Source organism: Pseudomonas sp. SWRI179, from assembly GCF_014268705.1.
Lineage (GTDB): Bacteria > Pseudomonadota > Gammaproteobacteria > Pseudomonadales > Pseudomonadaceae > Aquipseudomonas > Aquipseudomonas zanjanensis.
This window is the reverse complement of the sequence record NZ_JABWRA010000040.1, coordinates 1-56,680: the sequence shown is the minus strand read 5'-3', so window position 1 is coordinate 56,680 and position 56,680 is coordinate 1. Positions and strand designations below refer to the sequence as shown.

Below are 56,680 nucleotides of genomic sequence, written 5' to 3'. Positions count from 1 at the left end.
GTGGCGACCGCCGATGCCAGTTGGACCGCCACGCCGGGTATCGCGTGCACGGCGATGACCGCCGATTGCTTGCCGGTGTTGTTCTGCAACCGTGCCGGCACCCGCGTCGCGGCGGCCCACGCCGGTTGGCGCGGGTTGGCGAACGGTGTGCTGGAAGCCACCCTCGACAGCCTTGCCGTGCCTGCGGATGAAATCCTGGCCTGGCTCGGCCCCGCCATCGGCCCGCACGCCTTCGAAGTCGGACCGGAAGTGCGTGAAGCCTTCATCGCGCAGCTGCCCCAGGCGGCACAAGCCTTCGTCGCGAGCCCCAACGCCGGCAAATTCCTGGCCGACATCTACGCATTGGCACGGCTGCGTCTGGCGGCACGGGGTGTCACGGCCGTTTACGGCGGCGGTTTCTGTACCGTGACCGACCCACGTTTCTTTTCCTACCGGCGCAATCCGCGCACCGGTCGCTTCGCCTCGCTGATCTGGATCGAGCGCTAGACTTCTCTGATCTGCATCAAGGGCGCCCGGCTTGAATCTTCCAGAATCGACCACATCTATAACGGTATCTGGCAGGTTTCTTCATTCAGGATGTTTTCTAGGTCCGGCCTGCTCATTAGGAAGGTGACCCATGCGTATTGATCGTTTAACCAGCAAACTGCAATTGGCCCTGTCCGATGCCCAGTCCCTGGCCGTCGGCCTGGACCATCCCGGTATCGAACCGGCGCATTTGATGCAAGCCATGCTCGAACAGCAGGGCGGCTCCATCAAGCCGCTGTTGATGCAGGTCGGCTTTGACGTCAACAGCCTGCGCAAAGAGTTGGCCAAAGAACTCGACCAGTTGCCCAAGATCCAGAATCCGACCGGTGACGTGAACATGTCCCAGGACTTGGCGCGGCTGCTCAACCAGGCCGATCGCCTGGCCCAGCAGAAGGGCGACCAGTTCATTTCCAGCGAGCTGGTGCTGCTCGCCGCCATGGACGAGAACAGCAAGCTCGGCAAGTTGCTGCTTGGCCAAGGGGTGAGCAAGAAAGCCCTGGAAAACGCCATCAACAACCTGCGTGGCGGCGAAGCGGTCAACGACGCGAACCACGAAGAGTCGCGCCAGGCGCTGGACAAATACACCGTCGACCTGACCAAGCGTGCCGAGGAAGGCAAGCTCGACCCGGTGATCGGTCGCGACGATGAGATCCGCCGCACGATCCAGGTGCTGCAACGCCGTACCAAGAACAATCCGGTGCTGATCGGTGAGCCTGGCGTGGGTAAAACCGCCATCGCCGAGGGCTTGGCCCAGCGCATCATCAACGGTGAAGTGCCGGACGGCCTCAAGGGCAAGCGCCTGTTGTCCCTGGACATGGGGGCTCTGATCGCCGGTGCCAAGTACCGCGGCGAGTTCGAAGAACGGCTCAAGTCCCTGCTCAATGAGCTGTCCAAGCAGGAAGGGCAGATCATCCTGTTCATCGACGAACTGCACACCATGGTCGGTGCGGGCAAGGGCGAAGGCTCGATGGACGCCGGCAACATGCTCAAGCCAGCGTTGGCCCGTGGCGAGTTGCACTGTGTTGGCGCGACCACGCTCAACGAGTACCGCCAATATATAGAGAAAGATGCGGCCCTCGAGCGGCGCTTCCAGAAAGTGCTGGTGGAGGAACCGAGCGAAGAAGACACCATCGCCATCCTGCGTGGCCTTAAAGAGCGCTACGAAGTTCACCACAAGGTGGCGATCACCGACGGCGCGATCATCGCGGCGGCCAAGCTCAGCCACCGCTACATCACCGACCGGCAATTGCCGGACAAGGCCATCGACCTGATCGACGAGGCCGCGAGCCGCATCCGCATGGAAATCGACTCCAAGCCCGAAGTGCTGGATCGTTTGGAGCGTCGCCTGATTCAACTCAAGGTCGAGTCCCAGGCGCTGAAGAAAGAAAGCGACGAGGCGGCGAAGAAACGTCTGGAGAGGTTGCAGGAAGAAATCGTGCGTCACGAGCGTGAGTATTCCGACCTCGAGGAAATCTGGAACTCGGAGAAAGCCGAGGTCCAGGGGTCTGCGCAGATTCAGCAGAAGATCGAACAGTCTCGCCAGGAACTGGAAGCGGCTCGCCGCAAAGGCGACCTCAACCGCATGGCCGAGCTGCAGTACGGGGTGATCCCGGACCTGGAGCGCAGCCTGCAAATGGTCGACCAGCACGGCAAGAGCGAAAACCAGTTGCTGCGCAGCAAGGTGACCGAGGAAGAGATCGCCGAAGTGGTTTCCAAGTGGACCGGCATTCCCGTCTCGAAGATGCTCGAAGGCGAGCGCGACAAGCTGCTGAAGATGGAAAGCCTGCTGCACCAGCGCGTGATCGGTCAGGAAGAGGCGGTGGTGGCGGTGTCCAACGCCGTGCGCCGGTCCCGAGCCGGGTTGTCGGACCCTAACCGTCCGAGCGGCTCGTTCATGTTCCTCGGCCCGACCGGTGTCGGTAAAACCGAGCTGTGCAAGGCACTGGCCGAGTTCCTCTTCGATACCGAGGAGGCGATGGTGCGCATCGACATGTCCGAGTTCATGGAGAAACATTCCGTGGCACGGCTGATCGGTGCACCACCGGGTTATGTCGGTTATGAAGAGGGCGGTTACCTGACCGAGGCCGTGCGTCGCAAGCCGTACTCGGTGATCCTGCTCGATGAGGTCGAGAAGGCGCACCCGGATGTGTTCAACATCCTGCTGCAAGTGCTGGAGGATGGTCGCCTGACCGACAGCCACGGGCGCACGGTGGACTTCCGCAACACGGTGATCGTGATGACCTCTAACCTGGGTTCGACGCAGATCCAGGAGCTGGTGGGTGATCGCGAGGCGCAGCGCGCGGCGGTCATGGACGCAATCTCTACCCACTTCCGGCCGGAGTTCATCAACCGGGTCGACGAAGTGGTGATCTTCGAGCCGTTGGCCCGGGATCAGATTGCCGGGATTACCGAGATCCAGTTGGGCCGCCTGCGCAGCCGCCTGACCGAGCGCGAGCTGAAACTGCAATTGAGCGATGAGGCGTTGGACAAGCTGATTGCGGTGGGTTACGACCCGGTCTATGGCGCTCGGCCGCTGAAGCGGGCGATCCAGCGTTGGATCGAAAACCCGCTGGCGCAGCTGATTCTGTCGGGTCGCTTCATGCCGGGCGAAACCGTGACCGGTACGGTGGAGAACGACGAAATCGTCTTTAACTGATAGCCGGGACTGCTGGCGATTGAAATGGCCTTGCCTTGCGAGGCCATTTTTTTCATCAGGCCGTTGAACTCAAAGGAAAAGGCTTGTAAAGTGCGCCCCGCAGTACGTCACCCCAAGGGTTACTTCTCACTGAGAAGGAATCCAAAATAAGTTGCAAATCATTGTCTTGAAAGCAATTTAAGGGGTTGACAGAGGTTTTGAAAATTGTAGAATAGCGCGCCTCAGACACACGAACGCAGCGATGCAGACGGTGAAAGAGGTTGAAGCGAGATTCAACGATGTAGCTTCAAATTGCAGTAACTTGAAATATCAGTTCCGTGATAGCTCAGTCGGTAGAGCAAATGACTGTTAATCATTGGGTCCCAGGTTCGAGTCCTGGTCACGGAGCCATTTCAATCGGGGTATAGCGCAGTCCGGTAGCGCGCCTGCTTTGGGAGCAGGATGTCAGGAGTTCGAATCCCCTTACCCCGACCATATTTGGGTCGTTAGCTCAGTTGGTAGAGCAGTTGGCTTTTAACCAATTGGTCGTAGGTTCGAATCCCACACGACCCACCATTTTTGAAACCAGCTCGCTGGAATCGAATCTTAAGATCAGAGGCCAAAAGCACTGATCGAGGAAGGCGACTTGCAAAGGTCGCCTTTTTTTTACCGGGGTATAGCGCAGTCCGGTAGCGCGCCTGCTTTGGGAGCAGGATGTCAGGAGTTCGAATCCCCTTACCCCGACCATATTAAAAATCCTCGTATCGAAAGATACGGGGATTTTTTTTGCCTGGAATAAAGTGGATTGACTTAAGTCATCGTACAACTTGCCGATAACCCACCGACAGGGGCCCGGCCCCACCTCGGGCCAACAATAAAAAAGGCACCCCTATGTTTCTTCGTCAGTTGAATATCGCCCCCCGCGCCGCGCTGGGGTTTGCCTTGATCGCCGTGTTGGTGGCGTTGCTCGGGGTGTTTGCGCTGGGGCAGATGTCGAGCATTCGTGACAGTGAAGTCGCCGTGGAAACCCAATGGCTGCCTAGCATTCGCGGGGGTGACGAGATTCGCGAGTGGATGTTGCGGATCCGCACGATCTCCCTGCGTATGGCCCTGGACCAGGATCCGAAGAACATCCCGGTGTACCGCGGCCAGATGGACACCCGCGACAAGGAGTTGGGCGAAAAAATCGCGGCTTACGAAAAACTCGTCGTGACGCCTGAAGGCAAGGCCCTTTACGACCAGTTCAAGCAGACGTTCGCTGCGTACCGTACCGGTATCGCGCAATCCTTCACCCTGGCGGAACAGGGGCGTCGGGATGATCTGATCAAGTTGCTGCTGGTGGACATGAAGACCGTGGTGGACGGTTCCGGCAAGCAGCTCAACGATCTGGCGGAGTTGTTCTCCAAGCAGGTGTCCATCGAGAGCCAGAAGTCCCAGGAGCACTACGCCAGTTCCCGCATGATCGTCAGCCTGTTCATTGTGCTTGCCGCCCTGGCCACGGTGGCCTTGGCCATGTTGCTCACGCGCAGTATCGTCAAGCCCCTGGGCGAGGCGCTGGATGCTGCGGAGAGCGTCGCCCGGGGTGACTTGACCCGACCGATCGAAACCCATGGCAACGACGAAGTCAGCCGTTTACTCAAGGCGTTGGCGGCCATGCAACAGAATCTGCGCGAGACGTTGCAGGGCATCAGCGGCTCGGCCGCGCAACTGGCCACGGCAGCCGATGAGCTGAACGCCGTCACGCTCGACAGCACCCACAGCCTGCAGCAACAGAACAACGAAATTGAACAGGCAGCCACCGCCGTCACCGAGATGACCACCGCTGTGGAGGAGGTTGCTCGCAATGCGGTTTCCACTTCCGATGCCACGCGTCAGTCCAGTGAGTCGGCATCCCTGGGGCAGCAGCGGGTCAGCGACACGGTCGAGGCCATTGGCGCCCTGGCTAACGATGTGCAAGTGACCGGCGGCCTGGTGCAATCCTTGGCCAACCAGTCGCAGGATATCGGCAAGGTGCTGGACGTAATCCGCGCCATCGCCGAGCAGACCAACCTGCTGGCCCTCAACGCGGCCATTGAAGCGGCCCGGGCGGGAGAGAGTGGACGTGGCTTCGCGGTGGTGGCCGACGAGGTGCGGGCGCTGGCTTATCGCACGCAGCAATCGACCCAGGAAATCGAGCAGATGGTCCAAGGCATGCGCAGCGGTGCCACCCAGGCACTCGATTCCATGCAGGCCAGCTCCAGTCGCGCGGCAAGCACCCTGGCGATGGCGGAGCGGGCAGGGGAAGCGCTGCACACCATTACGGCGTCGGTCAGCGAGATCCATGAGCGCAACCTGGTCATCGCCAGTGCTGCCGAGGAGCAAGCACAAGTGGCCCGCGAGGTCGATCGCAACCTGGTGAACATTCGTGATTTGTCGGTGCGCTCGGCTTCCGGCGCGGATCAGACCAGTGCGTCCAGCCATGAGTTGTCGCAACTGGCGAATTCGCTGCGCACGATGGTGCAGCGGTTTCAGGTTTGAATGATTGGCTGCGCAGATCGAGTGTTATCGTTTAGGTAACTGTTGATTGCACTGGCGTCTTCGCGAGCAAGCCCGCTCCCACAGGAGATCGCGTACTCATGTGGTACTCGCTCTCCTGTGGGAGCGGGCTTGCTCGCGAAGACGATGGAACAGGCGATGCACCTCTAAAACTCAGCGCCACCACCAGCGGTTGGCGCTTCGCTTTTTATCCTCAATGCAACTTCAGCCGAGGCTCGGTCCCGCGTCCGATCTTGCTGCCCAGCATCAGCATGGCCGTGCGGAACATGCCGTACAGCGCCATCTGGTGCATGCGGTACAACGACACATAGAACATCCGCGCCAGCCAGCCTTCGAGCATTACGCTGCCGGTCAGGTTGCCCATCAGGTTGCCCACCGCCGAGAAGCGCGACAGCGAGATCAGCGAGCCGTAGTCGGTGTATTTGTAGTCGGGCAGGGCCTTGCCTTCGATCCGCAGTTTCAGCGATTTGGCCAGCAGCGAGGCTTGCTGGTGCGCGGCCTGGGCGCGGGGCGGAACGTTACGATCGCTGCCGGGTTGCGGGCAGGCGGCGCAATCGCCGAAGGCAAAGATGTTTTCGTCGCGAGTGGTCTGTAGCGTCGGCAGCACTTGCAGCTGGTTGATCCGGTTGGTCTCCAGCCCGTCGATATCCTTGAGGAATTCTGGCGCGCGAATCCCGGCCGCCCAGACCTTCAAGCTCGCGTCGATCACTTTGCCGTCCGCGGTAATCAGGCTGTCGGCGGTCACCTGGCTGACAGCGGCGTTGGTCATCACGTTGACGCCGAGTTTTTCCAACGTCTTGTGCACCGGTCCGCCGATGCGTTCCGGCAGTGCCGGCAACACCCGTGGCCCGGCCTCGATCAGGGTGATGTGCATGTTCTCCGGTTTGATCCGGTCCAGGCCATAGGCGTGCAGTTCGTGGGCGGCATTGTGCAGCTCTGCCGCCAGTTCGACCCCGGTCGCACCGGCGCCGACGATGGCGACGCTGATGCGCTCGACGATATCGGTCTGCCCGGCGTGGGCACGCAGATAGTGGTGAAGCAATTGCTGGTGAAAGCGCTCCGCCTGCTTGCGGGTGTCGAGGAACAGGCAGTGTTGCGCCGCGCCTTCGGTGCCGAAATCGTTGGTGGTGCTGCCGACGGCAATCACCAGGGTGTCGTAACCCAATTCCCGCGCCGGCAGCAGCTCGATGCCCGCCTCGTCATAAGTGGCGGCCAGCTGGATTCTCTTGCGCTCGCGATCCAGACCGCTCATGCGCCCCAGTTGGAACTCGAAGTGGTTCCATTTTGCCTGGGCAACGTAATTGAGTTCGTCTTCGGAAGAGTTGAGGGAGCCGGCAGCCACTTCGTGCAGCAGGGGTTTCCAGATGTGGGTCAGGTTCGCGTCGACCAGCATCACACTGGCCGTGCCGCGCTTGCCCAGAGTCTTACCCAGACGGGTAGCCAACTCCAGGCCGCCGGCGCCGCCGCCAACGATGACAATACGATGAGTCATGGGGATATCTCGCAAGGCTAAAGGAATTCGGTGCCGTTACCCGCGCGAGCATCAAGCGGCTCATAGCGTCAGGTAACTGATCAGTCGGCTCAACAGGCCCAGGCCAATCGTGATGGCCAGTACCACCACCAGGAGCATCCACGGCCGGAAAGGCCGGCGCTCGACTCGGTGCTGGGACAGTTGCAGGTACTCTTCGACATGCTTCTGGTCGTCTGGGTTCAGGCGGCTGGTCATAAAGGCCTCGTCAGGTAGACGTTGCGGAATGTGAAGACGTTACAGCGTCCGGCTAGCCGGCATTGAAAGCAGCATAGCCGCTCGCTGGCACGGGTTCGACGGCCAGGGGGTCGTCCAGGCGAATGATTCCACTTTTTAACACCCGGGCGGTGATTCCGCCATGGCCGCGTACGGCCTGGAATGTACCTTCGCCGAGGTTTCGCTCCAATCGGGCGCAGGGCTGGCACCAGCCGGTGGTTTCAAAAATGGCCTGGCCGATGCGAAAGCGCCTGCCCTTGAGGCTGAACAGATTGATGCCGCTGACCACAATGTTGCGCCGCAGGGCCTGTGGCAGCACCGGCTGGTCCTCGGGGCGGCCCATCAGTGCGCTGATCACGGCCAGGTGCTCCCATTGGATCAGCGTGACTTGCCGCGCATTGCGCACTCCGGGGCGGGCATGATCGCCGGTCAGCCCGGCCTCCAGGCGCGCCTCCACGGCGTCCAGTTCGATCATCGGTGCGTGGCCTTGGGGGCGCACGCCGATCCAGCGCACACGGCCCTGTTGCGGCACGGCGGCGATCAGCTCCTGCAATGGACTCACAGGCTGATCCCCACATCGAAGACAATGCTGCGGCCCAGGTTGCCCCGCAGGAAGTCCGGCGCATCGGGATGGGCGAACAGCACCCGGGCAAATGTCGGCCCCACCAGCGACAGCGAGCGCCAGCCCTGGCGCAGGTATTCGGTGGGCGGTGGAAAGTGACTGTTGAGGTCCAGCACTTCGCGCTTGAGGCTGGCGAAGGCGATGATGTCCAGATCGCCCAAGTCCATGCCGCGCTCGGTGTAGTTGTGGGCTTTCTTGCGCAGCGTCGGGGCCAGGCGCAGCAGGAATTCATTGGCTGGGATCCGCCTGGGCTTGGCTTCGCGCCGCACCAGTTGGCTCAGGGAAAAGGCGCTGCGGCGGCGTTGCAGTTCATCGCGCCATTCATCATTGAGGCGACGGCCCTCGTCGAGCACAAAAAACACCTCGAAATTGGCATCGCGAAACAGTACGTCCGGCGGCTCCCCGGCCGGGGCGAACTCGTCGGCCCGATAAGGCACGTTCAGCCCTTGCAGCAGACGCTGGCAGACCCAACGCTCACGCTCCCATTTGCGGGCATTGGAAAGAAAGGCGTTGGCTTGCTCGGCCGCGATGGTCAGCAGGCGTAAGTAATCGGAGTCATCCATGAGCCCAAGCTTAGCGTTCAAATGTGGCCAAAAAAAATAAAGCTGCTGTGATGGGGCGAAATTTTCGCTCAGGCAGGTAATGCTGTTGCCACAAAACTCACGTACACCGCAGGCCCCATTGTAGGAGCGGGCTTGCTCGCGAAGAGGACAGCACATTCAACATCATCGTTGACTGTAATGCCGCCTTCGCGAGCAAGCCCGCTCCCACAGGATGAACCTCAGGCAGGGCTCGGCAGGCCATCCTGTTCAGCCTGACGCGCCAACCAGGCGCAGAAAAGATCCCGTTTCTTGCTGTGTTGCGCGCTGCGCTTGGCGATATAGGTGTAGCGGCTTGGCTGAAATCCGAACGGTGCCACCAGGCGACCCAGGCGAATGTCATCGGCCACCAGGTGCCATGGCGCGACACCAATCCCCAAGCCGGCAATCGCCGCCTCCAACGTAAAGTAATAGTGCTCGTATTCCAGTCCGGCCGGCGCGCTGGCGGGGTATCCCATCGCATCGCCCCAGTTCGCCCAGGCATCCGGACGGGTTTTGGTGTGCAGGAGGGGATGGCGAAAAATCGAGCTCAAGTCAGTCAATTGGATACGCGCGGATAAGGACGGCGCCAAGACGATGCCCAAGCGTTCGGGGAACAACAGGACGGTGTTTTTGCATTCATCCACGACGTCCTGTTCTGCCGTGATCATCACGTCATAACGGTCCCGCCCCGGGTCGGTCCCATGGATCGGTGAACTCAAGCGGATCTTGATCTGCGGGTAAGTTGTATTGAAGTCGAAAAGACGGGGAATCAGCCACTTGACCGTGAACGTGCTGAAGCAGGACACGTCCAGGGTGCCGGTCGCCGTGTCTCGGACCCTGCCCACCGCGGCCTCGATCTGATCCAGCGCGGCCGTCAATTCCGGCAGGAGTTCTTGCCCGGCAGGGGTGAGCTGCGGTTTGTTCTTTGGACCTTCGAACAGGTCCACGCCAAGGCTCAGCTCCAACTGACGGACCTGGCGACTGACAGCGCCCGGAGTGACGGACAACTCTTCGGCGGCCGCATTCATCTTGCCCAGGCGGGCAGCCGCCTCGAAGGTGCGCAGTGCATTCAATGGGGGTAGGTGACGTTTCATGAAGTGACTTTAACTCAATTACATCGGGCGCATAAATCGGTATCCGGTACGGTGGGGATTTCGCAGAATTCCTCGGCTTCCTGGGGCTTGACGATTGTTTGACGTCGCGACGACTGGGGAGAACTTCCCCAATCAATTGAGAGCAACTCACATGCCATTCGTTCGTACAGCCGTCATCAAGGGCACCAGCCAGTCGCAACGCCAGCGCATTGTCGAGGGCATACACCAAGCGCTGGTCGAGAGCATTGGCATGCCCGAGGATGAATTGTTCAACCTGGTCACGGACTACGATCCCGAGCAGTTTTTCTACAGCCGCACGTTTAACGGTGTGGATCGTTCAGACCATTTGATCGTGATTGAGATTACGATGCGCAGGGGCCGCAGTGATGCGATGAAGCGCGAGCTCTACAAAAAAATTGCCGACAACCTCGGGATTCAAGCCCAGGTTCGTCCACAAGACGTTTTCATCTTCATGCATGAGAATGACTATTCGGATTGGTCGGTTGGCTTTGGTAGGTTTGCAATGGCTCTGGTACAACAACCAGGAAGTGTCGCTCCCCAATAGCGAACGAACGGAGTAACCATGATCGGTGCCGAACTGCTCTCCTCGCAGACCCAGGCGGCCGGCTGGCTGGTGTATGTGCCGGTGTTGGCCTGGGCCGTGGTGCGGGCACCGTGGGTCGAGCTGTTCACCGACAGCCGTCGCCAGCATCTGTTATTCGGCACGGTGCTGGCGTTGTTCATGCTGTGGCTGGTACGCCGGGATTTCGATACGGGTGTCTCGTATCATTTCATCGGCATGACCGCCGTGACGTTGCTGCTGGACTGGCCGTTGGCGATCCTGGGTGGCTTGTGCGCGCAGCTTGCGCTGGTGCTGCTGGGACGCCAGGACATGGCGGCGGTCGGGGTCAACGGCGCGCTGCTGATCTTGCTGCCGGTGCTTATCACCGAATGCTGCGCGATCCTGGTGGAGCGCGCCCAGCCACGCAATCTGTTCGTCTACATCTTCTGTTCGGGGTTTCTCGCCGCCGCGCTTTCGGCATTGGCGTGCCTGCTGCTTGGGCTTGGCCTGCTGTGGTACGACGGGATATTCGCCATGCCTTACTGGCTGGAGGATTTCATCGGCTACCTCTGGCTGATCATCTTTCCCGAGGCGTTCATCAACGGCATGGTGATCAGTGCGTTGGTGGTGTTCAGCCCCGAATGGCTGGAGACCTTCAACCGCACGCGCTACCTGTCGGCGCCGTGGAACGATGATGACAAGCCTTGATTCACGTCAAGGCTGCTCCATCACACGCCCTTCATGCTCTGGAAAACTTCCAGGAGCACAACCATGAGTGTTTATGAGTGGGCCAGACAAGAGATCAGGCGTAGCCACGATGCCGCAATGGAGATCGGTTTCGACCCGGGCTTGAGCCTGCGTGCCTTGCTCAGTGCCATCGTGCAGCAGAGCAAGACCGTGCGCAGCGCTGAAGACCTGGCCGACGAGTTGAGTTTCCTGGCGGAAAACCTCGACGATGAACAGGATTACGGTTTCATGCGGCCTTAGGGGATAACTCCGTTACCTGAGATGACAATGAGCCTGTGGCGAGGGAGCTTGCTCCCGCTGGGGCGCGTAGCGGCCCCTAAAAAACGATGAGTGCTTCGCGCTCAAGCGGGAGCAAGCTCCCTCGCCACAATGATTCAACCGGGCCTTAGTGATGGGAGCGAGGATTGAAGTCTTCGCTGAACAACTCATCCTCGGCGTCCGGGGCCACGGGGATCTTGTGTTCTTCCGACGCCCAGGCGCCCAGGTCGATCAGTTTGCAGCGGTCGGAACAGAACGGCCGGAATTTGCTCTCCGGGCTCCATTCCACGGGTGCGCCACAGGTTGGACAATCGACGGTTGGGGTTTGGCTCATGATTGGCCTCCACGCAAAATAAGGTAAAAGTGATGCAGGCGCTCGACCTCGCTGTGCAGCCAGGCGAGGTCGCGGTCGTTGACCACCACGTCGTCGGCATGGCTCAGGCGATCCTGGCGGCTGGATTGGGCCTTGAGGATCGCTTGGACCTGCTGCTCGCTGGTCTGGTCGCGCTGTAAGGTACGTTCGATCTGCAATTGTTCTGGCGCGTCGATCACCAGGATCCGCTGGGTCATGGCGTACTGGCCTGACTCGATCAACAGCGGCGACACCAGGATCGCGTAGGGCGATTGTGCCTGGGCCAGGTGATGGGCGATTTCCTCGGCGATCAACGGATGCAGCAGTGCTTCGAGCCAGCGGCGTTCCTCGGCCTGCTCGAAAATCAGCTTGCGCAGCGCCGCACGGTCCAGGGCGCCGTCGGCCTGTAATACGCCTGGGCCGAAGTGTTCGGCGATTTTCGCCAGCGCCGGGCGCCCGGGCTCGACCACCCAGCGTGCGGCGTGATCGGCGTCGACGGCGTGCACACCCAGATCGATAAAATGCTGGGCCGCCGCGCTCTTGCCGCTGCCGATGCCGCCGGTCAGGCCGAGGATCCAGGGTTTTTCCAAAGGGTTATTCATAAAAGATCGACATTAGAAACCGACAGACTGCCAGTAGAAGTCGGTTATTTGACCACCCCAGAGCAAGGCAATCCAGCCGGCAATGGCCAGATAAGGCCCAAAGGGAATTTGTGTCGACCCGGGCGCGTCACGCAGGCGCAGCACAATGACCCCGATAACGGCGCCCACCAGCGACGACAAGAGCAGCGTCAGCGGCAGGATATGCCAACCGCCCCAGGCGCCCAGCATCGCCAGCAGCTTGAAGTCCCCGTAGCCCATGCCTTCCTTGCCGGTGATCAGCTTGAACACCCAGAACACCGACCACAGCGCCAGGTAGCCGGCCACCGCGCCCCACATCGCCTGGTCCAAGGGAACGAACAGGCCGAAGCTGTTGACGATCAAGCCCAGCCACAACAACGGCAGCACCAAGGTATCGGGCAGCAATTGATGCTCGGCGTCGATCAGGCTCATGCCCAGCAGACCCCAGGTCAACACCATCACCATGCCGGCCTGCCAGCCAAAGCCGAAATGCCAGGCGACGAACGCCGACAACGCGCCGCAGGCCACTTCGGTCAGGGGGTAACGCTTGCCAATGGGCGCGGCGCAGCTCGAACAGCGGCCGCGCAACATCACGTAGCTGAGCACGGGGATGTTTTCCCAGGCGCGGATGCGATGGTCGCAGTGCGGGCACTGGGAGTGGGGCAACATCAGGTTATAGACCGGCCCCGGAGCCTCAGCCGGCAGGCCCAGCAAATCGTGGGCTTGCGAGCGCCATTCGCGGTCGAGCATCTTCGGCAGGCGCCACACCAGCACGTTGAGGAAGCTGCCGATGATCAGGCCGAGCAATGCCGCAACGAGCACGAAAGCCAGGGGGTACAGCACGAAAAATTCGCTCAAGGGCATGTCAGATCGCAGAGCCGAGTTGAAAGATGGGCAAGTACATGGCAACCACCAGGCCACCGACGACGATCCCCAGGATCACCATGATGAAGGGTTCCATCAGGCTGGTGAGGTTGTCCACCAGATTGTCCACTTCGGCCTCATAAAAGCTCGCGACCTTGTCGAGCATGTCGTCCAGTGCGCCGGATTCCTCGCCGATGGCGGTCATCTGGATGGCCAGGTTCGGAAAGATCCCCGACGCGCGCATGGAAAAATTCAACTGCATGCCAGTGGAGACGTCCTGGCGGATGCGCTGCACGGCGCGCTTGAATACCACGTTGCCGGTGGCGCCCGACACCGAATCGAGGGCTTCGACCAGCGGCACGCCGGCGGCGAAGGTGGTCGAGAGCGTGCGGGCAAAGCGAGCCACCGCGGACTTGTACATCAAGGTGCCGATCAAGGGGAGCTTGAGTAGCCATTTGTCCCGCCAGTCACGAAACGCCTGGGACCGCTTGAGGGCATATTTCACCCCGAAAAACGCCCCGGCCAAACCGCCCAGCAGCATCCACCACCACTCCTGCATGAGCTCCGACAGGCCGATGACCATCACCGTGAAGGCCGGCAGCTGCGCCCCGAACCCGGAGAAGACCGATTCGAACTGCGGCACCACCTTGACCAGCAGGATGCCCGTGACCACCGCTGCGACGAGTATCACCGCCGTCGGGTAAGTCATGGCTTTCTTGATCTTGGCCTTGAGGGCTTCGCTCTTTTCCTTGTAGGTCGCGACCCGGTCCAGCAGCGTATCCAGGGCGCCGGCCTGTTCGCCGGCGTCCACCAGGTTGCAGTACAGCTCGTCGAAATACTGCGGGCATTTGCGCAGCGAGGCGGCGAAGCTGTTGCCGGCGGCAACTTCCTGCTTCACCGTATCCACCAGTTTGCGCATGTTGGGGTTGTCGAAGCCCTCGCCGATGATGTCGAACGCTTGCAACAGCGGTACGCCAGCCTTGAGCATCGTAGCCATCTGGCGGGTGAAGAGGGCGATGTCCAGCGGCTTGATGCGCTTGCCCTTGCTGAATATCGAGGTGGATTTCTTGCGGACCTTCTCCGGGTTGATGCCTTGCTTGCGCAGTTGTGCCTTGACCAGGGCCGGGCTCTGGCCCGTCAGCTCACCGGTCATTTTCGTGCCTTTGCGGTCCTTGCCTTCCCAGGTGTACACATCGGTTTTGACTGCCTTGACCGCCATGTTCAATCCTTGGTGACCCGGTTGATTTCTTCGAGGCTGGTGACGCCCTGCATCACTTTGAGCAGCCCCGATGCGCGCAGGTCATTGAAGCCGTCGTTGCGCATCTGCAGATCGATTTCCAGCGAGTTGCCCTCGGCCATGATCAACCGTTGCAGCTCGGGCGTGTTCTTGACCACTTCGTAAACCCCCACGCGCCCTTTGTAACCGTGGTTGCACTGTTCGCAACCGACCGGCTCATAGATCGTGAATGTGCCGATGCGTTCCCGGGGGAAACCTTCCTTGAGCAAGGTTTCCTCGGGAATCTCGATGGCCCTCTTGCAGTGGCTGCACAGCTTGCGCGCCAGCCGCTGAGCGATGATCAGGTGCACGGCGGTGGCGATGTTGAACCCCGGAATGCCCATGTTCTGCAAGCGGATCAAGGTTTCGGCGGCGCTGTTGGTGTGCAGGGTGGACAGCACCAGGTGCCCGGTCTGGGCGGCCTTGATGGCGATCTCGGCGGTTTCCAGGTCGCGGATCTCGCCGACCATGATCACGTCCGGGTCCTGGCGCAGGAACGAGCGCAGGGCCTGGGCGAAGTCCAGCCCCTGGCGTGGGTTCACGTTGACCTGGTTGATGCCTTCCATGTTGATTTCCACCGGGTCTTCGGCGGTGGAAATGTTGATGTCCACGGTGTTGAGGATGTTCAGTCCGGTGTACAGCGACACGGTCTTGCCCGAGCCGGTCGGGCCGGTGACCAGGATCAGCCCTTGCGGTTGCTTGAGGGCGGCCATGTACAGGTCTTTCTGATCCGGCTCGTAGCCCAGGGCATCGATGCCCATTTGCGCGCTGGACGGGTCGAGGATCCGGATCACCACTTTTTCGCCCCAGAGCGTGGGCAGGGTGTTGACCCGGAAGTCGATGGACTTGGTTTTCGACAGGCGCATTTTCAGCCGGCCGTCCTGGGGTTTGCGCCGCTCGGAAATATCGAGGCTGGCCATGACCTTCAGGCGGGCGGCGATGCGGGTCGCCAATTGGATCGGCGGCTTGGCCACTTCCCGCAGCATGCCGTCGGTGCGCACCCGCACCCGGTAGGTTTTTTCGTAGGGTTCGAAATGCAGGTCGGAAGAGCCGCCCTTGATCGCGTCCAGCAGCATCTTGTTGACGAAGCGCACCACGGGCGCGTCATCGGTGTCCTGGCCGCCGATGGAGTCCTGCTTGGTGTCGTCGATTGATTCGATGTCCAGGCCATCGAGGTCGACATCGCCCATGCCTTCCAGGCCGGTGCTACTGGATTCGAAGAATTTTTCGATGGCGTCGCTGAGCTTGTCGTCCTCCACCAGGATGGCTTCGGTGGTCAGGCCGGTGCTGAACTGGATGTCGTTGATGGCCTGGTGATTGGTCGGGTCGGAGATGCCCACGTACAGCTTGTTGCCGCGTCGCCACAGCGGCAGGGCGTGGTGCTGGCGCACCAGTTTTTCGCTGACCAGGCCCGTGGGTTGGGCTTCCTTGTCCAGGCTGTTGAGGTCCAGCAGGGCCACGCCGAAATGCTCCGAGGCGATTTCCGCGATCTGGCGGCTCTGGACCAGTTTGTTCTGCACCAAGTAGCTGACCAGGGGGATGCGGCTGCGTTGGGCCTGTTGATACGCCTGTTGCGCACTTTGCTCGGTGAGCAGTTCGGCCAGCACCAATTGCTTGGTCAGGCCGCTGAGGGCGATGTCATTCATGGGAATACCGGACGCGGACAGTTCATGACTTATAGCCTAGTCAAGCATCCACGCCAAACCAGCGGGCCGGGGTGACAAAAAACGTCAGATAGTGCGGTTGTTGAGGTAGGACGTCGCCGTTGTGCGGGATCGACACCCTTTATTAATGGGGCTTGAGGGTTGGCATGTGCCCTGCAATGGCGATTTCAGGTCATGAGATTCGACTCATGCATGGGAGATGTCTATGAACAAGCAAAAGGGCTTTACGCTGATCGAGCTGCTGATCGTCGTGGCGATCATCGGCATTCTGGCGACGTTTGCGTTGCCGCAGTATTCCAGGTATCAGGCGCGGGCGAAGGCTACCGCCGGGCTGGGGGAAATCTCGGCGCTGAAGGTAGCGTACGAGGATCAGATGAATCAGGGCGTTACTCCAACGTTGGCCCTCATGAATGCCCCGACCACAACCAGCAACTGCACAATTTCGGTAACAGGTACGGCTACGTCGGCAGGCTCTATCGTCTGTACCCTCCTGAACGCCCCAGCCTCCATAGCAGGTAGGACGATCACCCTCAGTCGCGATGTCAACGGCGCCTGGACATGCGCATCCACCGCACCCAGGGAATTCCTGCCGACCTCTTGCCCTGGCACCTAATACTCTCGCGGTGAGGGGGCCCGCTCCCTCGCTGTGCAAACCCCTCTTGATTCATCAGCTTAGCGGCAAGGCAGGATCGGCATGTTGCATGTTGAAAATGGGAAACTCATGCAATTTGCATGATTCTGAATTTCGCCGCTTCGCTTAACTGTCTGATTTCTAAAGAATTAATTGATTTCTCAAAACTGGCACAGCCTTCGCACTACTCCTGTTAACCCTGCCGGGATTCATCTCCGGCGGTTTCTGAGAAAAACAGGAGTTACTCGTATGAAGAAGTTCGCTATCACTGCCGCCGCTGCTACCGCTCTGACCCTGACCATGGCTAGCGCATTCGCCGAGACCACCCAAGCGACTCAGGCGCCAATGATGCTGGCTGCAGGCGAAGTGACAGAGGCCAAAGAAGACGTTTCCGATACCTGGATCACCACCAAGGTCAAAGCTGACCTGGTCACTGAAAAAGGCATTCCAGGCACTGATATCAAAGTCGAAACCAATAAAGGTGTTGTGTCCCTATCTTCGATGACCAAAGTCACTGAAGCACAAAAAGACACCGCTGTGGCAATCGCCAAGAAAATCAAGGGCGTCAAGGACGTATCGGCTGACGGCCTGAAGGCCGAGTAAGGCCAAGACTTCTCGCCTGGACTGGGAGAAGGCACGGCAAGCGGGCTGAGTCATACGCTTGCCGTTGCTTTGGAGTTCATGCGAAAGGCCATAGGGATGTGGCCATTACAGGCCTCCGGCATTCGTGTCGGGGGCCTGTTCTATTTCAGGGTGGAAAATGTATATGGGCTGGGCAGCCAGGGAGACCGAGTTGCCCTTTTCGCGAGCAAGCCCGCTCCCACAGTGAACCGAGTTTCTTCAGGAAAAATGCGATCCACTGTGGGAGCGGGCTTGCTCGCGAAGGCGGCAGCACGATCAACTCATATGCTGCTGATTGTGTAGCGGCCCGGTCACCGCCCCCGCTTGCTGGTGATCTCCACCAGCCGATTGCCCTCGAAACGCAGGTACTGATACATGCCGTTGTTGGGGCCGTAGGTCAATTCTTCCACCGGGTATTCTTCCCGGCGATTGACGCTGCGCTTGTAGCCCAAGTCATCCCGCGCCGCAGGCTGTCCGCACTTCTGCAGCACTTCGCTCAAGCGGTCGCCGACGCTGATCAACTGGTTGCCGCAGCGCAGCGTGGTGGCCGCCGATGCCTGGCCGGCGGCGAGCAATAGACCCAGGCCGAGCCCGTACCAGGGTTTCATCTTATTCGGCATCCAGATGCATAGGCGTGACCACCCGGCCATCGCTTTCGGCCTGGCCGAGGCTGGCGTCGATGAAATACACGCGGTCGTCAGCCAACTGACCTTTGTCCACCAGGAAATCCTTGATGCTGCTGGCCCGTTCCTGTCCCAGTTGGCGCAACAGCACGTCGCTGCCGCTCCAGAACTTGATCACGCCTTCGCGCAGTTTCTCGATGCGCGCCGTTTTATCCAGTTGCGTCCATTCGGCCGGCGGCTGGGTCTTGAGGCGCGTGCGGTAGATGCCTTCGAGCAGCGGTGCCTTTTCATCCTCGGGCACCTCTATCAGCGAAGCCTGGGCCGGAACCTTGTCACCCCGACGCTGGAGCATCTTGTAGTAGTTGTACTGGTATTCGCGCTCCAGCCGCTGGGCCGCGAGCAATGGCCCGTCGCTGCTTTCGGCGGCGGTACCCTCGATCTCCAGGCGCAGCTCGGGCCGTTTGGCCAAGGCTTCGGAGAGTTTGAGCAGCGTGCCTTCGTTATCCTTGCTCAGATCGCTGGAGCCCGGCGCAAATGCGACGCTGCCCAGGTCTTCAGAACCGCCGCCGGCCACCAGTCCACCAATGAGCTTGAACGGCGCCTGGGCCGCGCGGACCACCAGGTTGCGCAGGGTCTGCCAGACGATCGGCATGACGCTGAATTGTGGATCGTTGAGGTTGCCGCTGACCGGCAGTTCGATGGAGATCTTGCCCTCGGAGTCCTTGAGCAGCGCGATGGCCAGTTTCAGCGGCAGGCTCACGGCGTCCGGGCTGTCGACTTTTTCCCCCAACTGCAATTGCTCGACCACCACCTTGTTGTCCGCCTGGAGCTGGCCCTTGGTGATGCGGTAATGCAGGTCGAGATTGAGTCGACCCTTGCGGATGCGATAGCCGGCGAACTTGCCGGAGTAGGGCGTCAGGGTAGTCAGCTCGACCCGCTTGAAGCTGGTGGCGATGTCGAGGCTGGCCATCGGATCGAAAGGGTTGACCGCGCCCTTGATGGTGACGGGCGCGTAACGGTCGACCTTGCCCTTGATGTCCACGCTGGCCGGTTTGGCCTGGCGGCTGTCGATGGTGCCGATCTGGCCATTGAGTTGCTGGATGGCCGTGGCGAAGTTCGGCGTGAGGCTGAAGTCGGCGAAGTTGGCCGAACCGTCATTGATGGCGACGCCGCCGATGTGGATGCCCAGCGGTTTTTCCTGGGCCGCCGGTTTGGCCGCGGTGTTCTTCGCGCCACTGTCGGCCGGTTGCGGAATCAGCAGGTCATCGACGTTGGTGGTGCGGTCGTCATTGATCATGAACCGCGCGTAAGGCTGGAACAGGTTGACCTTGTCGATGGACAGGCTGTCGCCGTGCTGGTAGTTGAGGCCTTCGAGAACCAGCTTCTGCCACTTGAGGAAATCACGGGTCTTGAGGGTGTCGAGGGTGTGCAACTGGTCGACCTGGGCGGTGCCGGTGACCGCAAAGGCCAGCGGTTCGGTGCTCTTGAGGTCGACCGCCAGGTCGCTGCCGAGCATCCCGGAGCGCAGCTCCAGGCGAATGAACGGGTTGATGTACGCCTGGGCGACGCGCAGGTCGATGTCCTGGGTCTTGACCTTGAGCCTGGCGCTGATCGGGTTGAGGTTGACCTCGCCGTCGGCCAGGATCTTGCCCTGCTTGCCCAGCCCGGTGTCGAGCTTGAGGGTAAAGGGCGAGCCGTTGAGGGTGTCGTAGTTCTGCAGGTCGAGGTTCAGTGGGCCGACTTCCAGTGCCACGGCAGGCTGCGCCTGGCGGTCGGCCAGGTGCACGTGGTAGTCGCGCAGTTGCACGTCCTTCAACAGCACCTGCCACGGTTGGCTCGGTGGTGCCGGTTCAGGTTTTGGCGAGTCGGCTGCCGCCGGGGCGGATGCCGGTTCAGCCTTGACCTGCGGTTTGGCCGGCTGGCTGGCGAAGAGTTTCTGCCAGTCCAGCTGCCCGTCTGCCTCGCGAGCGGCCCAGGTTTCCAGCTTCTGGCTACGGATCTTGCCCACCACCACTTGCTGCTTGGCCAGGTCTACCGTGGTTTCGCTGACATCCAGGCGCTCGAGTTTCACCAATGGACGGCCATCGGGGGCCTTGATGGCGAAGGGCGCGACACTGACCGCGACGTTGCTGAGCAGCAGTTCGGTGCCTTTGGCCAAGTTGAGCTTGTAGTCGGTGCTGAGGTTCAGGACGCCGTTTTCCAACACCAGCGGCACCGCGTCGCGCACATAGGGCCACCAGGCTTTCATCTGGCCACCAGTGACTTTGAGCGTACCCTGGGAAGCAATTGGCGAGAGGCTGAAATTGCCGGTCCAGTCGATCTGCCCGCCCTCGGGGCCGGCGGCCACCAAGGTCATGTCGGCGTTGTCGTCGGGCAGGGTGCTGAGGTTCTTCAGCTCGAAATCGAGGGTGTCGTACAGGAACTCGATGGGCTCGCTGGGACGCAGGTCCTGGAAATGCACGTAACCGCCAGCCAACTTGATTCGATCGACCCGCAGCGGAAAAGGTTTGGCCTCGGGATCGGCGGGCGTCGGTTCGCTGGCCGGTAGCTTGAACAGGCCCAGCAGGTTTAGCTGACCGTCCTTGGTGAACACAACTTCGGTCTTGGGCTTGTCCAGCTCGATGTCGACCAGGTGCAAGGCGCCGGACCACAGGCTGTCGAGTTGCAAATTGGCGTACAGCCGTTCGAAGCCGACTTGCTCTTTGCCCGGTTCGCCGATGTTCAAGCCCCAGAGGGTGACTTCAAGGCTGAAGGGATTGAGTTCGATGCGCTGGATCTGGGCCGGTACTGTCGCAAGGGCGGCCAATTGCTGGTTGGCGATGCGCAAGGCAATGCCTGGCAGAATCAGGAAACCCAACAGGCTGTAGAGGGCCAGTGCGGTCAACAGGGCGCCGATAGCGCGAATCAATCCTTTGGGCATGTGCGGCTTCATCTAGGTGTGAATTCGGAGTGCCTTGGAGTATGGCATGCGTTTACGGTTCCGAAGCCACTGTGATTTATGAGATTTATCTGGTTTCCCTGTGAGAATCAGTCCGGGGCCTAGAGCTGGAGGATCAGCGTCTTGAGCGGCGGTTGCTGATCCAGGGAGGGAAAGTCGCTGCCTGGGGTCAGCACGCTCCAGTCGCGCACCGGGCGGCCGGCTTTTTCCGCACAGCGCAACACCTGCTCGCGCCAGTCATCCATGGGCACTTTTGCCAGGTTGTTGCAGCAGATCAGTACACCATTGTCAGCGGTGGTGAGCAGCGCCGGTTTCAGCAGGCTTTGGTAGTCGCGCAACAGATCGACGGTGCCGAACGCACTTTTGGCCCAGGCCGGTGGGTCGAGGAGCACCAGGTCGTACTGGCGTTGCTCCAGGCGCACATAGCTGGGCAGTTTTTGCCCGCGACGCTGGCTGATGGGCAGGCCGGCCAATTGGCGAATCGCCGGGAAGTAATCCGACTGCACGAATTCCATGGGCTGCAAATCGGGGTTGAGCAGGCCGTTTTCACGGCCCACCGCCAGGTTGCCTTCGGCGAAGTCCAGGTTGCACACTTCACGCGCGCCACCCCCGGCGGCGCTCAGGCCGACGCCGCAAGTGTAGGCAAACAGGTTCAACACGCTTTTGCCGCGGCTGTGGGCCTTGACCCAGCCCCGGGCATTGCGCAGGTCGAGAAACAGCAGGGGATCCTGCCCGGCATGGCGGCCGCGGACACGATAATTCAAGCCCCACTCATGCCCGACCAAGTCTTGCAGGGCGGCTTCGTCCGCCTGATAGACGGTGTCCTGGCGGTCGACGCGGGAATTGCCCCGGGCGCGGTCGTTGTAGACCAACAGGGTCTCCAGGCCCAGGCGTTCGTTGACGATGCCGTGCAATTGCAGCAGGTCGTCGCGTTCCAGCGACTGGTGGAAGCTCTGCACCAGCAGTTGCGGGCCATAGCGGTCGATGGTCAGGCCGGGCGCGCCTTCCTGGCTGCCATGGAACAGGCGATAGCAGTCGGTGCCTTGCTGGTGCAGTTGGCCGAGCAGTTCCTGGCGCTGGTCGAGGGCGGCGCGCAGCGCCTGATTCAAGGAAGACATGCCGGGCGCGCCTTAGAGAAATGAGGCGCGGGAGTTTAGCAGTTATGAAGGATGGGGTTTTAGGTTGCACAAGGTTACGAGCTAGACACCGTCCTGTGGCGAGGGAGCTTGCTCCCGCTGGGCTGCGCAGCGGCCCTATGATTTTTGGGAGTGCTACGCACTGGAGCGCCAGCCCGGTCCAGCGGGAGCAAGCTCCCTCGCCACAGGTTCTTTTGTTTGGCCTAGCGATTCAGCCGCTTGTCGATCAACCCCTCCACCACGCTTGGATCGGCCAGGGTCGAGGTGTCGCCAAGGCTATCGAGCTCGTTGCAGGCGATCTTGCGCAGGATGCGCCGCATGATCTTGCCCGAGCGGGTCTTGGGCAACGCCGGCGCCCACTGGATCAGCTCCGGCTTGGCGAAGCTGCCGATTTCCTTGCTGACGTGAGCCAACAATTCCTTCTTCAGCTCATCATTGGCCTCCACACCGTTCATCGGCGTGACAAACGCATAGATGCCCTGGCCCTTGAGGTCGTGGGGGTAACCGACCACGGCGGCTTCGGCGATGCTGTCATGCAACACCAGGGCGCTTTCCACCTCGGCGGTGCCAATGCGATGCCCGGAGACGTTGATCACATCGTCGATGCGCCCGGTGATCCAGTAGTCGCCGTCTTCGTCGCGGCGCGCGCCGTCACCGGTGAAGTAATAACCCGGGTAGGGCTTGAAGTAGGTGTCGACCATGCGTTGATGGTCGCCGTAGACACTGCGAATCTGCCCTGGCCAACTGGATTTGATCGCCAGCACACCGCTGCCGGCACCGTTGATTTCCTTGCCCACCTCATCCAGCAAGACCGGTTGCACGCCGAACATCGGCCGTGTGGCGCAGCCTGGCTTGAGCCGTGGGGCACTGACCAACGGGCTGAGCATGATGCCGCCGGTTTCGGTCTGCCACCAAGTATCGACAATCGGGCAGCGCTGTTCGCCGACCACGTTGAAATACCATTCCCACGCCTCCGGGTTGATCGGCTCGCCGACGCTGCCGAGCAATCGCAGGCTTTTGCGGGACGTTTCCTGCAACGGTCCGGCTCCTTCACGCATCAACGCGCGCAGGGCGGTCGGCGCGGTGTAGAAGATATTGACCTGATGCTTGTCGATCACCTGCCAGAAACGCGAACTGGTGGGGTGGCTCGGCACGCCCTCGAAGATCAGCGTGGTGGCGCCGTTCGCCAGCGGGCCATAGACAATGTAGCTGTGGCCGGTGACCCAGCCGACGTCGGCGGTGCACCAGAACACCTCGTTGTCGCGGTAGTCGAGCACGTACCTGAACGTCATCGCCGCTTGCAGCAGATAGCCGCCGGTGGTGTGCAGCACGCCCTTGGGTTTGCCGGTACTGCCTGAGGTATAGAGGATGAACAGCGGGTCTTCGGCGTCCATCGGTTCGGGCGGGCAATCGTCGCTGATGTCGTGCATGGCCTGGTGATACCAGAGGTCACGACCTTCCACCCAGTCCACTTCGCCCTGGGTGCGCTCGACCACCAGCACGGTGCTGACGTTCGGGCAGCTATCCAGGGCCTTGTCGACGTTGCGCTTGAGCGGTATGAAGCGCCCGCCGCGTACGCCCTCGTCAGCGGTGATCACGGTGCGGCAATCGGCGTCGAGAATCCGGTCGCGCAGGGAGTCTGGCGAAAAGCCGCCGAACACCACCGAATGCACCGCGCCGATGCGGGTGCAGGCGAGCATGGCGTAGGCGGCCTCGGGGATCATCGGCATGTAGATGCAGACCCGATCGCCTTTCTTCACGCCACGACTTTTCAGCACATTGGCCAGGCGGCAGACATGATTGTGGAGTTTCTTGTAGGTAATTTGCGCCGATTCGGCAGGGTCGTCGCCTTCCCAGATGATCGCGATCTGGTCGCCCCGTGCGTCCAGGTGACGGTCGATGCAATTGGCGCTGACGTTCAGCTTGCCGCCGGCGAACCAGGTCGCGTCGCCGTTCTTGAGGTCATAGCGCTGGACGGTTTGCCAGGGTGTCATCCAGTCGAGAAAGCGCGTGGCCTGCTCGGCCCAGAAGGCGCTGGGGTGTTCGATGGATTCCTTGTAGAGCCGCTTGTACTCGTCCTGACTCAGTTGCGCAGCCCGGCGGACGGCATCGGCGTGGGGGTACTGGCTGATATCGAACATGACGGTTCCTTATTCTTGTTTTGCGACAAGATATAAAGATGCGCCCAGTGAATATTCAGTTCAAGTTGTTCATGGAGCCCGTGTGGGAGCGGGCTTGCTCGCGAAAGCGGTGTGTCAGACACATTAATGGCAACTGACACACCGTCTTCGCGAGCAAGCCCGCTCCCACAGGAGGAATGCAAACCCAGGGATCAGCCGCGATGACGCCCGCGGAAGTAGTTGATCAAACCTTGGGTCGAGGCATCTTCGGCCGGGTTTTCTTCGCTGCCTACCAGGCGGTTGTAGACGCCCTTGCCCAGTTCCTTGCCCAGCTCCACGCCCCATTGGTCGAAGGCGTTGATGCCCCAGACCACGCTCTGCACGAACACTTTGTGCTCATACAGCGCCACCAGTGCGCCGAGGCGTCGTGGGCTGATGCGTTCGACTACCAGGGTGTTGCTTGGGCGGTTGCCCGGGATCACCTTGTGGGAGGCCAGTTTCTGCACCTCTTCTTCGCTGGCGCCCTTGTCCCGCAGCTCGGCTTCGGCCTCGGCGCGGGTCTTGCCCAGCATCAGTGCCTGGCTCTGGGACAGGCAGTTGGCGTACAGCCACTGGTGATGGTCGGCAACCGGGTTGAAGCTGACGATCGGCACGATGAAGTCGGCCGGGATCAACTGGGTGCCCTGGTGCAGCAACTGGTGGTAGGCGTGCTGGCCGTTGCAGCCAACGCCGCCCCAGATGACCGGGCCCGTGTCGGTCGACACCGGGGTACCGTCCTGACGCACGCTCTTGCCGTTGGATTCCATGTCCAACTGCTGCAAATGTTTGGTGATGTTACGCAGGTAGTGGTCGTACGGCAGGATCGCATGGCTCTGCGCGCCCCAGAAGTTGCCGTACCACACGCCCAGCAGCGCCAGCAGCACCGGCATGTTCTGCTCGAATGGGGCGCTCTGGAAATGCTGGTCCATGGAATAGGCGCCGGACAACAATTCCTTGAAGTTCGACATGCCGATGGCCAGGGCGATCGGCAGGCCGATGGCCGACCACAGCGAGTAACGACCGCCGACCCAGTCCCACATCGGGAAGATGTTTTCTTCACGGATGCCGAAGGCCACGGCGGCGGCGTTGTTGCTCGAAACGGCGATAAAGTGGCGATACAGCTCCGCTTCGGAACCACCCTGGGCCAGGTACCAGGCGCGGGCGGCCTGGGCGTTCTTCAGGGTTTCGAGGGTGTTGAACGATTTCGACGAGACGATGAACAGCGTGGTTTCGGCGCGCAGTTTCATGGTCAGTTCGTGGAATTCGCTGCCATCGATGTTTGCCAGGTAGTGGCAGCGAACGCCTTTGTGCGTGTAGGACAACAGCGCTTCGGACACCAACTGCGGGCCGAGGAAGGAACCACCGATGCCGATGTTCACCACGTCGGTGATGGGCTTTTCGGTGTAGCCGCGCCACAGGCCGTCGTGAATGCGGCCGACCAGGTCAGTGATCTGGTTCAGCACTTTGTGCACGTCCGGCATCACGTTGACGCCGTTGACCAGCAATTTGTCCCCCACCGGCCGACGCAGGGCGGTGTGCAGGGCAGGGCGGTTTTCCGAGGCGTTGACAATTTCGCCTTCGAACAGCGCCTTGATCGCGCCCTTGAGGTCGACTTCGTTGGCCAGGCCCACCAGCAGGTCGCGGGTCTGGGCGTTGATCAGGTTTTTCGAGTAGTCGAGAAACAGACCGCAGCTCGACAGGGTGAATTGTGTGAAACGCTGCGGATCGGCATTGAACGCTTCGCGCATGCTGAAATCCTGCATGGCTTTGCGGTGGTCATTCAGCGCTTGCCAGGCTGGCAGAGCGGTCACGTCATGAGGGGTTCGGTAATACGCCATCGCTGCGGGTTTCCTTTTTACTTGAACGACCTTTTGTACACGAAAAATTCCGGCGCGGCTCGAGGTGGGCGTCCGGACACTGCATCGACACGATCGCCAGACACAGGGCGACTACAGTAAACCTCGCGTTGCGATCTGTCTTGACTTTGTCTGACTGGTTCCCGGTACTTTTTTATACAACGGGGGTGGGAAGGGGCCGACAGGCGGAAACGCGATGAGCCCTTGCGGGGCAAACTGAATTGCTGTGTGAGCCTTTTGGGAGCAAAGCTTGCTCGCGATGACGCGGTCACATTCAACGCCTATGTCGACTGTCAGATCGCTATCGCGAGCAAGCTTTGCTCCCACAGGCTCCTGCTCCCACAAGGGAGGCTTCAGGCGGGCGTGTCGAGATCCAGATGCAGATTGTCGATCAGGCGCGTGGTGCCCAGGAAGGCCGCGACCAGAATCACCAGATCGCGGTCCTCGCTCGACGCCGGACGCAAGGTCTTGGCGTGACGGATTTCCAGATAGTCGGGACGCAGGCCGGCGGCTTCGAGTTGCTTCAGCTGCGCGCCGATCAGCGCCGGGAAATCCCGCTGACCCTGCTTGATCGCCTCGGCGATCTGGTTCAGGGCGCGATAGACCACGGGCGCGACGGCGCGTTGGTCCGGGCTGAGGAAACCGTTGCGTGACGACAGCGCCAGGCCGTCTTCGGCGCGAACGGTCGGCTCGCCGATGATCTGGATCGGCATGTTCAGGTCATGGACCAGGGCGCGGATCACCGCCAGTTGCTGGAAATCTTTCTGGCCAAACACCGCCAGGTCAGGCTGGACCATGTTGAACAGTTTGCTGACCACCGTCGCCACACCCTCGAAATGCCCGGGACGGCTGGCGCCGCACAAGCCTTCGGACAATTGCGGAACGCTGACCCGGGTTTGTCCGGTCATGCCGTCGGGGTACATCTCTTCGACGCTGGGGGCGAACAGCAAGTGGCAGCCGGCCTGGAGCAGTTTTTCCTGGTCGGCCGCCAGGGTGCGGGGATATTTGTCCAAATCTTCGCCGGCGCCGAATTGCAGCGGGTTGACGAAAATGCTCGCCACCACGAAGTCGGCCCGTTGCGCAGCCTTGGTGACCAACGCCACATGCCCGCTGTGCAGGTTGCCCATGGTTGGCACGAAGGCAATGCGCTTGCCTTCGCCGCGGGCACGGGCCACGGCGGCCCGCAGTTCGCGTACGGTTTTGACGGTGTTCATGCAGAAAACCCGTGTTCGGTGCCCGGGAAGGTCGCCGCCTTGACTTCAGCGACGTAGGCACTCAAGGCGCCGTGGATAGAGGCTTGCCCAGCCATGAAGTTCTTGACGAACTTGGGCACGCGCCCGGTGATCGATAATCCGAGCATGTCGTGCAGCACCAGTACCTGGCCGTCGGTAGCGCTGCCGGCGCCGATTCCGATCACTGGAATCTTCACCGCATGGGTGATTTCTTCAGCCAGCTCGCTGGGCACGCATTCGAGCAGCAACATCGCCGCGCCCGCCTGCTCCAGGGCAATCGCATCGGCGCGCATTTGCCGCGCCTGGTTCTCATTGCGGCCCTGGACCTTGTAGCCGCCGAGGATATTCACCGCTTGGGGAGTCAGGCCCAGGTGCGCGCACACTGGAATGCCTCGCTCGGCCAGTAGCCGAATCGAATCGGCCAGCCACAACGCGCCTTCGACCTTCACCATGTGGGCACCGGCCTGCATCAGCATGGCGCTGTTGGTCATGGTTTGCTCGAGGGTGGCGTAGGCCATGAACGGCAGGTCGGCGAGAATCAGCGCATCGGTGTTACCACGTTTGACGGCGGCCACATGGTAGGCCATCTCGGCGGTGGTCACCGGCAGCGTGCTGTCGTGACCTTGCAGCACCATGCCGAGGGAATCGCCCACCAGCAGCACTTCGACACCGGCCTCGTTGCAGGCGTGGGCGAAGGTTGCGTCATAGCAGGTCAGCATGGTGATTTTTTCACCTTTTTGCTTGAGACCTTGCAGCGTGGTCAGGGTAATAGCTGGCATGAAAAAGTCCTCATTAGGCGCTCAAATTCAGGCGCACCTTCTATGCGTGGTGCTTGTAAGGCCTGGATTACGCCCATTAGCGCCGCGTTGGCGGCGACGGGACGCCTATAGTCGTGAGGAGCACTCGGGAAGTCAATTGGATGTGTTACCGCCGGGTGTTACCGAGGTGACTGATGCGTTTCAGCTTGGGATGGGGTGTCAGTTGCTGATGATGCTGGACCTGCGGGCCTCTTCGCGAGCAAGCCCGCTCCCACATTGGATCTTCAGCGGACACAAACTTTGTGTACCACACAGATCTACTGTGGGAGCGGGCTTGCTCGCGAAGGCGATCTAACAGTCGACATCTTCAGGCCAGGGGCTCCCTTAGGCTGCATCAGTTTGGAGGCAAGCGTTCCAGGCCGACGAATGGGCACGCCGCAAGGAGATCCTCGAGCAGGCGCCCATCGGCCAGGCGCAGGTCGGCGGAGGCCAGTTCGGCCAGTGGGTAGAGCACAAAGGCCCGGGCCTGCATGTGGTAGTGGGGAACCTTGAGGCGTGGCTCGTCGATCAGGCGATCACCGAACAGCAGGATGTCCAGGTCCAAGGTGCGCGGCCCCCAACGTTCGAGGCGTTCGCGACCCTGTCCGGTTTCGATGGCTTGCAGCGCATCGAGCAGGTCCAGCGGTGCCAGGCGGCTGTCCAGCGCTGCCACCGCGTTGGTGTAGCGCGGCTGGCCGGGGAGCAGGGAATCGCTTTGATAAAACGCCGAGACACCTACCAGTTGCGTGTCAGGCAACTGCGCCAGCGCCTGGACGGCGCTGCGCAATTGTTCGGCGGGTTCGGCGAGGTTGCTGCCCATGCCGATGTAGATGCGTTCCATCGATTATTCGCCCGAAGCGCTCGGTTCACTGGCCCGTTTACGCTTGGCACCGCTGCTGCGACGACGCTTGCGTGGGCCGCTGGCGCCATCATCCTTGCCGCTGAGCTCGCGAATCATGTCGCGACGCTCGCTGTCGTTGGCGTCCTGGTAATCGGTCCACCATTCGCCCAAGCCATCGGTCTGCTCGCCTGCGCTTTCACGCAGCAGGAGGAAGTCGTAGCCGGCGCGGAACCGCGGGTTGTCCAGCAGCAGGTCGGCACGTTTGCCGCTGCGTCGTGGCAGGCGCTCCTGCATGTCCCAGATCTCGCGGATCGGCATCGTGAAGCGTTTTGGAATGGCGATGCGCTGGCACTGTTCGGCGATCAGCTCGTGGGCGGCTTCCTGCATCGCCGGGATCGGCGGCATGCCACGGTCTTGCAGGCGTAGCACCCGGGCCGGCAGGGCAGGCCAGAGCAGGGCGGCGAACAGGAACGCCGGTGTTACCGGCTTGTTCTGCTTGATGCGCAGGTCGGTGTTGATCAGTGCTTCGCTGATCAAGGTGTGGGTATAGGTCGGATTGTGCTCCAAGGCCTCGGCACTGGCCGGAAACAGCGGATCGAACAACTGCAAGTCCACCAGCATCTCGAAGGTATCTGCCGCGTTGCCCGACAGGAACAGCTTGAGCACTTCCTCGAACAGACGGGCCGAGGGGATCTCTCGCAACATCGGCGCCAGTTCGCGAATCGGCGTGGCGCTGTGTTTTTCGATGCCGAAATCCAGCTTGGCGGCAAAACGCACGGCCCGCAGCATCCGCACCGGGTCTTCCTGGTAGCGTTGCTTGGGATCGCCGATCAGGCGGATCAGGCGATTGCGGATGTCGTGTACGCCGTTGGCGTAATCGAGGATGCGTTCGCTGACCGGATCGTAATACAGGGCATTGATGGTGAAGTCGCGGCGTTGCGCGTCTTCTTCCAGCGTGCCGTAGACGTTGTCGCGCAGGATGCGCCCGCTCTCGTTGCGGGAAGACTGGTTGCTGTCTTCCTCTTCATCGCTCTGCGGGTGATTGGCCCGGAAAGTCGCCACTTCGATGATTTCGCGGCCGAAATGGATATGGACCAGCTTGAAGCGCCGGCCAATGATCCGGGCGTTGCGAAACTCGGCCCGTATCTGTTCCGGCGTGGCGCTGGTGGCAACGTCGAAATCCTTGGGAGTGATGTTGAGCAGCATGTCGCGCACGCAGCCACCGACCAGGTAAGCCTGGTAGCCGGCGTTCTGCAAACGTTCGACGATGTTCACCGCATAACGGCTGAACTGGGCCTTTTGCAGTGAATGCTGGCCGCTGTTGAGCACTTCAGGCGTGCTGCGAATGTGTTGCGTACGACGCAAGGGAGAACGGAATGACTGGAACAGCTTCTTCAGCATGGGATGCACTGTTTGAAGGAATGTTCGGCCAAAAACGAAGAATGACCGCATGATGGGCGGGGATTCTAGCATTTAGTCGAGGGATGGTGTAGGACAGAGGAGTTTTGGGCTGCAAGCTTTCAGCGACAGGCATGTAGGCTGCGGGGAAGGCGGGACGACAGAAACCACAAGGGGAGCCGAAGCTCCCCCAGAATTAGTTGCGTGCTCTGTTTTTATTATTGGTTTCGGGCTTCTTGTTTTTGTTGAGTGCCCGCGCCACGAGGTTTTCCCTTCGTGACCCTCCCAATCGGGAGCCAAGAGCAAACGGATTGCTTTGGTCGCTGTGTTGCAGTGATCAATCGATCCAACCAGTTCAGGCACCTGTCTTGAGACAGTTTTTATTGTTCTCGGCCTGGTTGTGGGGCAAGCCCCAAATACAACGCCTCTCCAAAAGAATCAGTTAGCTGCGCCTCTCGCCGTCTTGTTTTTATTGTGCGTGAGTCGATTCGTCTTATTTTTATTGTCTTTTGCATTGCTTGTTATTGTTCTTGTACCAAAGCTATAGCAGGGTGCGTGCCAACTTTTGCGAGACCCAACGAAACCGGGGGTTCTAGGGTTATAGCCATTTTTCCGGGGCGAAAAAAAGCCGGGGTTTCGTTACCGTAAGCCCCGGCTTCTGTTACGTGAAAAAGACTGGGGTAACAGTTTTTTCACATTCAGTGGTGTTACCCCCACACCTCAGCTTTCGCTGGTCGCTCCAGTCTTGCGTCGTGGAATCCCTAGGCGCTGACGACGTTCCCACAGGCACTTGCGGCTGACGCCCAGCTTGCGTGCCAGTTCGGTTTCGGTCATGTGGTCCTGGTGCTCGAGGACGAAGTGCTGGAAGTAATCCTCCAGGGACAGGTCTTCGGTAGGTTCGTGGCTGGTGTTGTTGGCGCCGCCGCCCTGTTGCGGGGCCAGGCCGATGAATTCTTCGTCGTCCAGGTCACTGAGCTCGATATCGATGCCCAGCAGGTCGGCGGAAATTTCCGGGCTCTCGCACAGGATCACCGCCCGCTCGACCGCGTTTTCCAGCTCTCGAACGTTACCCGGCCAGGCGTAATGACGAATGGCCTGCTCGGCGTCCGGGGCGAACTTGAGGTCGGTGCGGTTGACCCGCGCGCTCTGGCGGGCCAGAAACGCCTGGGCGATTTCATTGACGTCGGCGCCACGCTCGCGCAGGGCAGGGAGCTTCAAGGCGATCACGTGCAAGCGGTAGTACAAGTCTTCGCGGAATTGGCCGATTTTCGCCAGGCTCTTGAGGTCACGGTGGGTGGCCGCGATCAGGCGGACATCGACCTTTTGCGACTGCACCGAGCCGACCCGGCGGATTTCGCCTTCCTGGAGCACCCGCAGCAACCGCGCCTGGGCTTCCAATGGCAGCTCGCCGATTTCATCGAGGAACAACGTACCTCCGTCCGCCGCTTCCACCAGCCCGGCACGCCCGGCGCTGGCGCCGGTGAACGCGCCCTTCTCGTGACCGAACAGTTCGGACTCGATCAGGCTTTCCGGAATCGCCGCGCAGTTCACAGAAATCATCGGTGCCTTGGCCCGGCGCGACAGGTTGTGCAGGGCACGGGCCACCAATTCCTTGCCGGTGCCGGACTCGCCCTGGATCAGGACATTGGAGTCGGTCGGCGCGACTTTGCGGATCTTGCCGTACAGGTCCTGCATGGGCGGGCAGGAGCCAATGATGCCGATTTCGCCGTTATTGTTGCTGGCGCCGGCTTTCGCCGAGGCGCTGGCCTTGCCGACGGGTTCCGCAGGATTGCTGGTGGCCGCCTGTCGATCCCGCAGGATGCGGGCCACGGCCTGGAGCATCTCGTCGTGGTCGAACGGTTTGGCGATGTAGTCCACCGCGCCCATTTTCATGGAGTCGACCGCCGAGCGCAGGCTGGCGTAGCTGGTCATGATCAGCACCGGCGTGCCCTGGCCGAGCTTGATCAGTTCGGTGCCCGGGGCGCCAGGCAGGCGCAGGTCGCTGACGATCAGGTCGAACGTGGGGATGCTGAAACGTTCTTGTGCTTCCTGCACTGAACCGGCTTCGCTGACCTGGTACTGGTTGCGTTCCAGCAGGCGGCGCAAGGCGGAGCGGATAATTGTTTCGTCTTCGACGATCAAAATGTGCGGCATTGATTCGATTCTCTCGACGGTCTCAGTTCACAGCGGACGTCGCTTCGACATGACGCGGCAAGGTCACCCGGATACGGGTGCCGCGTTGGCTCTGAACATCGGCCGGGCTGTCGATGGTGATTTGTCCATAATGCTCTTCAACGATGGAATAGACCAGTGCGAGGCCCAGACCGGTGCCTTCGCCAGGATCCTTGGTGGTGAAGAAAGGTTCGAACAATCGGTCCATGATGTTCTGTGGGATACCGCTGCCTTCGTCTTCGACGATCAGGTCGATCGTGTGTTCGAAAGCTTCGCTCTTGACCCGCACCGCGCTGCCGGCCGGTGAGGCGTCCCGCGCGTTGGAGAGCAGGTTGATCAACACCTGGGCGAGCCGCTGGGGGTCGCCATCGACCCAGTGCTCCGGGTCGCACAGGTTGAAAAATTGCACTTCGAAATTGCGCCGGTTGAGGGCCAGCAGACCAATAGCGTCCTGGGCCACCTCGGCCAGGCAGACGGGTTCGTCATTGTGTTGGTGGCCGCCAGCATGGGCGAAACTCATCAGCGACTGGACGATGCGCGACACGCGCTTGGTCTGTTCGAGGATCTGCCCGCTGATTTCCGTCAGCTCGCCGTCGTCCTCGCGCTCTTCGCGCAGGTTCTGCGCCAGGCAGGCGATGCCGGTGATCGGGTTGCCGATTTCGTGGGCCACCCCGGCGGCCAGGCGACCGATGCTTGCCAGTCGTTCGGAGTGGACCAGCTTGTCTTCGAGCATTTGGGTGTCGGTCAGGTCTTCCACCAGCAGCACCAGGCCACTGTTACCCGGCGCCAACGGTTCGTCGATCGCCGCTTTGTGCAGGTTCAGCCAGCGGGTCTGGCCGTCGAGGGCCAGGTGCTGTTTGTGCAAGTGCTCGTCCGGCAGGTCGATGAACCCTTGCAACAAGCCTTTCCACGGCTCGCCCAGGGTGCTCAGGCGGGAACCGACCACGCGCTGGGCGGCGATTCCGGTGAGCTCTTCCATGGCCTTGTTCCACATCAGGATTTCCTGGTCCTTGGCCAGGGAGCACACGCCCATCGGCAGTTCCTGCAGGGTCTGGCGGTGGTAACGGCGCAAGGCGTCCAGTTCGGCGGCCAGGCCGGTGAGGCGCGAATGGTAATCCTCGAGGCGGCTTTCGATGAAGTGGATGTCTTCGGTGACATAGTTCTCGCCGCCAGCCTTGTAGGGCAGGAACGTCTCGACCATGTCCTGGGCCACGCTGGGGCCCATCAGGCCGGACAGGTTGGCCTCGATCCGGTCCCGCAGGCGACGCAAGGCGTATGGGCGGCGTTCATCGAAGGGCAGGTAGAGGTCGCGCAGGGCCTGTTCGACTTCCTTTTGCGCGGCCTTGGCACCCAAGGGCTTGGCCAGTTGCGTGGCGAATTCCTGGGGTGAGGCGGCGTGCAACTCGCGGCGCTGCGGGCGACGCACGTTGTCCACCGCACAGGCCTCGGCGGCGCTGGCTTCTTCGCTGCTGGCGTTGGTGAACAGCGAGATCAGGGTGAACATCAGCACGTTCGCCGCCAGGGAAGCGATGGCAGCCATGTGCCAACTGGTGTCGTCGAGCACGTAGATCATGTTCAGCAGCGGAATATAGAAGCCCTGCAGGTTGCCCATCAGCGGCAACAGCATCGCCACCAGCCACACCAGGATTCCTGCCAGCAGGCCGGCGATGAAGCCGCGGCGGTTGGCGGTCGGCCAATACAGCACCGACAGCACGCCGGGCAGGAACTGCAAGGTGGCGACGAAGGCGACGATGCCCAGGTTGGCCAGGTCCTGCCCGTCACCGAGCATCAGGTAAAAACCGTAGCCGGCCATGATGATCGCGACGATCAACGCCCGTCGGGTCCACTTCAACCAGCGATAGATGTTGCCTTCAGCCGGCGGCTGGTAGAGCGGCAGCACCAGGTGGTTGAGGGCCATGCCCGACAAGGCCAGGGTGGTGACGATGATCAGGCCGCTGGCCGCCGACAGGCCACCGACGTAGGCCAGCAATGCCAGGGCCTTGCTGTTGGCGGCGATGCCGATGCCGAGGGTGAAGTATTCCGGGTTGGTGCTGGCGCCCAGCTTCAGGCCGGCCCAGAGGATCAGCGGCACCGCCAGGCTCATCAACAGCAGGAACAACGGCAGGCCCCAACTGGCGCTCACCAGCGAGCGCGGGTTGAGGTTTTCGGTAAAGGTCATGTGGTACATGTGCGGCATCACGATCGCCGAGGCGAAGAACACCAGCAACAGCGTGCGCCACGGGCCTTCCTGCAAAGGCGTGTGCAGGGCGGCGAGGGCGGTCTGGTTCTGCAGCAGCCAGAGCTCAAGCTGCTGCGGGCCATCGAACACGCCGTACAAGGCATAGAGGCCGACACCGCCGATGGCGATCAGCTTGATCACCGACTCGAAGGCGATCGCAAACACCAGGCCTTCGTGTTTTTCCCGCGTGGCGATGTGCCGGGAGCCGAAGAAGATCGTGAACAGGATGATCAACGCACAGAAGCTCAACGCCACTCGGTGCTGTACTGGCTCGCGGGTCAGGATGCTGATGGAATCGGCCACGGCCTGGATTTGCAGGGCCAGCAGCGGCAACACGCCGACCAGCATGAAGATCGTGGTCAGCGCGCCGGCCCAAGTGCTGCGAAAGCGAAAGGCGAACAGGTCGGCCAGTGATGACAGTTGGTAGGTGCGGGTGATTTTCAGGATCGGGTAGAGCAACACTGGCGCCAGCAGGAACGCCCCTGACACCCCCAGGTAACTGGACAGGAAACCATAGCCGTATTGGTAGGCCAGCCCGACCGTGCCATAGAACGCCCACGCGCTGGCATAGACACCCAGCGACAGGGTGTAGGTCAGCGGGTGGCGGATGATCGCCCGGGGGATCATGCCTCGTTCGCTGATCCAGGCTACGCCGAACAGCACCGCCAGGTAGGCGGCGCTGATCAGGATCATCTGGGTCAGGCTAAAGCTCATCGGCATCTTTTTGGCTCTGCAGGATGAAGGTCACGACAATCAGGATCAGCCAGAGCAGATACGGCCGATACCAGGCACCCGTGGCATCGATCCACCAATCCATGATGGCCGGGGAGAACAGGTAAATCCCCACTACCAGGAGCAGGACCAAGCGATAGATGTACATCCCGGCCTCTCTAATTTATGCGCGTGCCCGAAAACGTGCGGCGATGGTAACGGATGGGCGCCAAGCTGCAAGGGCCGTCAACGTATTTGCGCTTCGGGCAGGCTCAGTGTGCGCGGGATATTGCCCGCATCCCAGTGGCGAATGCCCCAGGCCAGCAGTTCCCGTGGGCTGGCATCGGCCAGTTCGAGGCCCGGTTGCTGGCCCAGTGCTCGCAAGGCCCTTAGCAACAGCGGCGTGGCCTGGTCGGCCGCCAGCGGCGGTGAACGGTAGGATTTGCCAAGCTTGTGCCCGTCGGGCTGGGTGATCAGCGGCACGTGCAGGTAACGCGGTTGCGGCAACCCGAGCAGTTCTTGCAGGTAGAGCTGGCGCGGCGTGGAGTCCAGCAGGTCGGCGCCGCGCACGATATCGGTCACCCCTTGCCAGGCGTCGTCCAGGACCACGGCCAGTTGATAAGCGTAGAGCCCGTCTCGGCGGCGGATCACGAAGTCACCGACCTCACGGCCCAGGTGCTGGCGGAACTCGCCCTGGACCCGGTCGGTGAAGTGGTATTCAAGCTCGGGGACGCGCAGGCGGATGGCGGCGTCCTCGGTGCCGTGCCCGGCATTGCGGCACAGTCCCGGATAAATACCCTGGTAGGCCTCCAGTTGCTTGCGTGAACAAGTGCACGCATAGGCCAACCCTTGGCTGAACAGGCGGTTGATGACCTGATCGTAGGCGTCATGGCGTTCGCTCTGGCGAACCATATCGCCGTCCCATTCGAACCCGTAGCTTTCCAGCGCCTTGAGAATCGCCGCTTGCGCGCCCGGCTCCTCCCGGGGCGGGTCGAGGTCCTCCATGCGCAGCAACCAGCGCCCACCCACAGCCCGGGCGTCCAGGTACGAGGCCAGTGCGGCGACCAGCGAACCGAAATGCAAATGGCCGCTGGGGGTGGGGGCGAAGCGTCCGATGTAGGCAGTCATAGGGCGAATGTTACTGGGTCCGGGCGAAAGGCATACAAATCTTGATGCCGAAGCATAATTCCCTTGTGGGAGCGGGCTTGCTCGCGAAGGCGGTGTATCTGTTACATCAATGCTGGCTGATCCACCGCTTTCGCGAGCAAGCCCGCTCCCACATGGGTTCACCAGGCTTGGGGAGAACTTCGGAAACAAAAAACGGAGCGTATGAACGCTCCGTTTCGGTGACAGCCCCAGCAATTACTTGCCGACCTGTTTTTCCTTGATTTCCGCCAGGGTCTTGCAGTCGACACACATGTCGGCGGTCGGACGCGCCTCCAGACGCTTGACGCCGATCTCGACGCCGCAGGACTCGCACCAACCGTACTCTTCGTCTTCGATCAATTGCAGGGTCTTGTCGATTTTCTTGATGAGCTTGCGCTCACGGTCACGGGCGCGCAGCTCGAGGCTGAACTCTTCTTCCTGACTGGCACGGTCGGCCGGGTCGGGGAAGTTGGCCGCTTCGTCTTTCATGTGATCCACGGTGCGGTCGACTTCCTGCATCAAGTCCTGTTTCCACTTGTTCAGGATCTTGGTGAAGTGCGCGCGCATGGGGGCGCCCATGTACTCTTCGCCAGCTTGCGGGACGTACGGCTCAAACCCGCTGAGCGTTTGATTTTGATTTTGCTTTGCTTGGGTGGGCATGAATGGACCGCCTCTACTCTTGTAATCCACTACGCAGGATTGCTCCATCACCGACACCTGCCGGCCCTGCGGCTGCAAGCGGGCGAACTTACCAGATCAAATCGGGCCGCGCTACTCCCGGTTGTCGAGCCTGCGGCGGCCGGGGCTTGTAAAACGTGGCCGGGTTCGCTTCGGTGGGGATATCAACCTGCTCAATGCTTGATTCTAGTCAAGCCTGGGCCAATCGCGGGAGTCATTTCCTGCAATCCGAGGGCTCAGACCGCTTCGGGTTCGTGCTCGTTCCCGCAGTTGTTCCCGAGTTGGGTAGAATCGGTTCTTTTTCCCCTGAAGGAAGGCCAATGGCTCAGCCCTACAGTGCGCGCAGCCGCGCCATCGAACCTTTCCATGTGATGGCGCTGTTGGCCCGCGCCAACGAACTGCAAGCCGCCGGGCATGACGTCATCCACTTGGAGATCGGCGAGCCGGACTTCACCACCGCCGAGCCGATCATCCAGGCCGGCCAGGCCGCGCTGGCGGCGGGCAAGACCCGTTACACCGCGGCCCGGGGCATCCCTGAGCTGCGCGAGGCCATCTCGGGTTTCTATGGGCAGCGCTACGGCGTCGACATCGACCCTCGACGCATCATGATCACGCCGGGCGGCTCTGGCGCGCTGCTGCTGGCCAGCGCGTTGTTGGTCGACCCGGGCAAGCATTGGCTGTTGGCCGACCCTGGCTATCCCTGTAACCGTCATTTCCTGCGCCTGGTGGAAGGCGCGGCGCAATTGGTGCCGGTGGGGCCGGATGTGCGTTACCAACTGACGCCGGACCTGGTGAACCGCCATTGGGACCAGGACAGCGTCGGTGCGTTGGTGGCCTCGCCGGCCAACCCGACCGGGACGATTCTGGCCCGGGACGAGCTGGCGGGGCTGTCCAAGGCCATCAAGGCCCACAACGGCCATCTGGTAGTGGACGAGATCTATCACGGCCTGACCTACGGCACCGACGCCGCCAGCGTGTTGGAAGTGGATGACGATGCCTTTGTCCTCAATAGTTTTTCCAAGTATTTCGGCATGACCGGTTGGCGGCTCGGCTGGCTGGTGGCCCCTTCGGCGGCCATCGGCGAGCTGGAAAAGCTTGCGCAGAACCTCTACATCAGTGCGCCGAGCATGGCCCAGTATGCCGCCCTGGCCTGTTTCGAGCCCGCCACCATCGAGATCTTCGAGCAGCGTCGGGCCGAGTTCGCGTTGCGCCGCGACTTTCTGCTGCCGGCCTTGCGGGAATTGGGCTTCGGCATCGCGGTGGAGCCGCAAGGGGCGTTTTACCTCTATGCCGATATCAGCGCGTTCGGCGGCGATGCCTTTGCGTTCTGCCAGCATTTCCTGGAAACCGAACACGTGGCCTTCACGCCGGGTCTGGACTTCGGACGCCACCAGGCCGGCCACCATGTGCGTTTCGCCTATACACAGAGCCTGCCGCGGTTACAGCAAGCGGTGGAGCGAATCGGGCGCGGACTGCGGAGTTGGCAAGGCTGATGCACTTTTCCCCTGCGTTGGAAGAAGGCCGCTTGATACGACGTTACAAGCGTTTTCTCGCTGATATCGAGACCGTTCACGGCGAACTTCTTACCATTCACTGCCCCAACACTGGCTCGATGCTCAATTGCATGGCCGAAGGCGCGCGCGTCTGGTTCAGTCGCTCCAGCGACCCCAAGCGCAAGTTGCCCGGCACTTGGGAAATCGGCGAAACCCCTCAGGGACGGCTCGCCTGCATCAATACCGCACGGGCCAATGCCTTGGTTGAAGAAGCCTTGCGCGCAGGCGTCATCAGTGAACTGAACGGGTTTACCGGGCTCAAGCGTGAAGTGGCCTATGGCGTGGAAAACAGCCGTATCGATTTTCGCCTGGACTACGATCAAGGCTCGGCCTGGGTCGAAGTCAAAAGTGTCACGCTGGGGTTCGATGGCACCCACGTGGCGGCGTTTCCCGATGCGGTGACCTTGCGTGGGGCCAAACACTTGAGAGAACTGGCCTGCCTGGCCCGGCAAGGCGTGCGGGCGGTGCAGCTGTATTGCGTGAACCTCAGTGGCATCGAGGCCGTGCGCCCGGCACACGAAATCGACCCGGTGTACGCCGCTGCCCTGCGTGACGCGGTGGCGGCGGGTGTGGAGGTGCTGGCCTACGGGGTCACGCTGACGCCCGAGCAGATGTGGGTTGACCGTGCGTTGCCGGTGTTGCTAGAGCTCGACCCAGACGCCGTGCTCGTCCTCCCGGCTATCTAGGGCAGCGAGGAACTGACCGGCGCAGGGGCCGGCCACGCATTCACCACTTTCGATCAGGAACAGCGCGCCGTGAGTGGCGCACTGGATCAGGCTGGCGCTGGGGTCGAGGAACTGGTCGGGTTGCCATTCCAGCGGCACGCCACGGTGCGGGCAGCGATTGAGATAGACATACACCTGGCCGGCGCGCCGCACGGCCAGGAGCTTGCGCCCATCGAGCTCGAAGCCGCGACTGCCGTTGTCGGGCAATTGGGCGGCGGTACAAAGAAACTTCATGGGTGTCCTCGGTAAGAACCTGTGGGAGCGGGCTTGCTCGCGAATGCAGTGTGTCAGGGGACGCAGTGCTGTATGAGACACCGCATTCGCGAGCAAGCCCGCTCCCACAGGGTTCTCTCATTTGCCGGGGAAGATCCATGCTTGACGGTCAAATGAAAACAATTATCAAATGGCGCCTCCTTCACAGTGGCTGAGGATACTTGGCCCTACCCGGTCCTGTGAAAAACTTCTTCGAGGAAGCTGCCCGATGCGCCTGAACATCCGCGTTGTTGCGCTCTGTGTCGCACTGTTGGTCAACCAGGGGATCAGCGCCGCTGAGTCGCCGCAGCGTTGGGTCAGCGCTGGCGGCGCCCTGTCGGAGTGGGTCAGTGCGCTGGGCGGCGAACCGAAACTGGTGGGCGTGGACACCACCAGCCAGCATCCTGAGTCGTTGCGGGCCCTGCCCAGCATTGGCTATCAGCGACAATTGTCCGCCGAGGGTGTATTGAGCCTGCGCCCGCAGATCCTGGTGGGCACCGAAGAAATGGGACCTCCACCGGTGCTGGCGCAAATCCGCAGCGCCGGCGTGCAGGTCGAACTGTTCTCGGCCACCCCTGACCTGCCGACGTTGCAAGGCAATTTGCGTCACTTGGGCCAGTTGCTGGGGGCCGAGGCCGCGGCAGCCCAGGTATTCGATCGTTATCAGGAACAGCTCACCCAGCAACACGCCCGTGTAGTGGAGGCCCAGCGTAAGCAAAAGGCACCTGGGGTGTTGCTGTTGGTGGGCAGTTCCGGTGGCAAGCCACTGGTTGCTGGCAAGGGCACTTCCGCCGACTGGCTGTTGCAGCAGGCCGGCGGTCACAACCTCGCGACTCACAGTGGCTACAAGTCTTTTTCCGTGGAAAGCCTGGCTGGCCTGAATCCTGAAGTGCTGGTCTTCGCCGACCGAGCCCTGAGCGGTGAAGAGGCGCGAGCGGCGTTGTTCAGGGAAAACCCGATCCTCTCCTCGACCCGGGCCGCGAGGGACGGGCGCGTCATGGAGCTCGACCCGACGCTGTTGGTGGGCGGGTTGGGTCCGCGTCTGCCGCAAAGCCTGGTGAAACTGACGGCCGGTTTCTATCCGGCTGAGTCGGCCACGGCGCCATGACCGCGTTGGTCAAGCCACGCACTTTATTCATCGGCCTGGGCCTGCTGTGTCTGCTGGCGACCTGGTTGTCCCTGGCCCTGGGGCCGGTGAGCCTGCCGCTGCTGGACACTTTGCGCGCCGCCTTGCGCTTGTTGGGTTTGCCAGTGGCCGCCGATGGCCTGGAGCAGGCCGAACTGATTCTTGGCCAGATCCGTTTGCCACGCACGCTGCTCGGCTTGGCGGTGGGCGGGGTGTTGGCGTTGTCCGGCGTGGCGATGCAGGGCCTGTTCCGTAACCCATTGGCGGACCCGGGGCTGGTGGGGGTGTCCAGCGGCGCGGCGCTCGGGGCCGCATTCGCGATTGTCGCTGGCTCGACGCTGGGCGGGTTGCCCGAAGCCTTTGGTCCCTACGTGTTGTCGTTGTGTGCGTTCCTCGGCGGGCTCGGCGTGACGGCGCTGGTCTATCGTCTCGGTCGACGCAATGGCCAGACCCATGTCGCGACCATGCTCTTGGCCGGCATTGCCTTGACCGCGTTGTCCGGTTCCGCCGTTGGCCTGTTCACTTACCTGGCAGACGACGCGACCCTGCGCACCTTGACGTTCTGGAACCTGGGCAGTCTCAACGGCGCCAGCTACGCGAGGTTGTGGCCGCTGTTGCTGGTCAGCGCCGGCGTCGCGCTCTGGTTGCCACGCCGGGCCCGGCAACTCAATGCGCTGTTGCTGGGTGAGTCCGAGGCCGCCCACCTGGGTGTCAACGTCGAAGCCCTCAAGCGTGAGCTGGTGTTTTGTACGGCGCTGGGGGTTGGCGCGGCGGTGGCGGCGGCGGGCATGATCGGCTTTGTGGGGCTGGTGGTGCCGCATCTGGTGCGCCTGGTGGCCGGCCCTGATCACCGGGTCTTGTTGCCCGCTTCGGTGCTGGCGGGCGCAAGCCTGTTGTTGCTGGCCGACCTGGTGGCACGCCTGGCGCTGGCCCCGGCGGAATTGCCGATCGGCATCGTCACGGCGTTCATCGGCGCGCCGTTCTTTCTCTATCTATTGGTGCGAGGGCGCGCCTGATGCTGCGAGCGCAGAACCTGCACATTCAACGTGGCCGGAAAACCGTGCTGGCGGGCGTCGATCTGCTGCTCAACCCCGGCGAAGTGCTAGGTGTGCTCGGGCCTAATGGTGCGGGCAAAAGCACCTTGCTGGCGGGCCTGTGTGGCGAATTGCGCCCGAGCCAGGGGCAGGTCTGGCTCGATGACCGGCCACTGGCCCACTGGCAGGGTGCCGAGCGCGCCCGCCGCCTGGCGGTCTTGCCGCAATCGTCAACCCTGGATTTTGCTTTCCGTGTCGAGGAAGTCGTCGGCATGGGGCGCTTGCCGCACCAGAGCGGCCGGCTGCGGGACGAGCAAATCGTCGCCGCGGCGCTGCAAGCGGCGGACGCCGCGCATCTGCATGGCCGCAGTTACCTGGCGTTATCCGGTGGCGAACGCCAGCGGGTGCATCTGGCGCGGGTGCTGGCGCAGTTGTGGCCCGGTGAAACAGGGCAAACCCTGTTGCTGGACGAGCCCACTTCGATGCTCGATCCGTTGCACCAGCACACCATCCTCCAGGCAGTGCGGGAGTTCACCAGTCGCGGCGCTGCCGTGCTGGTAATCCTGCATGACCTGAACCTGGCGGCGCGTTACTGTGATCGCCTGTTACTGCTCGCCTCCGGTCGACCGGTGGCCCTGGACACGCCCCGGCAGGTGCTGCGCCCGGAACCGCTCAAGGCGGTGTTCGGCCTGGACGTGCTGGTGCAAGACCATCCGGAGCGCGGGCATCCGTTGATCATTGCCCGCTGAGGGCGCCCTGGAGGATAGGGACGTGCGCTTGCTCCTGATTCTGGCATTGAGTGTACTGACGGCCTGCCAGAGCATTGCTCCGCCCCCGCTTGGCGGACGGATTCGTGACTTGCACAACGGTCAGGCCGTGACGCCTCAAGTGTTGGTCGAACGCCTGGCAAGGGCGCCACGAGTGGTGGTGGGTGAGCGGCACGACAATCCTGATCACCACGCGCTGCAGCGATGGCTACTCCAATCCTTGGCCGGGCAGCGGGCCCAAGGCAGCCTGTTGCTGGAAATGCTCACCCCCGCGCAACAGCCACGGGTTGATTCCGTTCGCCAGTTGCCCGCCTTGCCCAAGGATTTGCCCGGCGCGCTGGCCTGGTCCCCCGGCTGGGATTGGAATCTCTATGGGCCCATCGTCGAGTTTGCCCTGGCGCAACGTTATCCATTGCTGGCCGCCAATCTGGACGCCGCTGAGATCCAGCGCTTCTATCGGCAAGCGCCCGGCTTGGTGGGCACTCGCTCCAATGCCGTCACGGTGAAGGACGCGTTGTTGGAACAGATTCGTGAATCCCACTGCGGTTTGCTGCCAGAGTCGCAAATGCCGCCAATGCTGGCCGTACAGCAACAGCGTGACCGGCGCATGGCCGAACGCCTGCTGCAAGCGCCGACCCCGGCATTGTTGTTCGCTGGCGCCTGGCATGGGCGAAAAGATGTCGGTATGCCGCTGCATGCGCTGGATCTTGGCGCCAGCGAGGCACCGGTCGTCCTGATGCTGGCTGAGGAGGGCAGTGACGTAACGTCGGCCATGGCCGATTACGTGTGGTACACCCCGGCCATGCCGCCACAGGATTATTGTGTGCAGATGCGTGAACACATCCGTCAATGAGATTGCAGGCAAAAAAAGACCCGGCAAGAGCCGGGTCAAATAACCGTGATTAGCCTGATGAGGAGATATCTGAGAGTCCGAACCAAGGGCTGTTCAAATATCGACCAGTCTCGCGACCGGATGTGCTAATCATAGCGATTCTCATTACCATGTCAAACATTGTTTTACGATTCGTCGAAATAACCTCGCGGCCAGGGTTCGCACAGGGAACGAAAAGGGGTGTCAGGCTTTGTGGCGCGTCGAAATAGCGTCCAGCTGTTTATTCAAGGCTTCCTTGCGTTCAGCGGGGATGTCATTCCAATGCACATCCATCAACGCACCCTCAATGGCGTACAGCAACACCTTGGACGCCCGGAAACCGCGAGTGCGCACGGCGCGATAGGCATCCACGGCCCCGAGCCGGCGTAGATCAGAAGCGCTGTGGATACCCACGGCGTGCAGCCACTGGGCCGATGTCTTGCCCAGATTCTTCAGGTGTTGCAGTTCATCATTCATCGAGCCTCCTTGCGACGGCCGACTGGTGCGGTGGGCAAGCTTCTGAGCAGTGTAGCGGTCAGTAGGAAAAACGTGATTCTTTGGTGGGATTCGACGCAAAAGCTTCTAATGCATTACGCACGATGAGGTGGGAATAGACTGCATTCTCCAGCGCAAGCGAGGGCGCTGGAGATGTGTTCGGTCGGGGCAGGTCCGCGGGTTGAGCGGCCTCGTTAGAGACTGTCAGCGGGTGCGGTAGCGCAATCGGGTGCCGAAATTCATCGACATCAGGATTTCGTCCGCAGACAGCTCGGGCGGGAAGTAGGCCCCGGATATCTGCGCATGGGCCAGGCTCGCGCCTTCCAATGATGATTTGCGGAAATCGATGCCGCGTAAGTCGGTGGCACGGAAATACGCATCGGTGAAATCAACGTCCTCCGCGTTCAGTTCCCGCAGATCGAGGCCGCGAAAATCGCCGCCGCGCATGTCGACCGTGCCTTGAGGGCGCTCCTTGTTGAAGCCTGAAATGTCATCTTTGCGCAGCAGAGCATAAAGCGGGCTGTTGAGAATCTTGGGATGGCTCATTTCATATCACCTGTTGGTTTTATGACGCCAGTATAGTGCCACTATTTATTGGCCGTGAAGCCGGGCATCGCTTCACGGCCAAAATAGTGATTTACAGGCCTGGCAAACGCTGGCGGATTTGCGCGACGACAATGTCGAGCGTACCGCTTTCATTGGTTTGGACCCGTTTGCTGCAGAGAATTTCCGCCGGGGTCAGGGCTTCGCGGCTGGACTGTTGTGCGGCAATGACCGCCAGGTTCGCATCGGAGGGGTCTTGCTGGTCGGCCTGGCGCTGCGCCAGTCGGCTTTCGATGACCGCTTGCGGCGCGTCGCAGTCGAGAATCAGGAACGGAGCGCCGGTGGCCTCGGCGACTTTTGCCGCGGCATCGCGCTGATCGTGCTTGAGATAGGTGGCATCGATCACCACCGGGAAACCGGCGCGCAGGATCGTCGCGGCGACTTCATGCAGGTGGGCGTAGGTGGCGCTGCTGGCGTCGCTGCCATAAATGCCGGCCTGCGGATCGTTGGGGACCTGTTGTTGACCGAACAGGCGCTTGCGCTCCACGTCCGAACGCAGGCGAATGGCCCCCAGTGCTTCGACCAGGCGCATTGCGACATGGCTTTTGCCAACGGCCGAAACACCGTGGGTGATGGCCAGGAAGGGCGAAGGAATGGTGCTGTAGCTTTCGGCCAGGTTGGCGTAGTTGCGGTATTGGCGCAGGGTGGTTGCGCGCTGCACTGGATCGGCTTCGGCCGGCATGCTGAACAGTGCGACTTTGGCCCGGACGAGGGCGCGGTAGGCTTTATAGAAGTTCAGCAGTTCCAAGCCCTGGTAGTCGCCGGTCAGTTCCAGGTATTGGCTGACGAAACGCCGCGCCAACGATTTGAGGCCACGATCCTCCAGGTCCATCGCCAGGAAGCCGGTGTCGGCGTAGACGTCGGTGAAGCGGAACGGTTCGTTGAATTCGATGCAGTCGAAAATCACCACCTTGCCGTCGATCACGGTGGCGTTGCCCAGGTGGATATCACCGTGGCATTCGCGGATGAAACCGTCGGCCTTGCGCTGGGTGAGCAGCGGCTTGAGGCGTTCGAAACTGCTCTCGGCCCAGGCTTGCAGTGCTTCAAGTTGCAGCAGGTCGGCCTTGTCGTTGAGGAACGGGCGGATCTGTTCGAAGTTCTGCAGCACCGGCGCCATCACGCTTTGCGGCGTGCCGGCGACGTTTTCGGCGGGCACCTTGGGCGTGGAGAGGTGGAACTGGGCGATCTGGGCGGCCATCTCGTCGATGTGCGCGGTGGTCAGTTCGCCGTTGGCTTGCAGTGTGCTGAGCAATTGGCTCTGGGGGAATTGACGCATTTTCAGGGCGTATTCGATGGCCGGGCCGTCGCCACCGAGCTGTGGCGCTTCGGCGCTGCCGGTAACCGGCAGGACTTCCAGGTACAGGTCCTGGGTCAGGCGCTGGTTCAGGCGCAATTCTTCGTCGCAGAAATGCTGGCGCGCTTGGAGGTTGGTGAAATCGAGGAAGCCGAAGTTGACCGGCTTTTTGAATTTGTAGGCGTATGGCCCGGTGAGCAATACCCAGGAAATGTGGGTTTCGATGACCTGGAACGCTTCGACGGGATGCGGGTAGAGGGCCGGGTTTTGCAAGGCGGCGATCAGGGATTGGCTCACGGGCGGTCCTTCATAGACTGGAAAATTCAAGGCCGTCATTATGGCCGCTAGCCGCGCTAACGCAAACCGAGTGGGGGGCTCATGTTGAACCGCAGCAAAGTGCGTATAATCCGCCGCCATGACTCGTACCCGATCCCCCCGTACCCCCAAGAAACCACCCGCCAGCCGCCTGCGGCCCTGGCTGGGCTGGGCCCTTAAACTCAGCCTGGTGGGCCTCGTCGTGCTCGCCGGTTTTGCGGTCTATCTCGATGCCGTGGTCCAGGAGAAGTTCTCCGGCAAGCGCTGGACCATTCCGGCCAAGGTCTATGCCCGGCCGTTGGAGCTGTTCGTCGGACAAAAGCTGAGCAAGGCCGACTTCCTGACCGAACTCGATGCCTTGGGTTATCGCCGTGAAAGCGTGGCCAATGGTCCGGGTGCGGCCTCGGTCAATGGCAATACCATCGACCTCAACACCCGTGGTTTCCAGTTCTATGAAGGCATGGAACAGGCGCAACCGGTGCGGGTGCGTTTTTCCGGCGACTACGTGGCTGCGCTGACCGGCGCCAACAACGCGAGCCTGTCGGTGGTGCGCCTTGAGCCGCTGCTCATTGGTGGCCTGTACCCCAAGAATCTCGAAGACCGGATCCTGATCAAGATCGACCAGGTCCCACCGTTCCTGCTCGATACGCTGATCGCCGTCGAAGACCGCGACTTCTACCATCACTTCGGCGTCTCGCCCAAATCGATTGCCCGGGCTATCTGGGTCAACACCTCCTCGGGCCATATGCGCCAGGGCGGAAGTACCCTGACCCAACAGTTGGTCAAGAACTTCTACCTGACCAACGAGCGCAGCCTGACCCGCAAGCTCACCGAAGCCATGATGGCGTTGTTGCTGGAGTTGCACTACGACAAGCAGGAGATCCTGGAGGCCTACCTCAACGAGGTCTTCGTCGGCCAGGACGGTCAGCGGGCGGTGCACGGTTTCGGCCTTGCCAGCCAGTTCTTCTTCAGCCAGCCGCTGTCCGAACTCAAGCTGCATCAAGTGGCGTTGCTGGTGGGCATGGTCAAGGGGCCGTCTTCCTACAACCCGCGTCGTAATCCGGAACGTGCCCTCGAGCGGCGCAACCTGGTGCTCGACTTGCTGCAACAACAAGGTGTGGCGACAGCCGAGCAAGTCGAAGCGGCGAAAAAGATGCCGTTGGGCGTGACCAAGCGTGGCAGCCTGGCGGACAGTTCGTTCCCAGGATTCATGGACCTGGTCAAGCGTCAACTGCGGGAAGACTACCGCGACGAAGACTTGACCGAAGAAGGCCTGCGCATCTTCACCAGTTTCGACCCGATCCTGCAGATGAAGGCCGAAGCCTCGGTCGAGGACACCTTCAAGCGATTGGCGGGGCGCAAGGGCTCCGACGAAGTCGAGGCGGCCATGGTCGTGACCAACCCGGAAACCGGTGAGGTCCAAGCGATGATCGGCAGTCGCCAGGCCAGCTTTGCGGGATTCAACCGGGCATTGGACGCGGTGCGCCCGATCGGCTCGTTGATCAAGCCAGCGGTTTACCTTACCGCCTTGGAAAAGCCCAGCCAGTACACGCTGACGAGCTGGCTGTCCGACGAGTCATTCTCGATCAAGGGCGCGGACGGTCAGGTCTGGACGCCGCAAAACTATGATCGTCGCCCCCACGGCACGGTGTTCCTCTACCAAGGGCTGGCGCATTCCTACAACCTGTCGACGGCTCGCCTTGGGCTGGAAGTCGGCGTGCCGAACGTACTCAAGACCCTGGCGCGCCTGGGGGTAAGCCGCGAATTCCCGGCCTTCCCGTCGATGCTGCTGGGCGCTGGTGGGCTGACGCCAATAGAAGTGGCGGCGATGTACCAGACGTTGGCCAACGGCGGTTTCAATACACCGATGCGCGGGATTCGCAGCGTGCTGACCGCCGATGGCGAGCCGCTCAAGCGTTATCCGTTCCAGATCCAGCAACGTTTCGATCCGGCGTCCATTTACCTGATCCAGAGCGCGATGCAGCGGGTCATGCGTGAAGGCACCGGCAGTTCGGTCTATAACGTGCTGCCCCGGACCCTGACCCTGGCGGGTAAGACAGGCACCAGTAACGACTCGCGTGACAGCTGGTTCGCCGGTTTCAGTCAGGACCTGCTGGCGGTGGTCTGGCTCGGTCGTGATGACAACGGCAAGACCCCGTTCACCGGCGCCACCGGCGCGCTGCAGGTCTGGACCAGTTTCATGCGCAAGGCCGACCCGTTGCCGCTGGACATGCCGCAACCCGACAATATCGTCCAGGCCTGGGTTGATTCGCGTACTGGCCAAGGTTCCGACGCCAATTGCCCGGGCGCAGTACAGATGCCGTATATTCGCGGCAGCGAACCGCCACCCGGTGCAGCCTGTGGCGGCACGAATCCCGCCGAATCGGTGATGGATTGGGTCAAGGACTGGATGAATTAAGCAAAGAGGGTTTCAAGTGAACAAGTGGTTGATTCCAGCGGTAACGGCCGTGGCTTTGCTCAGTGGTTGCTCTACCGTACAACGCGGTTCGATTCCGGTCGTTGACTCCGGCACCGCTGTGTCCAACAGCGAGCGGATCTCGGCCAACGGTGGTTTCCGTCAAACGACGGTGAAACGACCCGTGCAGGGCCAGGCCCAGGCGATTCCGCAAGGCGACACCGGTGTGGTGGTGATGGTGCCCGGTGGCGGCGCGACGACCTCGGCGCCGATCAGCAGCACGCCGATCACGCCGGGCCCGATCACGCCAGGCCCTATCGAAACCTCGCCGATCGATCAGGGCAGCTACAGCATGCCCTCGACGCCGAGCAGCATCCCGTCGGCCAGTGCCGGTGGCTTGTCCGCCGATGAGCAACTGGACGGCCCGGTGCTGGCCCTGCTGACCACGGCACAACAGCAACAGGCTGGCGGCGACCTCAACGGCGCCTCCTCCAGCCTGGAGCGTGCCCAGCGTGTGGCGCCACGTGAGCCACAAGTGCTTTATCGCCTGGCCCAGGTGCGTATGGCCCAGGGCGATGCGCCGCAAGCCGAGCAATTGGCCCGCCGTGGCCTGACCTTCGCCAGTGGCCGCCCGGCACTTCAGGCCAGCCTGTGGGAATTGATCGCCCAGGCTCGTGAGAAACAAGGCGATTCGGCTGGCGCGGCGTTGGCCCGTCAGAAGGCCAAGGTTTCGCTCTGATGGATACGCGTTTTCCCCAAATCGCCGATCAGTTGCTGCTGATCGAACGGGAGCTACGGGTCCAGGGCTGGTGGAGCGAGGTTTCACCTTCGGCGCAGGCGCTGGCCAGTGTCGAGCCGTTCGCGGTCGACACCCTGGATTTCGAGCAGTGGCTGCAATGGATTTTCCTGCCCAGGATGAAAGCCATCCTGGAAAACGACCTGCCGCTGCCCAACGCCTCGGGCATCCTTGCCATGGCCGAGATGGTCTATGCCCAGCGGCCAGGGCAGGGCGCCCAGTTGCAGCGGCTGCTGGCGCAGTTCGATCAGTTGATCAGCGACGTCGGTTGATCGCCATTACTGGCAGTGTTCCTCGATCTGCTGGCGGGTCTCATCGATCCGCTGGCGTCGCTCTTCATCCGTGAGGCGGCGCATTTCCCCCTCCACGTCTTCCCGCACCCTGGGGTTGTTCTGCAATTGCGCCAGGTTGGTCCGGGCCTGTTCGCAGAACGCCTTGAGCTGGGCTTCCTGCTCGGCAACTTCTTTTTTGACCTGTTGGTCGATGGCCTTTTGATCGCCAACGACCCCGCCTGAAGCGGGGGGCGGTGGTTTGGGCGCTGGCGTCGCGGACTTGCCCACGGTCGTCGCTTCCACGCCTTGGGGCGGCTGGGCGCCAAAGTGGGTCACGCCTTGGGCGTCCACCCATTTATAGATCTGGCCGGCCATGCTCATCGGGCTCAGGCCTACCAGCAGGCTGGCCGTCAATAACATCATTCGCATGCTGTTTCCTTGTCTTGGATTGCGCAATTGAAGCTAACACAGTTGCCGTTTAAGGGTTTTTTCTTGCGTTCTCATGCGCTTACTTCGAATAAAGCACATAGACGACTTGACTTGAAGGAGGCGAAACAGAAGAATCCAAAGTCCGCTGTAGAGGGACTGCCAGAAGCAGACCCACTCGGCAGATCATGAGGCGCATATCCGCGCCGACCTGTTACACCCGCAACGCGTTACCTCGCGCTGGGTGGGAAAGGCCCGCAACACTTGGGACGATCCCAATACTTGCTCAGTCAGTGCTGACGTAGTCGGCGACCACCGTCGCTCATGCTCTGCCGAGAAGTAAACCTATTAAGACCCGTCCCCTTTTGTGGGTCGGTATTCTGGCGTTTTAGAGGTGAACAACGTGGAGCTTTTATCTGGCGGTGAGATGCTCGTCCGCTTTTTGCGTGACGAAGGCGTCAAATATATCTACGGGTACCCCGGTGGTGCTCTTCTTCATGTCTACGATGCCCTGTTCAAAGAGCCGGAAGTGACCCACATCCTGGTTCGTCACGAGCAGGCGGCCACCCATATGGCTGATGGTTATGCCCGTGCTACCGGCAAGGCCGGCGTGGTCCTGGTGACTTCCGGTCCTGGCGCCACGAACGCCATCACCGGTATCGCCACCGCGTACATGGACTCCATCCCGATGGTGATCATCTCCGGCCAGGTGCCCAGCACCATGGTGGGCACCGATGCATTCCAGGAAACCGACATGATCGGTATCTCCCGGCCGATCGTGAAGCACAGCTTCATGATCAAGCACGCGTCGGAAATCCCGGAAGTCATGAAGAAGGCCTTCTACCTGGCCGAATCCGGTCGTCCGGGTCCGGTCGTGGTCGACGTCCCCAAAGACATGACCAACCCGGCCGAGAAGTTCGAATACATCTTCCCGAAAAAAGCCAAGCTGCGTTCCTACAGCCCGGCGGTCCGTGGTCATTCCGGGCAAATCCGCAAGGCCGCCGAAATGCTGCTGGCGGCCAAGCGCCCGGTGTTGTACTCCGGTGGTGGCGTGATCCTCGGCGGTGGCTCCGCGCCGCTGACCGAGTTGGCCAAAATGCTCAACCTGCCGGTCACCAATACGCTGATGGGCCTGGGTGCGTTCCCGGGTTCGGACCGTCAGTTCATTGGCATGCTCGGCATGCACGGCAGCTACACCGCCAACCTGGCGATGCACCACGCCGATGTCATCCTCGCGGTCGGCGCGCGTTTCGACGACCGTGTGATCAACGGCGCGGCGAAATTCTGCCCGAACGCCAAGATCATCCACATCGACATCGACCCGGCGTCCATCTCCAAGACCATCAAGGCAGACGTGCCGATTGTCGGTCCTGTAGAGAGCGTGCTGACCGAAATGGTCGCCATTCTCAAGGAAATCGGCGAGGTTCCGAACAAGGAGTCCGTGGCCAGCTGGTGGAAGCAAGTCGATGAATGGCGTGGCGATCGCGGCCTGTTCCCTTATGACAAGGGCGACGGCAGCGTGATCAAGCCGCAGACCGTGATCGAAACCCTGTGCGAAGTGACCAAGGGCGATGCCTTTGTGACCTCCGACGTGGGCCAGCACCAGATGTTCGCCGCGCAATACTACAAGTTCGACAAACCCAACCGCTGGATCAACTCCGGCGGCCTGGGCACCATGGGCTTCGGTTTTCCGGCGGCCATGGGCATCAAGTTGAGCTTTCCGCAAGCCGATGTCGCCTGCGTCACGGGCGAGGGCAGCATCCAGATGAACATCCAGGAACTGTCCACCTGCCTGCAATATGGTTTGCCGGTGAAGATCGTGATCCTGAACAACGGTGTGTTGGGGATGGTTCGCCAGTGGCAGGACATGAGCTATGGCAGCCGTCACTCGCACTCCTACATGGAATCGCTGCCTGATTTCGTCAAGCTGGCGGAGGCCTACGGTCACGTTGGCGTGCGCATCACCGAATCGAAGGACTTGAAGTCGAAGATGGAGGAAGCGTTCGCCATGAAGGATCGCCTGGTGGTGATCGATATTGCGGTCGACACCAGCGAGCACGTCTACCCGATGCAGATCAAAGACGGCTCCATGCGCGATATGTGGCTGAGCAAGACGGAGCGTACCTAATCATGCGACACATTATTTCCTTGCTTCTGGAAAACGAACCGGGTGCGCTGTCTCGTGTTGTAGGCCTGTTCTCGCAGCGCAACTACAACATCGAAAGCCTGACCGTGGCACCCACCGAAGACCCGACTTTGTCGCGTCTGACGCTGACCACCGTGGGGCACGATGAAGTCATCGAGCAGATCACCAAGAACCTGAACAAGCTGATCGAGGTGGTCAAGCTGGTGGACCTGTCGGAAAGCGCTCACATCGAGCGTGAACTGATGCTGGTCAAGGTCAAGGCCACCGGCGCCCAGCGCGCCGAGATCAAGCGTACTACCGATATTTATCGTGGGCAGATCGTCGATGTCAGCGCCAGCGTCTATACCGTTCAGTTGACCGGTACCAGCGACAAGCTCGACAGCTTCATCCAATCGATCGGCACTGCCTCGATTCTGGAAACCGTACGCAGTGGCGTCACCGGGATTGCCCGCGGCGACAAAGTACTGAGCATCTAAACCAAATTAGCGAATGGCCTGAATGGCCGGATATAGGGGAAATTCATGAAAGTTTTCTACGATAAAGATTGCGACCTGTCGATCATCCAGGGCAAGAAAGTCGCCATCATTGGTTACGGTTCCCAAGGCCACGCCCAGGCGTGCAACCTGAAAGATTCCGGCGTTGACGTAACTGTCGGCCTGCGTAAAGGCTCGGCCACCGTTGCCAAGGCCGAGGCCCACGGCCTGAAAGTGACCGACGTGGCTTCTGCCGTTGCCGCTGCCGACCTGGTCATGATCCTGACCCCGGACGAGTTCCAATCGGCGCTGTACAAGAACGAAATCGAACCGAACATCAAGAAAGGCGCCACCCTGGCCTTCTCCCACGGCTTCGCGATCCACTACAACCAAGTCGTGCCACGTGCCGACCTCGACGTGATCATGATCGCGCCGAAGGCCCCGGGTCACACCGTGCGTTCCGAGTTCGTCAAGGGCGGCGGTATCCCTGACCTGATCGCGATCTACCAGGACGCATCCGGCAACGCCAAGAACGTGGCCTTGTCCTACGCTGCTGGCGTGGGTGGCGGTCGTACCGGCATCATCGAAACCACCTTCAAGGACGAGACCGAAACCGACCTGTTCGGCGAGCAAGCCGTTCTGTGTGGCGGTACCGTCGAGCTGGTCAAGGCCGGTTTCGAAACCCTGGTTGAAGCCGGCTACGCGCCAGAAATGGCCTACTTCGAATGCCTGCACGAACTGAAGCTGATCGTTGACCTCATGTACGAAGGCGGTATCGCCAACATGAACTACTCGATCTCCAACAACGCCGAATACGGCGAGTACGTGACCGGTCCGGAAGTGATCAACGCCGAGTCCCGCCAGGCCATGCGCAATGCCCTGAAACGTATCCAGGACGGCGAATACGCCAAGATGTTCATCAGCGAAGGCGCCACCGGCTATCCTTCGATGACCGCCAAGCGTCGCAACAACGCCGCCCACGGTATCGAAATCATCGGCGAGCAACTGCGTTCGATGATGCCGTGGATCGGTGCCAACAAGATCGTCGACAAAGCCAAGAACTAAGTCGCGAGCTTGATCGAAAAACGCGGCCTTGGCCGCGTTTTTTCGTTTGGGCGATGGCTTCTGGTATAAAGCTGCATCGTTTGCGGCCGAACCGTCGTCCCAGACATCTGTCGAATTTTTTCACACCGTTGCAAGGTATTGTCCATGAGCGAACGTCCCGACGAGCCAAACCAGGCTCCTGACGCCGAAAGCCTGTTGCCCATCGATGAACATATCGAAGAAGGCCATGACGCTGAAGGCCGAAAGGTCCGGCATCGTGGCATCTATCTGCTGCCGAATCTGTTCACCACCGCGAACCTGTTCGCCGGTTTCTATTCCATCATCAGCTCCATGAGCGCCCAGGCCGCCTTGAGCGCCGGCGATAGCGCAGGGGCGAGCCGTTACTTCGCGTTCGCCGCCATTGCGATCTTCGTCGCCATGGTGCTCGATGGCCTGGACGGGCGCGTCGCCCGCATGACCAATACCCAAAGCGCGTTCGGCGCCGAATATGATTCGCTGTCCGACATGGTCGCGTTTGGCGTGGCGCCCGCCTTGCTGGCGTTCGGCTGGGCGCTGGGAGACATGGGCAAGGTCGGCTGGATGGTCGCCTTCATCTATGTGGCGGGTGCGGCGTTGCGCCTGGCGCGTTTCAACACCCAGGTCGGCAAGGCTGACAAGCGTTACTTCATCGGCCTGGCCAGTCCGGCTGCGGCGGGTGTCGTGGCGGGTGTGGTCTGGGCATTCAGCGACTATGGCATCCAGGGTTCAAAAATGTCGTTCCTGGTGGCGCTGCTGGTTGCCGCGGCGGGGATGCTGATGGTCAGCAACATCAAGTACAACAGTTTCAAGGAGCTGGATCTGAAGGGGCGTGTGCCGTTCGTTGCGATTCTAGCGGTGGTGCTGGTATTCGCCGTGGTGTTCAGTGATCCGCCGCGTATCCTGCTGCTGGTATTCCTCGCTTATGCGGCTTCCGGCCCGGTGCAGTACTTGTTGCGTCTTCGCCGACGCTAAACGTTGCCTTAATGTAATTTCCCCCATACTCCGCAGTCTATTGGTGCACCTGCCCTCCAATACTGCGGAGTTGTCATGCTGATCAAGATCCCCAAGTCGTCCGACTGCCGTGAATCGGACGTCACGCCCGAATCCTTCTATCTATCTCGTCGCCAGATGCTCGGTGCAACCATGGCGGGTCTCGCCGTGAGCAGCTTGCCGCAATGGGCCAGCGCTGCCGATGCGGCGCGTTATGCCGATGTCGAACCGGGCAAGGCGCCGTCCTGGTTTGCCGAGAAACTGCCTTCGGTCCAATGGGAGGCGGTCACGGTCAAGAATGAGGCGATCACACCGTTCAAGGACGCGACCCATTACAACAACTTCTATGAGTTCGGCACCGACAAAGGGGACCCGGCAGCCAATGCCGGCTCCTTGAAGACCGAGCCCTGGAGCGTGGTGGTGGACGGGGAGGTGGGTAAACCGGGGCGCTATGGGTTGGAAGACTTCATGAAGCCTTATCAACTGGAAGAGCGGATTTATCGGCTGCGCTGTGTCGAGGCCTGGTCCATGGTTATTCCGTGGATCGGCTTTCCCATCTCCGCATTGCTCAAGCAAGTCGAGCCGACCTCAAAGGCCAAGTACATCCGTTTCGAAACCCTGCAGGACCCCAAGGTCATGCCGGGGCAGCGTTCCGGTTTCGCCTTGATCGACTGGCCGTATGTGGAGGGGCTGCGTTTGGACGAGGCGATGAACCCGTTGGCGATTCTCGCGGTGGGGATGTACGGGCGGGAGTTGCCGAACCAGAACGGCGCGCCGCTGCGGTTGGTGGTTCCTTGGAAGTATGGGTTCAAAAGTGTGAAGTCCATCGTGCGCATCAGTCTGGTGAGCGAGCAGCCGAAGACCACGTGGCAAAGCATTGCGTCTGACGAATACGGTTTCTATGCCAACGTCAATCCAACAGTCGATCACCCGCGTTGGACCCAGGCACGTGAGCGCCGTTTGCCGAGCGGGCTGTTCAGTCCCAATGTGCGCGACACGCTGATGTTCAACGGCTATCAGGATGAAGTCGCTTCTTTATATGCAGGGATGGACCTGAGGAAGGACTACTGATGCGTTTTCCAGTCTGGCGAATCAGCGTCTTCATCGCGGCGGCGGTCTGGCCGTTGTTCTGGCTTTACGAGGCCTTGATGAATTCGTTGGGTCCTGACCCGGGCAAAGTGCTGGTGGATCGGCTCGGGTTGGGGACGCTGATCCTGTTGTTGATCACCTTGAGCATGACGCCGTTGCAGAAATTGACGGGGTGGGCGGGGTGGATTGCAGTCAGGCGTCAATTGGGGTTGTGGTGCTTTGCTTATGTGGTGCTGCATTTAAGCGGGTATGCGGCGTTCATATTGGGGTTCGACTGGTCGCAGTTGGGCGTCGAGTTGAGTAAGCGGCCTTATATTATTGTGGGGGCGCTTGGGTTTCTCGGGCTATTGGCATTGGCGGTTACATCCAATCGCTACAGTCAGCGACGATTGGGGGTGCGCTGGAAGAAACTGCATCGCCTGGTGTATCTGATTCTGGGGCTGGGGCTGCTGCATATGCTGTGGATCGTGCGGGCGGATCTGAAAGAATGGGCGATATACGCCTTTATAGGTGCCGCACTATTAGTGCTAAGGGTGCCGTCGGTTATGCGTCGGATCCCGCGTTTGCTGGGTAGGAAAGTATCTTCTGCAACAAAAGCGTAATTAGGGGTTGACGGCAGATTCTGGAAGTCTATAATTCGCCCCACTTCCGGCGCAGTCGAAACGGAAAACTCCTTGAGATTCAATGAGTTAAGTAG

The 56,680-nt window shown here is 61.1% G+C and carries 52 protein-coding genes and 4 tRNA genes (1 of these 56 cut by a window edge); 27 read left to right on the top strand and 29 right to left on the bottom strand.

The window, feature by feature from the left end:
* The 7 genes from pgeF to HU767_RS21020 all read left to right on the top strand — a co-directional run.
* A protein-coding gene (gene pgeF / locus HU767_RS21050) for a peptidoglycan editing factor PgeF (RefSeq protein WP_186708987.1) crosses the window boundary here: on the top strand, positions 1-486 show its 3' portion. Its footprint begins 240 nt before the window's first position; only the last 486 of its 726 coding nucleotides appear in the window; the start codon falls outside the window, past its left edge; it ends in the stop codon at positions 484-486.
* 130 nt (positions 487-616) lie between these two features.
* Entirely contained in the window at positions 617-3,181 is a 2,565-nt protein-coding gene (clpB, locus tag HU767_RS21045) for an ATP-dependent chaperone ClpB (protein ID WP_186708990.1), read from the top strand.
* 314 nt (positions 3,182-3,495) lie between these two features.
* Positions 3,496-3,571, top strand: a tRNA-Asn gene (locus tag HU767_RS21040).
* A 7-nt stretch (positions 3,572-3,578) separates the two neighbouring features.
* Positions 3,579-3,655, top strand: a tRNA-Pro gene (locus HU767_RS21035).
* Between the two features lie 5 nt (positions 3,656-3,660).
* Positions 3,661-3,736 (top strand) — tRNA-Lys (locus HU767_RS21030).
* Between the two features lie 94 nt (positions 3,737-3,830).
* Positions 3,831-3,907 (top strand) — tRNA-Pro (locus tag HU767_RS21025).
* A 144-nt stretch (positions 3,908-4,051) separates the two neighbouring features.
* The gene (locus HU767_RS21020) at positions 4,052-5,677 is read left to right on the top strand and encodes a methyl-accepting chemotaxis protein (RefSeq protein WP_186730379.1); all 1,626 of its coding nucleotides are present in this window, start codon (positions 4,052-4,054) and stop codon (positions 5,675-5,677) included.
* A 211-nt stretch (positions 5,678-5,888) separates the two neighbouring features.
* On the opposite strand, the gene HU767_RS21015 is transcribed toward HU767_RS21020, so the two are convergent.
* From HU767_RS21015 to HU767_RS20995, 5 genes are all read right to left on the bottom strand, one after another.
* Complete coding sequence (locus HU767_RS21015) at positions 5,889-7,187, bottom strand: NAD(P)/FAD-dependent oxidoreductase (RefSeq protein ID WP_186709009.1); 1,299 nt, start codon at positions 7,185-7,187, stop codon at positions 5,889-5,891.
* Positions 7,188-7,247: 60 nt separating this feature from the next.
* Positions 7,248-7,421 carry a DUF3094 family protein gene (locus HU767_RS21010; protein ID WP_039593877.1) on the bottom strand — a complete coding sequence of 58 codons (174 nt, stop codon included), beginning with the start codon at positions 7,419-7,421 and terminating at the stop codon, positions 7,248-7,250.
* A 52-nt stretch (positions 7,422-7,473) separates the two neighbouring features.
* Positions 7,474-8,001, bottom strand: a complete 528-nt coding sequence (locus tag HU767_RS21005; RefSeq protein ID WP_186709012.1) for an MOSC domain-containing protein — start codon at positions 7,999-8,001, stop codon at positions 7,474-7,476.
* Positions 7,998-8,624 carry a DUF1780 domain-containing protein gene (locus HU767_RS21000; RefSeq protein ID WP_186709015.1) on the bottom strand — a complete coding sequence of 209 codons (627 nt, stop codon included), beginning with the start codon at positions 8,622-8,624 and terminating at the stop codon, positions 7,998-8,000. Before HU767_RS21000 ends, HU767_RS21005 begins: the two co-directional genes overlap by 4 nt.
* 218 nt (positions 8,625-8,842) lie before the next feature.
* Positions 8,843-9,736: a LysR substrate-binding domain-containing protein gene (locus HU767_RS20995; protein WP_186730378.1), complete on the bottom strand. Its 894-nt coding sequence runs from the start codon at positions 9,734-9,736 to the stop codon at positions 8,843-8,845.
* 151 nt (positions 9,737-9,887) lie between these two features.
* Between HU767_RS20995 and HU767_RS20990 the strand changes: the two genes are divergently transcribed.
* The 3 genes from HU767_RS20990 to HU767_RS20980 all read left to right on the top strand — a co-directional run bounded on the left by HU767_RS20990 (position 9,888) and on the right by HU767_RS20980 (position 11,285).
* Positions 9,888-10,301, top strand: coding sequence for a tautomerase family protein (locus HU767_RS20990; protein ID WP_186730377.1), 414 nt, complete (start codon positions 9,888-9,890; stop codon positions 10,299-10,301).
* An 18-nt stretch (positions 10,302-10,319) separates the two neighbouring features.
* Complete coding sequence (locus HU767_RS20985; protein WP_186730376.1) at positions 10,320-11,006, top strand: energy-coupling factor ABC transporter permease; 687 nt, start codon at positions 10,320-10,322, stop codon at positions 11,004-11,006.
* Positions 11,007-11,069: 63 nt separating this feature from the next.
* Complete coding sequence (locus HU767_RS20980; protein WP_053125334.1) at positions 11,070-11,285, top strand: hypothetical protein; 216 nt, start codon at positions 11,070-11,072, stop codon at positions 11,283-11,285.
* 145 nt (positions 11,286-11,430) lie between these two features.
* On the opposite strand, the gene yacG is transcribed toward HU767_RS20980, so the two are convergent.
* Genes yacG through pilB form a run of 5 tightly spaced genes read right to left on the bottom strand, consistent with a single transcriptional unit; the run spans position 11,431 to position 16,061 of the window.
* Complete coding sequence (gene yacG, locus HU767_RS20975) at positions 11,431-11,637, bottom strand: DNA gyrase inhibitor YacG (RefSeq protein ID WP_186709040.1); 207 nt, start codon at positions 11,635-11,637, stop codon at positions 11,431-11,433.
* Positions 11,634-12,257 (bottom strand): dephospho-CoA kinase, encoded by a 624-nt coding sequence (gene coaE, locus HU767_RS20970; RefSeq protein WP_186730375.1) that lies wholly within the window; start codon positions 12,255-12,257, stop codon positions 11,634-11,636. The genes yacG and coaE overlap by 4 nt, the downstream gene beginning before the upstream one ends.
* A 12-nt stretch (positions 12,258-12,269) precedes the next feature.
* Positions 12,270-13,139 (bottom strand): A24 family peptidase, encoded by an 870-nt coding sequence (locus HU767_RS20965; protein WP_186730374.1) that lies wholly within the window; start codon positions 13,137-13,139, stop codon positions 12,270-12,272.
* 1 nt (position 13,140) lies between these two features.
* Positions 13,141-14,358: a type II secretion system F family protein gene (locus HU767_RS20960; protein WP_186730373.1), complete on the bottom strand. Its 1,218-nt coding sequence runs from the start codon at positions 14,356-14,358 to the stop codon at positions 13,141-13,143.
* Positions 14,359-14,360: 2 nt separating this feature from the next.
* Positions 14,361-16,061: a type IV-A pilus assembly ATPase PilB gene (gene pilB / locus HU767_RS20955; protein WP_186709059.1), complete on the bottom strand. Its 1,701-nt coding sequence runs from the start codon at positions 16,059-16,061 to the stop codon at positions 14,361-14,363.
* Between the two features lie 223 nt (positions 16,062-16,284).
* Here pilB and HU767_RS20950 point away from each other — a divergent pair, with 223 nt between their 5' ends.
* Complete coding sequence (locus HU767_RS20950; RefSeq protein ID WP_186730372.1) at positions 16,285-16,692, top strand: pilin; 408 nt, start codon at positions 16,285-16,287, stop codon at positions 16,690-16,692.
* Between the two features lie 267 nt (positions 16,693-16,959).
* A complete protein-coding gene (locus HU767_RS20945) occupies positions 16,960-17,313 on the top strand; it encodes a BON domain-containing protein (RefSeq protein ID WP_186709064.1) in 354 nt (117 codons plus the stop codon).
* 329 nt (positions 17,314-17,642) lie between these two features.
* On the opposite strand, the gene HU767_RS20940 is transcribed toward HU767_RS20945, so the two are convergent.
* The 14 genes from HU767_RS20940 to dksA all read right to left on the bottom strand — a co-directional run bounded on the left by HU767_RS20940 (position 17,643) and on the right by dksA (position 37,239).
* Positions 17,643-17,939, bottom strand: coding sequence for a DUF2845 domain-containing protein (locus HU767_RS20940; protein ID WP_186709067.1), 297 nt, complete (start codon positions 17,937-17,939; stop codon positions 17,643-17,645).
* 1 nt (position 17,940) lies between these two features.
* Complete coding sequence (locus tag HU767_RS20935; RefSeq protein ID WP_186709070.1) at positions 17,941-20,874, bottom strand: DUF748 domain-containing protein; 2,934 nt, start codon at positions 20,872-20,874, stop codon at positions 17,941-17,943.
* A gap of 119 nt (positions 20,875-20,993) precedes the next feature.
* Positions 20,994-22,010 carry a class I SAM-dependent methyltransferase gene (locus tag HU767_RS20930; RefSeq protein ID WP_186730371.1) on the bottom strand — a complete coding sequence of 339 codons (1,017 nt, stop codon included), beginning with the start codon at positions 22,008-22,010 and terminating at the stop codon, positions 20,994-20,996.
* 221 nt (positions 22,011-22,231) lie between these two features.
* Positions 22,232-24,169: an acetate--CoA ligase gene (gene acs, locus HU767_RS20925; RefSeq protein WP_186730370.1), complete on the bottom strand. Its 1,938-nt coding sequence runs from the start codon at positions 24,167-24,169 to the stop codon at positions 22,232-22,234.
* A gap of 191 nt (positions 24,170-24,360) precedes the next feature.
* Positions 24,361-26,025: a glucose-6-phosphate isomerase gene (gene pgi, locus HU767_RS20920; protein ID WP_186709079.1), complete on the bottom strand. Its 1,665-nt coding sequence runs from the start codon at positions 26,023-26,025 to the stop codon at positions 24,361-24,363.
* Positions 26,026-26,396: 371 nt separating this feature from the next.
* Complete coding sequence (gene panC, locus HU767_RS20915) at positions 26,397-27,257, bottom strand: pantoate--beta-alanine ligase (RefSeq protein ID WP_186709083.1); 861 nt, start codon at positions 27,255-27,257, stop codon at positions 26,397-26,399.
* Positions 27,254-28,054 carry a 3-methyl-2-oxobutanoate hydroxymethyltransferase gene (gene panB, locus HU767_RS20910; protein WP_186730369.1) on the bottom strand — a complete coding sequence of 267 codons (801 nt, stop codon included), beginning with the start codon at positions 28,052-28,054 and terminating at the stop codon, positions 27,254-27,256. The genes panC and panB overlap by 4 nt, the downstream gene beginning before the upstream one ends.
* A 373-nt stretch (positions 28,055-28,427) precedes the next feature.
* Entirely contained in the window at positions 28,428-28,913 is a 486-nt protein-coding gene (gene folK, locus HU767_RS20905) for a 2-amino-4-hydroxy-6-hydroxymethyldihydropteridine diphosphokinase (protein WP_186730368.1), read from the bottom strand.
* Positions 28,914-28,916: 3 nt separating this feature from the next.
* Positions 28,917-30,314: a polynucleotide adenylyltransferase PcnB gene (locus tag HU767_RS20900; protein WP_186709091.1), complete on the bottom strand. Its 1,398-nt coding sequence runs from the start codon at positions 30,312-30,314 to the stop codon at positions 28,917-28,919.
* Positions 30,315-31,031: 717 nt separating this feature from the next.
* Positions 31,032-32,465 (bottom strand): sigma-54 dependent transcriptional regulator, encoded by a 1,434-nt coding sequence (locus HU767_RS20895; protein ID WP_186709094.1) that lies wholly within the window; start codon positions 32,463-32,465, stop codon positions 31,032-31,034.
* Between the two features lie 22 nt (positions 32,466-32,487).
* Positions 32,488-35,442, bottom strand: coding sequence for a sensor histidine kinase (locus HU767_RS20890; RefSeq protein WP_186709097.1), 2,955 nt, complete (start codon positions 35,440-35,442; stop codon positions 32,488-32,490).
* Positions 35,426-35,602: a hypothetical protein gene (locus HU767_RS20885; protein WP_003176118.1), complete on the bottom strand. Its 177-nt coding sequence runs from the start codon at positions 35,600-35,602 to the stop codon at positions 35,426-35,428. Before HU767_RS20885 ends, HU767_RS20890 begins: the two co-directional genes overlap by 17 nt.
* 77 nt (positions 35,603-35,679) lie before the next feature.
* Entirely contained in the window at positions 35,680-36,561 is an 882-nt protein-coding gene (gene gluQRS / locus HU767_RS20880) for a tRNA glutamyl-Q(34) synthetase GluQRS (RefSeq protein WP_186730367.1), read from the bottom strand.
* A gap of 234 nt (positions 36,562-36,795) precedes the next feature.
* Positions 36,796-37,239, bottom strand: a complete 444-nt coding sequence (gene dksA / locus HU767_RS20875; RefSeq protein WP_186709115.1) for an RNA polymerase-binding protein DksA — start codon at positions 37,237-37,239, stop codon at positions 36,796-36,798.
* A 338-nt stretch (positions 37,240-37,577) separates the two neighbouring features.
* On the opposite strand from dksA, the gene HU767_RS20870 reads away from it, so the two are divergent.
* Both HU767_RS20870 and sfsA read left to right on the top strand, forming a co-directional pair.
* Positions 37,578-38,750, top strand: coding sequence for a pyridoxal phosphate-dependent aminotransferase (locus HU767_RS20870; protein ID WP_186730366.1), 1,173 nt, complete (start codon positions 37,578-37,580; stop codon positions 38,748-38,750).
* Complete coding sequence (gene sfsA, locus HU767_RS20865) at positions 38,750-39,496, top strand: DNA/RNA nuclease SfsA (protein WP_186730365.1); 747 nt, start codon at positions 38,750-38,752, stop codon at positions 39,494-39,496. The genes HU767_RS20870 and sfsA overlap by 1 nt, the downstream gene beginning before the upstream one ends.
* Here the strand turns inward: sfsA and HU767_RS20860 are convergent.
* Positions 39,452-39,769 (bottom strand): Rieske (2Fe-2S) protein, encoded by a 318-nt coding sequence (locus tag HU767_RS20860; protein WP_186709124.1) that lies wholly within the window; start codon positions 39,767-39,769, stop codon positions 39,452-39,454. The genes sfsA and HU767_RS20860 overlap by 45 nt on opposite strands.
* Positions 39,770-40,016: 247 nt before the next feature.
* On the opposite strand from HU767_RS20860, the gene HU767_RS20855 reads away from it, so the two are divergent.
* The 4 genes from HU767_RS20855 to HU767_RS20840 are packed head-to-tail and all read left to right on the top strand — an operon-like array spanning position 40,017 to position 43,567.
* Positions 40,017-40,895, top strand: coding sequence for an ABC transporter substrate-binding protein (locus tag HU767_RS20855; protein ID WP_186730364.1), 879 nt, complete (start codon positions 40,017-40,019; stop codon positions 40,893-40,895).
* Between the two features lie 50 nt (positions 40,896-40,945).
* On the top strand, positions 40,946-41,929 hold the full coding sequence (locus tag HU767_RS20850) for an iron ABC transporter permease (protein ID WP_186709154.1): 984 nt from the start codon (positions 40,946-40,948) through the stop codon (positions 41,927-41,929).
* Complete coding sequence (locus HU767_RS20845) at positions 41,929-42,696, top strand: heme ABC transporter ATP-binding protein (protein ID WP_186709128.1); 768 nt, start codon at positions 41,929-41,931, stop codon at positions 42,694-42,696. Before HU767_RS20850 ends, HU767_RS20845 begins: the two co-directional genes overlap by 1 nt.
* Before the next feature lie 22 nt (positions 42,697-42,718).
* A complete protein-coding gene (locus tag HU767_RS20840; protein WP_186709136.1) occupies positions 42,719-43,567 on the top strand; it encodes a ChaN family lipoprotein in 849 nt (282 codons plus the stop codon).
* A 222-nt stretch (positions 43,568-43,789) separates the two neighbouring features.
* Here HU767_RS20840 and HU767_RS20835 read toward each other — a convergent pair whose 3' ends face one another.
* The 3 genes from HU767_RS20835 to HU767_RS20825 all read right to left on the bottom strand — a co-directional run bounded on the left by HU767_RS20835 (position 43,790) and on the right by HU767_RS20825 (position 46,274).
* The gene (locus tag HU767_RS20835; protein ID WP_003205623.1) at positions 43,790-44,062 is read right to left on the bottom strand and encodes a TfoX/Sxy family protein; all 273 of its coding nucleotides are present in this window, start codon (positions 44,060-44,062) and stop codon (positions 43,790-43,792) included.
* 222 nt (positions 44,063-44,284) lie between these two features.
* Positions 44,285-44,626, bottom strand: coding sequence for a pentapeptide repeat-containing protein (locus HU767_RS20830; protein WP_186709138.1), 342 nt, complete (start codon positions 44,624-44,626; stop codon positions 44,285-44,287).
* Positions 44,627-44,717: 91 nt separating this feature from the next.
* Complete coding sequence (locus tag HU767_RS20825; protein ID WP_186709139.1) at positions 44,718-46,274, bottom strand: bifunctional aminoglycoside phosphotransferase/ATP-binding protein; 1,557 nt, start codon at positions 46,272-46,274, stop codon at positions 44,718-44,720.
* A 118-nt stretch (positions 46,275-46,392) separates the two neighbouring features.
* Between HU767_RS20825 and mrcB the strand changes: the two genes are divergently transcribed.
* From mrcB to HU767_RS20810, 3 genes are read left to right on the top strand one after another with little or no spacing between them, the layout of a single operon-like run.
* Positions 46,393-48,711 carry a penicillin-binding protein 1B gene (gene mrcB / locus HU767_RS20820; RefSeq protein WP_186709141.1) on the top strand — a complete coding sequence of 773 codons (2,319 nt, stop codon included), beginning with the start codon at positions 46,393-46,395 and terminating at the stop codon, positions 48,709-48,711.
* 16 nt (positions 48,712-48,727) lie between these two features.
* Entirely contained in the window at positions 48,728-49,447 is a 720-nt protein-coding gene (locus tag HU767_RS20815; RefSeq protein WP_186709143.1) for a hypothetical protein, read from the top strand.
* A complete protein-coding gene (locus tag HU767_RS20810; protein WP_186730363.1) occupies positions 49,447-49,776 on the top strand; it encodes a YqcC family protein in 330 nt (109 codons plus the stop codon). Before HU767_RS20815 ends, HU767_RS20810 begins: the two co-directional genes overlap by 1 nt.
* 6 nt (positions 49,777-49,782) lie before the next feature.
* Here HU767_RS20810 and HU767_RS20805 read toward each other — a convergent pair whose 3' ends face one another.
* Positions 49,783-50,205 carry a DUF4124 domain-containing protein gene (locus HU767_RS20805; protein WP_186730362.1) on the bottom strand — a complete coding sequence of 141 codons (423 nt, stop codon included), beginning with the start codon at positions 50,203-50,205 and terminating at the stop codon, positions 49,783-49,785.
* A gap of 400 nt (positions 50,206-50,605) precedes the next feature.
* Between HU767_RS20805 and HU767_RS20800 the strand changes: the two genes are divergently transcribed.
* The 6 genes from HU767_RS20800 (at position 50,606) to msrQ (ending at position 56,585) form a co-directional block, all read left to right on the top strand.
* The gene (locus tag HU767_RS20800) at positions 50,606-52,330 is read left to right on the top strand and encodes an acetolactate synthase 3 large subunit (RefSeq protein ID WP_186709149.1); all 1,725 of its coding nucleotides are present in this window, start codon (positions 50,606-50,608) and stop codon (positions 52,328-52,330) included.
* 2 nt (positions 52,331-52,332) lie between these two features.
* Positions 52,333-52,824: an acetolactate synthase small subunit gene (gene ilvN / locus HU767_RS20795; RefSeq protein ID WP_003176102.1), complete on the top strand. Its 492-nt coding sequence runs from the start codon at positions 52,333-52,335 to the stop codon at positions 52,822-52,824.
* A 45-nt stretch (positions 52,825-52,869) separates the two neighbouring features.
* Positions 52,870-53,886: a ketol-acid reductoisomerase gene (ilvC, locus tag HU767_RS20790; protein ID WP_003185459.1), complete on the top strand. Its 1,017-nt coding sequence runs from the start codon at positions 52,870-52,872 to the stop codon at positions 53,884-53,886.
* Between the two features lie 144 nt (positions 53,887-54,030).
* The gene (gene pssA, locus HU767_RS20785) at positions 54,031-54,876 is read left to right on the top strand and encodes a CDP-diacylglycerol--serine O-phosphatidyltransferase (protein WP_053125264.1); all 846 of its coding nucleotides are present in this window, start codon (positions 54,031-54,033) and stop codon (positions 54,874-54,876) included.
* A gap of 75 nt (positions 54,877-54,951) precedes the next feature.
* Positions 54,952-55,965, top strand: coding sequence for a protein-methionine-sulfoxide reductase catalytic subunit MsrP (gene msrP / locus HU767_RS20780; protein ID WP_186730361.1), 1,014 nt, complete (start codon positions 54,952-54,954; stop codon positions 55,963-55,965).
* Positions 55,965-56,585 carry a protein-methionine-sulfoxide reductase heme-binding subunit MsrQ gene (msrQ, locus tag HU767_RS20775; protein ID WP_186730360.1) on the top strand — a complete coding sequence of 207 codons (621 nt, stop codon included), beginning with the start codon at positions 55,965-55,967 and terminating at the stop codon, positions 56,583-56,585. Before msrP ends, msrQ begins: the two co-directional genes overlap by 1 nt.
* Positions 56,586-56,680: the final 95 nt, after the last annotated feature.

Coding starts and splice junctions, on each gene's coding strand:
- mrcB (WP_186709141.1), top strand. CDS start 46,393: ATGACTCGTACCCGATCCCCCCGTACCCCCAAGAAACCACCCGCCAGC.
- HU767_RS20855 (WP_186730364.1), top strand. CDS start 40,017: ATGCGCCTGAACATCCGCGTTGTTGCGCTCTGTGTCGCACTGTTGGTC.
- HU767_RS21020 (WP_186730379.1), top strand. CDS start 4,052: ATGTTTCTTCGTCAGTTGAATATCGCCCCCCGCGCCGCGCTGGGGTTT.
- HU767_RS20945 (WP_186709064.1), top strand. CDS start 16,960: ATGAAGAAGTTCGCTATCACTGCCGCCGCTGCTACCGCTCTGACCCTG.
- HU767_RS20860 (WP_186709124.1), bottom strand. CDS start 39,769: ATGAAGTTTCTTTGTACCGCCGCCCAATTGCCCGACAACGGCAGTCGC.
- HU767_RS20805 (WP_186730362.1), bottom strand. CDS start 50,205: ATGCGAATGATGTTATTGACGGCCAGCCTGCTGGTAGGCCTGAGCCCG.
- panB (WP_186730369.1), bottom strand. CDS start 28,054: ATGCCAGCTATTACCCTGACCACGCTGCAAGGTCTCAAGCAAAAAGGT.
- pssA (WP_053125264.1), top strand. CDS start 54,031: ATGAGCGAACGTCCCGACGAGCCAAACCAGGCTCCTGACGCCGAAAGC.
- acs (WP_186730370.1), bottom strand. CDS start 24,169: ATGTTCGATATCAGCCAGTACCCCCACGCCGATGCCGTCCGCCGGGCT.
- dksA (WP_186709115.1), bottom strand. CDS start 37,239: ATGCCCACCCAAGCAAAGCAAAATCAAAATCAAACGCTCAGCGGGTTT.
- HU767_RS20935 (WP_186709070.1), bottom strand. CDS start 20,874: ATGCCCAAAGGATTGATTCGCGCTATCGGCGCCCTGTTGACCGCACTG.
- HU767_RS20995 (WP_186730378.1), bottom strand. CDS start 9,736: ATGAAACGTCACCTACCCCCATTGAATGCACTGCGCACCTTCGAGGCG.
- HU767_RS20960 (WP_186730373.1), bottom strand. CDS start 14,358: ATGGCGGTCAAGGCAGTCAAAACCGATGTGTACACCTGGGAAGGCAAG.
- folK (WP_186730368.1), bottom strand. CDS start 28,913: ATGGAACGCATCTACATCGGCATGGGCAGCAACCTCGCCGAACCCGCC.
- HU767_RS21000 (WP_186709015.1), bottom strand. CDS start 8,624: ATGGATGACTCCGATTACTTACGCCTGCTGACCATCGCGGCCGAGCAA.
- ilvN (WP_003176102.1), top strand. CDS start 52,333: ATGCGACACATTATTTCCTTGCTTCTGGAAAACGAACCGGGTGCGCTG.
- HU767_RS20895 (WP_186709094.1), bottom strand. CDS start 32,465: ATGCCGCACATTTTGATCGTCGAAGACGAAACAATTATCCGCTCCGCC.
- pilB (WP_186709059.1), bottom strand. CDS start 16,061: ATGAATGACATCGCCCTCAGCGGCCTGACCAAGCAATTGGTGCTGGCC.
- HU767_RS20985 (WP_186730376.1), top strand. CDS start 10,320: ATGATCGGTGCCGAACTGCTCTCCTCGCAGACCCAGGCGGCCGGCTGG.
- HU767_RS20810 (WP_186730363.1), top strand. CDS start 49,447: ATGGATACGCGTTTTCCCCAAATCGCCGATCAGTTGCTGCTGATCGAA.
- msrP (WP_186730361.1), top strand. CDS start 54,952: ATGCTGATCAAGATCCCCAAGTCGTCCGACTGCCGTGAATCGGACGTC.
- clpB (WP_186708990.1), top strand. CDS start 617: ATGCGTATTGATCGTTTAACCAGCAAACTGCAATTGGCCCTGTCCGAT.
- HU767_RS21010 (WP_039593877.1), bottom strand. CDS start 7,421: ATGACCAGCCGCCTGAACCCAGACGACCAGAAGCATGTCGAAGAGTAC.
- HU767_RS21015 (WP_186709009.1), bottom strand. CDS start 7,187: ATGACTCATCGTATTGTCATCGTTGGCGGCGGCGCCGGCGGCCTGGAG.
- HU767_RS20870 (WP_186730366.1), top strand. CDS start 37,578: ATGGCTCAGCCCTACAGTGCGCGCAGCCGCGCCATCGAACCTTTCCAT.
- HU767_RS20900 (WP_186709091.1), bottom strand. CDS start 30,314: ATGCTGAAGAAGCTGTTCCAGTCATTCCGTTCTCCCTTGCGTCGTACG.
- HU767_RS20930 (WP_186730371.1), bottom strand. CDS start 22,010: ATGTCTTCCTTGAATCAGGCGCTGCGCGCCGCCCTCGACCAGCGCCAG.
- HU767_RS20890 (WP_186709097.1), bottom strand. CDS start 35,442: ATGCCGATGAGCTTTAGCCTGACCCAGATGATCCTGATCAGCGCCGCC.
- panC (WP_186709083.1), bottom strand. CDS start 27,257: ATGAACACCGTCAAAACCGTACGCGAACTGCGGGCCGCCGTGGCCCGT.
- ilvC (WP_003185459.1), top strand. CDS start 52,870: ATGAAAGTTTTCTACGATAAAGATTGCGACCTGTCGATCATCCAGGGC.
- HU767_RS20845 (WP_186709128.1), top strand. CDS start 41,929: ATGCTGCGAGCGCAGAACCTGCACATTCAACGTGGCCGGAAAACCGTG.
- coaE (WP_186730375.1), bottom strand. CDS start 12,257: ATGAATAACCCTTTGGAAAAACCCTGGATCCTCGGCCTGACCGGCGGC.
- HU767_RS20830 (WP_186709138.1), bottom strand. CDS start 44,626: ATGAGCCATCCCAAGATTCTCAACAGCCCGCTTTATGCTCTGCTGCGC.
- sfsA (WP_186730365.1), top strand. CDS start 38,750: ATGCACTTTTCCCCTGCGTTGGAAGAAGGCCGCTTGATACGACGTTAC.
- gluQRS (WP_186730367.1), bottom strand. CDS start 36,561: ATGACTGCCTACATCGGACGCTTCGCCCCCACCCCCAGCGGCCATTTG.
- HU767_RS20965 (WP_186730374.1), bottom strand. CDS start 13,139: ATGCCCTTGAGCGAATTTTTCGTGCTGTACCCCCTGGCTTTCGTGCTC.
- HU767_RS20950 (WP_186730372.1), top strand. CDS start 16,285: ATGAACAAGCAAAAGGGCTTTACGCTGATCGAGCTGCTGATCGTCGTG.
- msrQ (WP_186730360.1), top strand. CDS start 55,965: ATGCGTTTTCCAGTCTGGCGAATCAGCGTCTTCATCGCGGCGGCGGTC.
- HU767_RS20940 (WP_186709067.1), bottom strand. CDS start 17,939: ATGAAACCCTGGTACGGGCTCGGCCTGGGTCTATTGCTCGCCGCCGGC.
- yacG (WP_186709040.1), bottom strand. CDS start 11,637: ATGAGCCAAACCCCAACCGTCGATTGTCCAACCTGTGGCGCACCCGTG.
- HU767_RS20885 (WP_003176118.1), bottom strand. CDS start 35,602: ATGTACATCTATCGCTTGGTCCTGCTCCTGGTAGTGGGGATTTACCTG.
- HU767_RS20835 (WP_003205623.1), bottom strand. CDS start 44,062: ATGAATGATGAACTGCAACACCTGAAGAATCTGGGCAAGACATCGGCC.
- HU767_RS20990 (WP_186730377.1), top strand. CDS start 9,888: ATGCCATTCGTTCGTACAGCCGTCATCAAGGGCACCAGCCAGTCGCAA.
- HU767_RS20980 (WP_053125334.1), top strand. CDS start 11,070: ATGAGTGTTTATGAGTGGGCCAGACAAGAGATCAGGCGTAGCCACGAT.
- pgi (WP_186709079.1), bottom strand. CDS start 26,025: ATGGCGTATTACCGAACCCCTCATGACGTGACCGCTCTGCCAGCCTGG.